General features: G+C 73.3%; 44 protein-coding genes and 1 tRNA gene. 19 read left to right on the forward strand and 26 right to left on the reverse strand.

The genetic code is table 11. The annotated features are described in order from the left end of the window. The first annotated feature begins 160 nt into the window (after window positions 1-160). Window positions 161-898, forward strand: coding sequence for a Tellurium resistance (locus ACFWVE_RS23270; RefSeq protein ID WP_384017088.1), 738 nt, complete (start codon window positions 161-163; stop codon window positions 896-898). Window positions 899-927: 29 nt separating this feature from the next. Here ACFWVE_RS23270 and ACFWVE_RS23275 read toward each other — a convergent pair whose 3' ends face one another. Next, a complete protein-coding gene (locus ACFWVE_RS23275) occupies window positions 928-1,833 on the reverse strand; it encodes a TerD family protein (RefSeq protein WP_384017091.1) in 906 nt (301 codons plus the stop codon). 205 nt (window positions 1,834-2,038) lie between these two features. Between ACFWVE_RS23275 and ACFWVE_RS23280 the strand changes: the two genes are divergently transcribed. From ACFWVE_RS23280 to ACFWVE_RS23290, 3 genes are read left to right on the forward strand one after another with little or no spacing between them, the layout of a single operon-like run. Further along, window positions 2,039-3,214, forward strand: a complete 1,176-nt coding sequence (locus ACFWVE_RS23280; protein ID WP_384017094.1) for an HpcH/HpaI aldolase/citrate lyase family protein — start codon at window positions 2,039-2,041, stop codon at window positions 3,212-3,214. A gap of 42 nt (window positions 3,215-3,256) precedes the next feature. Then, window positions 3,257-5,914: a phosphoribosyltransferase gene (locus tag ACFWVE_RS23285; RefSeq protein ID WP_384017097.1), complete on the forward strand. Its 2,658-nt coding sequence runs from the start codon at window positions 3,257-3,259 to the stop codon at window positions 5,912-5,914. Continuing rightward, a complete protein-coding gene (locus ACFWVE_RS23290) occupies window positions 5,914-6,726 on the forward strand; it encodes an HAD family hydrolase (RefSeq protein WP_384017100.1) in 813 nt (270 codons plus the stop codon). The genes ACFWVE_RS23285 and ACFWVE_RS23290 overlap by 1 nt, the downstream gene beginning before the upstream one ends. Window positions 6,727-6,802: 76 nt before the next feature. Here ACFWVE_RS23290 and ACFWVE_RS23295 read toward each other — a convergent pair whose 3' ends face one another. The 4 genes from ACFWVE_RS23295 to ACFWVE_RS23310 all read right to left on the reverse strand — a co-directional run bounded on the left by ACFWVE_RS23295 (window position 6,803) and on the right by ACFWVE_RS23310 (window position 10,349). Beyond that, window positions 6,803-7,594 (reverse strand): DedA family protein, encoded by a 792-nt coding sequence (locus tag ACFWVE_RS23295; protein ID WP_384017103.1) that lies wholly within the window; start codon window positions 7,592-7,594, stop codon window positions 6,803-6,805. A 112-nt stretch (window positions 7,595-7,706) separates the two neighbouring features. After that, window positions 7,707-7,928: a zinc ribbon domain-containing protein gene (locus ACFWVE_RS23300; protein ID WP_384017106.1), complete on the reverse strand. Its 222-nt coding sequence runs from the start codon at window positions 7,926-7,928 to the stop codon at window positions 7,707-7,709. 72 nt (window positions 7,929-8,000) lie between these two features. Continuing rightward, on the reverse strand, window positions 8,001-9,455 hold the full coding sequence (locus ACFWVE_RS23305; RefSeq protein ID WP_384017109.1) for a hypothetical protein: 1,455 nt from the start codon (window positions 9,453-9,455) through the stop codon (window positions 8,001-8,003). 75 nt (window positions 9,456-9,530) lie between these two features. Next, window positions 9,531-10,349, reverse strand: a complete 819-nt coding sequence (locus tag ACFWVE_RS23310; RefSeq protein WP_384017112.1) for a DUF4097 family beta strand repeat-containing protein — start codon at window positions 10,347-10,349, stop codon at window positions 9,531-9,533. Between the two features lie 262 nt (window positions 10,350-10,611). Between ACFWVE_RS23310 and ACFWVE_RS23315 the strand changes: the two genes are divergently transcribed. Then, window positions 10,612-10,683 (forward strand) — tRNA-Val (locus ACFWVE_RS23315). 63 nt (window positions 10,684-10,746) lie between these two features. Here the strand turns inward: ACFWVE_RS23315 and ACFWVE_RS23320 are convergent. Next, a complete protein-coding gene (locus tag ACFWVE_RS23320) occupies window positions 10,747-11,103 on the reverse strand; it encodes a hypothetical protein (protein WP_384017115.1) in 357 nt (118 codons plus the stop codon). 139 nt (window positions 11,104-11,242) lie between these two features. Between ACFWVE_RS23320 and ACFWVE_RS23325 the strand changes: the two genes are divergently transcribed. Next, window positions 11,243-11,482: a DUF2277 domain-containing protein gene (locus ACFWVE_RS23325; RefSeq protein WP_384017118.1), complete on the forward strand. Its 240-nt coding sequence runs from the start codon at window positions 11,243-11,245 to the stop codon at window positions 11,480-11,482. A gap of 16 nt (window positions 11,483-11,498) precedes the next feature. Here the strand turns inward: ACFWVE_RS23325 and ACFWVE_RS23330 are convergent, their stop codons facing one another. From ACFWVE_RS23330 to ACFWVE_RS23345, 4 genes are all read right to left on the reverse strand, one after another. Further along, the gene (locus ACFWVE_RS23330) at window positions 11,499-12,125 is read right to left on the reverse strand and encodes a DedA family protein (RefSeq protein ID WP_384017121.1); all 627 of its coding nucleotides are present in this window, start codon (window positions 12,123-12,125) and stop codon (window positions 11,499-11,501) included. Between the two features lie 265 nt (window positions 12,126-12,390). After that, window positions 12,391-12,849 carry a DoxX family protein gene (locus ACFWVE_RS23335; protein ID WP_384017124.1) on the reverse strand — a complete coding sequence of 153 codons (459 nt, stop codon included), beginning with the start codon at window positions 12,847-12,849 and terminating at the stop codon, window positions 12,391-12,393. Window positions 12,850-13,097: 248 nt separating this feature from the next. Continuing rightward, complete coding sequence (locus ACFWVE_RS23340) at window positions 13,098-14,792, reverse strand: alkaline phosphatase D family protein (RefSeq protein ID WP_384017127.1); 1,695 nt, start codon at window positions 14,790-14,792, stop codon at window positions 13,098-13,100. Between the two features lie 89 nt (window positions 14,793-14,881). Further along, on the reverse strand, window positions 14,882-15,526 hold the full coding sequence (locus ACFWVE_RS23345) for an HNH endonuclease family protein (RefSeq protein WP_384017130.1): 645 nt from the start codon (window positions 15,524-15,526) through the stop codon (window positions 14,882-14,884). 502 nt (window positions 15,527-16,028) lie between these two features. On the opposite strand from ACFWVE_RS23345, the gene ACFWVE_RS23350 reads away from it, so the two are divergent. Both ACFWVE_RS23350 and ACFWVE_RS23355 read left to right on the forward strand, forming a co-directional pair. Then, window positions 16,029-16,610: a TMEM165/GDT1 family protein gene (locus ACFWVE_RS23350; protein WP_384017133.1), complete on the forward strand. Its 582-nt coding sequence runs from the start codon at window positions 16,029-16,031 to the stop codon at window positions 16,608-16,610. 271 nt (window positions 16,611-16,881) lie between these two features. After that, window positions 16,882-17,565, forward strand: a complete 684-nt coding sequence (locus tag ACFWVE_RS23355; protein ID WP_384017136.1) for an HAD-IA family hydrolase — start codon at window positions 16,882-16,884, stop codon at window positions 17,563-17,565. Window positions 17,566-17,592: 27 nt separating this feature from the next. On the opposite strand, the gene ACFWVE_RS23360 is transcribed toward ACFWVE_RS23355, so the two are convergent. Then, window positions 17,593-18,987, reverse strand: coding sequence for a peptidoglycan-binding protein (locus ACFWVE_RS23360; protein ID WP_384017139.1), 1,395 nt, complete (start codon window positions 18,985-18,987; stop codon window positions 17,593-17,595). 160 nt (window positions 18,988-19,147) lie between these two features. Between ACFWVE_RS23360 and ACFWVE_RS23365 the strand changes: the two genes are divergently transcribed. Further along, the gene (locus ACFWVE_RS23365) at window positions 19,148-21,343 is read left to right on the forward strand and encodes a DHA2 family efflux MFS transporter permease subunit (protein ID WP_384017142.1); all 2,196 of its coding nucleotides are present in this window, start codon (window positions 19,148-19,150) and stop codon (window positions 21,341-21,343) included. A gap of 29 nt (window positions 21,344-21,372) precedes the next feature. On the opposite strand, the gene ACFWVE_RS23370 is transcribed toward ACFWVE_RS23365, so the two are convergent. Beyond that, on the reverse strand, window positions 21,373-21,864 hold the full coding sequence (locus ACFWVE_RS23370) for a GNAT family N-acetyltransferase (protein ID WP_384017145.1): 492 nt from the start codon (window positions 21,862-21,864) through the stop codon (window positions 21,373-21,375). A 125-nt stretch (window positions 21,865-21,989) separates the two neighbouring features. Between ACFWVE_RS23370 and ACFWVE_RS23375 the strand changes: the two genes are divergently transcribed. Together ACFWVE_RS23375 and ACFWVE_RS23380 are read left to right on the forward strand one after the other, a co-directional pair. Next, window positions 21,990-22,664 (forward strand): hypothetical protein, encoded by a 675-nt coding sequence (locus ACFWVE_RS23375; RefSeq protein ID WP_384017148.1) that lies wholly within the window; start codon window positions 21,990-21,992, stop codon window positions 22,662-22,664. Between the two features lie 5 nt (window positions 22,665-22,669). Further along, complete coding sequence (locus ACFWVE_RS23380) at window positions 22,670-23,290, forward strand: hypothetical protein (protein ID WP_384017151.1); 621 nt, start codon at window positions 22,670-22,672, stop codon at window positions 23,288-23,290. 141 nt (window positions 23,291-23,431) lie between these two features. Here the strand turns inward: ACFWVE_RS23380 and ACFWVE_RS23385 are convergent, their stop codons facing one another. After that, window positions 23,432-23,782: a DnaJ family domain-containing protein gene (locus tag ACFWVE_RS23385; protein WP_384017154.1), complete on the reverse strand. Its 351-nt coding sequence runs from the start codon at window positions 23,780-23,782 to the stop codon at window positions 23,432-23,434. A gap of 150 nt (window positions 23,783-23,932) precedes the next feature. On the opposite strand from ACFWVE_RS23385, the gene ACFWVE_RS23390 reads away from it, so the two are divergent. From ACFWVE_RS23390 to ACFWVE_RS23405, 4 genes are all read left to right on the forward strand, one after another. After that, window positions 23,933-24,325 carry a hypothetical protein gene (locus ACFWVE_RS23390; protein WP_384017157.1) on the forward strand — a complete coding sequence of 131 codons (393 nt, stop codon included), beginning with the start codon at window positions 23,933-23,935 and terminating at the stop codon, window positions 24,323-24,325. A gap of 316 nt (window positions 24,326-24,641) precedes the next feature. Beyond that, window positions 24,642-26,726, forward strand: coding sequence for a bifunctional glycosyltransferase 87/phosphatase PAP2 family protein (locus ACFWVE_RS23395; RefSeq protein WP_384017160.1), 2,085 nt, complete (start codon window positions 24,642-24,644; stop codon window positions 26,724-26,726). Window positions 26,727-26,733: 7 nt separating this feature from the next. Then, complete coding sequence (locus tag ACFWVE_RS23400) at window positions 26,734-26,859, forward strand: hypothetical protein (protein WP_384017163.1); 126 nt, start codon at window positions 26,734-26,736, stop codon at window positions 26,857-26,859. Between the two features lie 234 nt (window positions 26,860-27,093). Further along, the gene (locus ACFWVE_RS23405; RefSeq protein WP_384017166.1) at window positions 27,094-27,261 is read left to right on the forward strand and encodes a hypothetical protein; all 168 of its coding nucleotides are present in this window, start codon (window positions 27,094-27,096) and stop codon (window positions 27,259-27,261) included. A gap of 140 nt (window positions 27,262-27,401) precedes the next feature. Here ACFWVE_RS23405 and ACFWVE_RS23410 read toward each other — a convergent pair whose 3' ends face one another. From ACFWVE_RS23410 to ACFWVE_RS23445, 8 genes are all read right to left on the reverse strand, one after another. After that, complete coding sequence (locus tag ACFWVE_RS23410) at window positions 27,402-27,818, reverse strand: transglycosylase SLT domain-containing protein (RefSeq protein ID WP_384017169.1); 417 nt, start codon at window positions 27,816-27,818, stop codon at window positions 27,402-27,404. A 356-nt stretch (window positions 27,819-28,174) separates the two neighbouring features. Further along, on the reverse strand, window positions 28,175-29,032 hold the full coding sequence (locus tag ACFWVE_RS23415; protein WP_384017171.1) for an ECF transporter S component: 858 nt from the start codon (window positions 29,030-29,032) through the stop codon (window positions 28,175-28,177). Further along, window positions 29,029-30,762: an ABC transporter ATP-binding protein gene (locus tag ACFWVE_RS23420; RefSeq protein WP_384017174.1), complete on the reverse strand. Its 1,734-nt coding sequence runs from the start codon at window positions 30,760-30,762 to the stop codon at window positions 29,029-29,031. Before ACFWVE_RS23420 ends, ACFWVE_RS23415 begins: the two co-directional genes overlap by 4 nt. Beyond that, complete coding sequence (locus ACFWVE_RS23425; protein ID WP_384017213.1) at window positions 30,759-31,895, reverse strand: CbiQ family ECF transporter T component; 1,137 nt, start codon at window positions 31,893-31,895, stop codon at window positions 30,759-30,761. Before ACFWVE_RS23425 ends, ACFWVE_RS23420 begins: the two co-directional genes overlap by 4 nt. A gap of 61 nt (window positions 31,896-31,956) precedes the next feature. Continuing rightward, window positions 31,957-32,670, reverse strand: a complete 714-nt coding sequence (locus ACFWVE_RS23430; protein ID WP_384017177.1) for an SCO2322 family protein — start codon at window positions 32,668-32,670, stop codon at window positions 31,957-31,959. Then, the gene (locus ACFWVE_RS23435; protein ID WP_384017180.1) at window positions 32,667-33,938 is read right to left on the reverse strand and encodes a prenyltransferase/squalene oxidase repeat-containing protein; all 1,272 of its coding nucleotides are present in this window, start codon (window positions 33,936-33,938) and stop codon (window positions 32,667-32,669) included. Before ACFWVE_RS23435 ends, ACFWVE_RS23430 begins: the two co-directional genes overlap by 4 nt. Before the next feature lie 428 nt (window positions 33,939-34,366). Beyond that, window positions 34,367-35,743, reverse strand: a complete 1,377-nt coding sequence (locus ACFWVE_RS23440) for an endo-1,4-beta-xylanase (RefSeq protein ID WP_384017181.1) — start codon at window positions 35,741-35,743, stop codon at window positions 34,367-34,369. Window positions 35,744-36,024: 281 nt separating this feature from the next. Continuing rightward, entirely contained in the window at window positions 36,025-36,687 is a 663-nt protein-coding gene (locus ACFWVE_RS23445) for a TetR family transcriptional regulator (RefSeq protein ID WP_384017184.1), read from the reverse strand. A 207-nt stretch (window positions 36,688-36,894) separates the two neighbouring features. Here ACFWVE_RS23445 and ACFWVE_RS23450 point away from each other — a divergent pair, with 207 nt between their 5' ends. The 3 genes from ACFWVE_RS23450 to ACFWVE_RS23460 are packed head-to-tail and all read left to right on the forward strand — an operon-like array spanning window position 36,895 to window position 40,174. After that, window positions 36,895-38,316 carry a glycosyltransferase family 4 protein gene (locus ACFWVE_RS23450; protein WP_384017186.1) on the forward strand — a complete coding sequence of 474 codons (1,422 nt, stop codon included), beginning with the start codon at window positions 36,895-36,897 and terminating at the stop codon, window positions 38,314-38,316. Next, entirely contained in the window at window positions 38,310-39,101 is a 792-nt protein-coding gene (locus tag ACFWVE_RS23455) for a methyltransferase domain-containing protein (RefSeq protein WP_384017189.1), read from the forward strand. Before ACFWVE_RS23450 ends, ACFWVE_RS23455 begins: the two co-directional genes overlap by 7 nt. After that, a complete protein-coding gene (locus tag ACFWVE_RS23460) occupies window positions 39,098-40,174 on the forward strand; it encodes a prenyltransferase (RefSeq protein WP_384017192.1) in 1,077 nt (358 codons plus the stop codon). Before ACFWVE_RS23455 ends, ACFWVE_RS23460 begins: the two co-directional genes overlap by 4 nt. Window positions 40,175-40,420: 246 nt before the next feature. On the opposite strand, the gene ACFWVE_RS23465 is transcribed toward ACFWVE_RS23460, so the two are convergent. The 5 genes from ACFWVE_RS23465 to ACFWVE_RS23485 form a co-directional block, all read right to left on the reverse strand. Continuing rightward, entirely contained in the window at window positions 40,421-40,714 is a 294-nt protein-coding gene (locus ACFWVE_RS23465; RefSeq protein WP_384017195.1) for a hypothetical protein, read from the reverse strand. A gap of 133 nt (window positions 40,715-40,847) precedes the next feature. Then, entirely contained in the window at window positions 40,848-41,669 is an 822-nt protein-coding gene (locus tag ACFWVE_RS23470; RefSeq protein WP_384017198.1) for a DUF5336 domain-containing protein, read from the reverse strand. Window positions 41,670-41,826: 157 nt separating this feature from the next. After that, the gene (locus ACFWVE_RS23475) at window positions 41,827-42,837 is read right to left on the reverse strand and encodes an N-acetylmuramoyl-L-alanine amidase (protein ID WP_384017201.1); all 1,011 of its coding nucleotides are present in this window, start codon (window positions 42,835-42,837) and stop codon (window positions 41,827-41,829) included. 89 nt (window positions 42,838-42,926) lie between these two features. Further along, window positions 42,927-43,601 carry a class I SAM-dependent methyltransferase gene (locus tag ACFWVE_RS23480; RefSeq protein WP_384017204.1) on the reverse strand — a complete coding sequence of 225 codons (675 nt, stop codon included), beginning with the start codon at window positions 43,599-43,601 and terminating at the stop codon, window positions 42,927-42,929. Window positions 43,602-43,760: 159 nt separating this feature from the next. Next, the gene (locus ACFWVE_RS23485) at window positions 43,761-45,269 is read right to left on the reverse strand and encodes an MFS transporter (protein WP_384017207.1); all 1,509 of its coding nucleotides are present in this window, start codon (window positions 45,267-45,269) and stop codon (window positions 43,761-43,763) included. Between the two features lie 183 nt (window positions 45,270-45,452). On the opposite strand from ACFWVE_RS23485, the gene ACFWVE_RS23490 reads away from it, so the two are divergent. After that, complete coding sequence (locus tag ACFWVE_RS23490) at window positions 45,453-46,889, forward strand: MFS transporter (RefSeq protein ID WP_384017210.1); 1,437 nt, start codon at window positions 45,453-45,455, stop codon at window positions 46,887-46,889. The last annotated feature ends 84 nt before the right edge of the window (window positions 46,890-46,973 follow it).

Below are 46,973 nucleotides of genomic sequence, written 5' to 3' on the forward strand. Positions count from 1 at the left end.
CGGGGTGTGACAGCCCTCCGGGTGAGGAACGCTCTGTTCGGGGCGGCCGTACGGAGCCCGCACGGGCGCCGACGGCCGACGACGGCGTGCGGGCAGCGGGACGGCAGCACCGGCAGGATCAGCGGGGCAGTGGGGTTCGACGAGTGGACTTGGGGCGGGAATGGGCTTCCTGGACGGACTGTGGCGCGGAAACGACAGCGCCTTCGACTCGGGCAACGCGGCCACCAACGCCATCGAGCTGACAAAGCGGTATGCGCAGGTGTCCCTGACCAAACAGGGCGCGGCCACCGGCAATCTCCGGATCAACCTGAGCTGGCGGATGCGCACCTCCGACCTGGGCGGCTCCCGGCGGGAGAGCCTGCTGCGCCACCCCCTCAAGGCGCTCAAGCCCCCGGAGGTCATCGCCCACAGCCAGAGCATGGTCAACGTCGACCTCGACCTCGGCTGCCTGTACGAGCTCCAGGACGGCACCAAGGGCGTGGTCCAGCCGCTCGGCGGCCTCCTCGGCGACGTCAACGGACCGCCGTACGTCAAGCTCAGCGGCGACGACCGGTTCGGCTCGGGCTCCGGGGAGACGATCTACGTCAACCTGGACCACCGCGAGAACATCAAGCGCCTGCTGGTCTTCGTGTACATCTATGACCAGACGCCCGCCTTCGACCGGACCCAGGCCATGGTCACGCTCTACCCCAGCAACGGTCCGCGGATCGAGATAAGCCTGGACGAACGCCATCCGCAGGCCCGCTCCTGCGCGGTGGTGAGGATCGAGAACGTCAAGGACGAGCTCATCGTCCACCGCGAGGTGAAGTTCGTCTACGGCTTCCAGGGAGAACTGGACCGCCTCTACGGCTGGGGCCTGCAGTGGGGGCGCGGTTTCAAGTCGAAGACGGGCCGGTAGCCGGGTCGGCCACCGGGCCCGGGCAGGCCCTACCGTCCGATGAACTGCGGCCCCTGCGGGGGCAGGCGGAAGTCGGGGTCGGGGGTGTGGGCGGCCGGGGGCGGATAGCCGTAGCCGGACGGGGCCGCGGTGGCCGGCACGGGGGACGTCTGGGGGTAGCCGTAGGTGGGCCGGCCGGCCGGCTGCGGGTAGCCGTAGGCAGGCTGCGTGGCCGGCGGCCGCTGCGGCGGGTAGCCGTACGCGGGCTGCGCCGGAACGCCCGGCGGCTGCTCGGGCGGCAGCGGGACGGACGGATCGGCCGCGGCGGGGGCGTGCACCTGGGTCGGGGCCTCGGGGGGAACCGGGGGCGCGGACGTGGCGGGCCCGGCGGCCGGCGGCTCCTGCGCGGCCTCCGACTCGTCCACCGAGATCCCGAAGTCCGTCGCCAGGCCCTTCAGCCCGTTCGAATAGCCCTCGCCGAGCGCCCGGAACTTCCAGCCGTCCCCGCGCCGGTACAGCTCACCGCAGATCAGCGCGGTCTCCTGGCCCGTCTCCGGTGTGACGTCGAAGTACGCCAGCGCCTCCGCGTCCGGGTCCTGCGCGTCGTACAGCAGGATGCGCAGCGTGTCCACGGTGTCGAAGGTGACACCGTCCGCCGAGGCCACCAGCAGAATCCGCCCGACACCCTCCTCGACCCCGCCCAGATCCGCCTGGACCGTGTCGGTCAGGACCTCGGCGACGCGCTTCTTGCCGAGCCGCCACACCTTGCCGGACGGGTGCCGGGGCTGGTTGTAGAAAACGAAGTCCTCGTCCGACCGGACCCGGTCGTCGAGCCCGAGGAGCAGAGCGGACGCGTCCACGTCGGGAACACCCTGGCCGGGCGACCACCGCAGAACGGCGCGTACCGTGGTGACTCGGAGCGGGACGTTCGACCCCTTCAGCATGGCGTGCGTCATGCGGTCATCCTGCCCTCTCCGTCCTGATCACGACAATGCGGGGTACCCGACGCGCGCCGGCACCGTCCGGCGCCGACACGCCCGGGACACCTGAAGTTCACACCCGGCGGGAACCGCCGACATCGATACCTACGTACTATTACCGGCCACCTTCCGGCATTCCACGGCCATTTCACGCCACGCCCAACGATCACGGGGGAGTTCAATGCGTCACTTCGGACAGATCGCCCCTGCGGTGCGGAAACGTCTCTTCTACCGGGAACCGGGCCTGTTCACGGCCCGGTCCCCGGCCCGTCTGCTCTCCATGGCCCTCGGCGCCACGCTGTACAGCCCCGCGACCCGCCCCCGGCTCGCCGACGACATCGTCAAGCAGGGCGGGAACGGCGTGGTCTCGATGGTGCTGTGCCTCGAGGACTCCATCGGCGACGACGACGTGAGCGCCGGCGAGGCGAACCTCGTGGCCCAGTTCGCCGACCTGGCCGGCCGGACGGGGGCCGATCTGCCGCTGCTGTTCATCCGGGTCCGCACCCCCGAGCAGATACCCGACCTCGTCCGGCGCCTCGGCCCCGCCGCCCCCCTGCTGTCCGGGTTCGTCCTGCCGAAGTTCACCGAGGAACGCGGCATACCCTTCCTCGAGGCCCTCGCCGTCGCCGAGGCCGCCTACGGACACCGCCTCTTCGCGATGCCGGTGCTGGAGTCGCCCGAGCTGCTCTACCGCGAGACCCGGATGGAGACCCTCGAAGGCATCCTCCGCGCGGTCGACAAGTACCGCGACCGGGTCCTCGCGCTGCGCCTCGGCGTGACCGACTTCTGCTCCCCGTACGGGCTGCGCCGGGGCCCCGACATGACGGCCTACGACCTCCAGATCGTCGCCTCCGTGATCGCCGACGTGGTGAACATGCTGGCCCGCGTCGACGGCACCGGATTCACCGTGACCGGGCCGGTCTGGGAGTACTTCCGGGTCCAGGAGCGCATGTTCAAGCCACAACTGCGGCAGAGCCCGTTCCTCGAGGTGCAGGCCACGGCGCTGCGCCAGTCACTGATCGAGCACGCCATGGACGGCCTGCTGCGGGAGATCTCCCTGGACCGGGCCAACGGCCTGCAGGGAAAGACCTGCATCCACCCCTCGCACGTCCTGCCCGTGCACGCGCTGTCCGTCGTCAGTCACGAGGAGTACAGCGACGCCCAGGACATCCTGCGGCCGGAACGCGGCGGCGGTGGTGTCATGAGGTCGGCGTACACGAACAAAATGAACGAGGTGAAGCCGCACCGTGCGTGGGCCGAGCGGACCGTGCTGCGCGCCGAGGTGTTCGGCGTCGCGAACGAGGACATCGGCTTCGTGGAGCTGCTCGCGGCCGGCCTGGCCGAGCGACCGACCTGACCTGGACCGACCTGATGTGACCGGATCGACGGCAAGGGATTCATGGAGAAGGCAGTGAACGAGGGAGTGCGCCGCGCGGCACACGACGTGGTGCGCGACGGATCGCGGGCCGGCGGGGACGTACCAGGCGGGGACGTACCCGCCGGGGACGTCTGGTCCGGGAGCTGGGTCGCCGAGCGGCTGGGCGTCGAACTGGCCGGCGACGACCGGCTGACCGGACTGCTCGGGCTGGCGCTGCGCCGCAACCCCAAGCGGGCGCACCTGCTGGTGTCCAACGTCCTCGGCAAGCACGTGCCGCAGTCGCCCGCCGTCGTGTACGGCCACGGCGTCGCGCTCGGCCGCCGGGTCCGCGAACTGCTCGGTGACCAGGCGCACCGGGCGGTGGTCCTCGGGTACGCCGAGACCGCCACCGGCCTCGGCCACGCGGTCGCCGACGGCGTGGGCGTCGCCCCCTGTCTGCACTCCACCCGCCGTCCGGTCCCCGGGGTCGCCACGGCGGGCGGCTTCGAGGAGTCCCACTCCCACGCCACCTCGCACCTGCTGCTCCCCGAGGACCCCGGGCTGCTGGCCGGGGAGGGGCCGCTGGTCCTGGTCGACGACGAGTTCTCCACCGGCAACACGATCCTGAACACCATCCGCGACCTGCACGCACGCCACCCCCGGCGCCGGTACGTGGTGGTCGCCCTGGTCGACATGCGCTCGCCCGCCGACGCCGGCCGGCTGGACGACTTCGCCCGCGGGATCGGCGCCCGCGTCGACCTGGTGACGACCGTCTCGGGCACGGTACGGCTCCCGGAGGGCGTGCTGGAGAAGGGCAGGGAGCTCGTCGCCCGGCAGGAGGCACAGGCGGCCCCGCAGCCGGCGGCCGGGGCAGGGGCGCGGACGCGGACGCGGACCGGCCGGGTCGCGCGCATCGGGCTGGGCTGGCCGAAGGGGCTGCCCGACGGCGGACGGCACGGGTTCACGCCCGCGCACCGCGCCCGCCTGGACGACGCCCTGCCCGCCATGGCCGGCCGGATCGCCGACGCGCTGCCCGACGGCGCACGCCGCGTCCTCGTCCTCGGCTTCGAGGAGCTGATGTACGCCCCGCTCCGCCTCGCCCACGCGCTGGAACAGCGACTGGAGCAGGACCGGACACCGGAACGAGCACCCGAACAGGCACCGGCGGCCCGCGCGGGCGGCACCGAGGTCCGCTTCTCGACCACCACCCGCTCGCCCGTCCTCGCCGTGGACGACCCCGGCTACGCGATACGCACCCGGCTGGCCTTCCCCGCCCACGACGACCCCGCCGACGGCCCCGGCGAGCGCTACGCCTACAACGTCGCCGGCGCCGGCTTCGACGCCGTCGTCGCCGTCGTCGACTCGGCCGCCGACACCCCCGCGCTGCACGCGCCCGGCGGGCTGCTGGCCGAGCTCGCCGCGCACACCCCGCAGGTCCTCCTCGCGGTCGTACCGTCGTACGTACCCGTCGCCCCGGTCCGCCACCGTCCGGACGAACCGGACGCCCCGGATTCCCCGGCCGCCCCCGAAAGGCCCGCCTCCATGCTGCCCGAGCCCCTCCGCGGCCCCGCCTTCTCCTCGTACGCGCCCGAGGAGGTCGGCTGGCTGCTCCAGGACCTCTCCGACGTCACGCTGGAGGCGCCCACCGAGGAGCGCGAGGAGGCCATCCAGAGCGGCGGCGCGCACTACGCCGAGTCGCTGCCGGTCGAGTACCAGCCGAGCGAGCAGTACCAGGAGCTGTTCCGGGCGGCCCTCGAGACCTCGGCGGCCCGCCTCGCCCACGCGGTCGGCGTGGTCACCGAGACCGTCCTCGCCGAACGGTCACCGCGCCCGGTCCTGGTCTCCCTGGCCCGCGCCGGCACCCCCGTCGGCATCCTGATGCGCCGCTGGGCCCGGCACCGGCACCAGCTCGACCTCCCGCACTACGCCGTCTCCATCGTGCGCGGCCGGGGCATCGACGCCAACGCGCTGCGCTGGCTGGCGGAGCACCACGACCCCCGGGACGTCGTCTTCGTCGACGGCTGGACCGGCAAGGGCGCCATCACCCGCGAACTCGCCCAGGCCGTCCAGGAGTTCGAGAAGGCCCACGGGGTCACCGGCTTCGACCCGGAGATCGCGGTCCTGGCCGACCCCGGTTCCTGCGTGCGGACGTACGGCACCCGCGAGGACTACCTGATCCCGTCCGCCTGCCTCAACTCGACCGTCTCCGGCCTCATTTCACGCACCGTGCTGCGCGCCGACCTGGTCGGCCCGGACGACTTCCACGGCGCCAAGTTCTACCGCGAACTCGCCGGAGCGGACGCCTCGGTGGCCTTCCTGGACGCCGTCAGTGCCCGCTTCCCCGAGGCCACGGACGCCGCCTGCGCCCAGGCCAAGGAACTGCTCGCCGCCGACCGCACCCCCACCTGGGAGGGCTGGGCCGCGGTCGAACGCATCAGTGAGGAGTACGGCATCCACGACGTGAACCTCGTCAAGCCCGGCGTCGGCGAGACCACCCGCGTCCTGCTGCGCCGGGTGCCGTGGAAGATCCTCGCGCACGCCGGAGGGGGCCACGACCTCGACCACGTGCGGCTGCTGGCCGAGCAGCGGGGCGTCCCCGTCGAGGAGGTCGCCGACCTCCCGTACACCTGCGTCGGTCTGATCCACCCCCGGTACACGCGCGGCGCGACCGGTGCCGACGGCCACGCGGTGACGCCCTGATGACCGTTCTCGTCGCCAGCGACCTCGACCGCACCCTCATCTACTCCACCAACGCCCTCGCCCTGACCGGACCCGACGCCGAGGCCCCGCGCCTGCTGTGCGTGGAGGTCTACGAGAGCCGCCCGCTGTCCTACATGACGGAGACCGCGGCCCGGCTCCTGGCCGAACTCGGCGACGCCACCGTGTTCGTACCGACCACCACCCGCACCCGCGAGCAGTACCGGCGCATCAGCCTCCCCGGCCCCGCCCCGGCGTACGCGATCTGCGCCAATGGCGGCCACCTCCTGGTCGACGGCGGGACCGACCACGACTGGCACGCCCGGGTGACCGCCCGCCTCGCCGCCGAGTGCGCCCCGCTCGCCGAGGTGCGGGCCCACCTGGAGCGGACCGCCGACCCGGCCTGGACACGCAAGCACCGCGTCGCCGAGGACCTCTTCGCCTACCTCGTCGTCGAGCGCGAGCTGCTGCCCGAGCAGTGGGTGAAGGAACTCGCGGTGTGGGCCGGGAACCGCGGCTGGACGGTCTCCCTGCAGGGCCGCAAGATCTACGCCGTACCGGGGCCGCTCACCAAGAGCGCGGCCATGAGCGAGATCGCCCGCCGCACCGGCGCCGACCTCACCCTCGCCGCCGGCGACTCGCTCCTCGACGCCGACCTGCTGCTCGCCGCCGACCGGGGCTGGCGTCCCGGTCACGGCGAACTGGCCGACGCCGACTGGACGGCCCCCGGCATCACCGCGCTCCCCGAGCGCGGGGTCGCGGCCGGGGAGCGGATCCTGCGGGAGTTCCTGGGGGCTGCGCGGTCGGCCCGGTGAGGCGGATTCGGCGAGGCCGCCCCGGGCGGCCCGGGGCCGCCCGGGTCAGGCCGGAGTGTCCCCGGCCGGCCGGGTCCTACCGGTCGGCGGGCGCGTATCCGTGCTCGCCGGCCGGCCCGTGTCCGGCGGCGGGGTCGTACCGGCCGGCGGTGTCGCCCCCGCCGGGGGAGTCCGACGTCCGTATCTCTTCCGGGCCCGCCGACCGGTCGCGCCGCCTGCGGCCGGCACCGGGCCGCAGCATCCGCGTGACGAAGAACGCGAGCACCGCCAGCACGGCCAGGCCGAGCACCACCTTCGAGTAGCCCGACACGATGGTCGTGACCTGCTGCCAGTTCTCGCCCAGCGCGTAGCCCGCGAGGACGAAGACGGTGTTCCAGAGGGCACTGCCCAGCGCGGTCAGGCCGAGGAACACGGACAGCCGCATGCGCTCCACACCGGCCGGCACCGAGATCAGCGAGCGGAAGATCGGGATCATCCGGCCGAAGAACACCGCCTTGGTCCCGTGCCGCAGGAACCACGCCTCGGTCTTCTCGATGTCCGAGACCTTCACCAGCGGCAGCCGCCCCGCGATCGCCACCGTCCGCTCCCGGCCGAGCAGCGCACCCACGCCGTACAGCGCGAGCGCGCCGATCACCGAACCGGCCGTCGTCCACAGCAGCACCGCGAGCAGACTCATCCGGCCGCCGCTCGCGGCGAACCCTGCCATCGGCAGGATCACCTCGCTCGGCAGCGGCGGAAAGAGGTTCTCCAGCGCGATGGCGAGCCCCGCCCCCGGTGCGCCCATGGCGTCCATGAGGTCGTTGACCCACTGGGGTCCGGCTTCCGCGCCCGCCGCGACGGACACGCTGTGCGCTGCGATGGCTGTCATGCAGGCCACCGTACGAAGCCGTACCTGAAGAGAACCTGAGGAAGATCCCCGACAGCCCTCCGGTCACGGAGCGGCGCCCGGGGGCTGCCGGGGCCGGCCCGGCGCGGGGCCGTCAGCCGCAGCAGCCGCCACCGCAGCAGCCGCCGCCTCCGCCGCCCGCGCGGGGAGCGGAGGCGGGAGCGGAGGCGGCACCGCCCACGGCGACCGTGGACAGGAGTTTCACGGTGTCGTCGTGTCCGGCCGGGCAGTCGGCCGGGGCGGAGGACTCCGCCATGGGACGGCTCAGTTCGAAGGTGTCGCCGCAGGTCCGGCAGCGGTACTCGTAGCGAGGCATGCGCACAGGCTAACCGGCCGACGGCGGGTTGTGGCCTGTGGCGGGGAAGCGGGTCGGCCGGATGCGTCCCGCTCAGCCGGCGGAGCCGCCCCGGTCCTCGCGGATCAGGGCCACGACCTGCGCCACCGACCGGCGGACCGCTTCCGTCTCCGTCAGGAAGTGCCAGTAGTCGGGATGGCGTCCCTCCAGTTCGGCGGCGGCCCGTTCCAGCCGGGCCACGGCGCTGTCCAGCGGGTGGGCGTGGCGCGGGTCTGGGGTGTGGCGGCCGGCCATGGCCAGGCGCTGGGCGTCCCGGATGGCGAAGCGGGTGCGCTCGATCTCCTGCTCCGGGTCCTTCTGCACGGCGTTCAGCCGGCGCAGCCGGTCCCCGGCGGCGGACACGGCCTCGTCGGTCGTGTTCAGCAGCGCCCGTACGGTCGACAGCAGGGCGGTGGTGTCCGCCCAGCGCTGCTCGTCGCGTGCGGTGCTCGCCTCGGCGAGCCTGCCCTCGGCCTGCCGCACGTTCTCGGTGGCCATGTCGGGGACGCCCTGGAGGTCCTGCCAGCAGGCGGCGGTGAAGCGCCGGCGCAGCTCGCTGAGCACCGGTTCCACCTGCTCGCAGCGGGTGGTGAGAGCCTGGGCGCGGGTGCGCAGGGAGACCAGCCGGCGGGCGGTCTCGGCGGCCAGTTCCGGCAGCCGGTCGGCCTCCGCGCGGATGGTCTCGGCCTGGCGGATGACCCGTTCGGCCCGCTCCAGGGTCTGCGGCACGCCGTGCTGCCCGGCGCCCTGGTTCAGTTTGGTCAGCTCCGGGGAGAGCGCGGCGAGCCGGGCGGCGAGGTCGTCGGCCCGCAGCCCCGACGCGCGGGCGGCGTCCAGCGCGTTCGACGCGGCGAGCAGCGCCTGACGGGCCCGTTCGACGGCGGGGGCGAGCCGGGCCAGCTGGGTCTCGGCCTTGCCGAGGAGGGGGCCGAGCCCGTCGGTGAAGCGGTCCAGTTCCCGCTTGACCCGGTCCAGTTCGTCCTTGGCGGCGGTCAGTTCGGTGCGGGCCCGGGAGGCGGCGGAGGCCTCCAGGTCGTCGTGGTCGAGATCGTGGGCGTCGACGGCGGCGATGTACGTGTGGCTGGCCTCGTCGATCCGGCGGCCGAGCGCCTCGAAGTCGGCGACGGCGCGGCGGGCGGCGGGGGAGCTGTCGACGGCGGTGATCGTCTCTATGGAGATCCGCAGGTCCCGCTGGGCGGTGTCCAGCTCGTAGAACGCGGCCGCCGCCGCGTCCTTGGCGGCCTGTGCCTCGGCCCGCTGGTTCCCGGCCCGCCCGCCGAACCAGCGCCGGGTGCCGCCACCGGCGAACGCGGCGGGCAGGACCAGCGCCGCCACCAGAGGCAGGACCGTCAGCGCGAGCGTGTCACGGAGCGGACCGGCGACCGGGCCCCCCGATACCGGGCCCCGCGATATCGGGTCCCGGGGGACCCGGCTCTCGGGCAGAAGACCACGCGTGCGGCGCACGCGTGGTCCCGACGGCGAGTACGGCTGCTCTGGTGTCGCCGTCACATCCCTCTCCCGTACGGTCGTTCGCCCTGCCCGATGGCCATTGTCTCACCGGTGAAGGACGAACACACGGGTCGTTCAGTTCGCCGTACGGACCGTGATGCTCCCGTCGCCGGTGCGGACGTCGACCAGATGGGAGCTGGCGTCGTCGCGCGGCACCGACACCTTCTCGGCACCGTCACCGGTCCCGGTCGTCACCCGGTAGGTGGCCCGGGGCAGTTCGACGGTGGCGGAACCGTCGCCGCTGCGGGATTCCACCAGGTCGGGTACGGCGCTCAGCTCCAGGCGGATCGACCCGTCGCCGGTCCGGGCGCGTACCGTGCGGGACGCGACCTCGGCCCGCACCGACCCGTCGCCGGTCCGCACGTCCAGGGGGCCGGTGATGTCGGTGACGTGCACGGAGCCGTCCCCGGTACGGATGTCCAGCGCGTCACGGAAGCCCCGGGCGCGCACACTGCCGTCGCCCTCCTCGACCTTCACGGCGATCCCGCGGGGCACCTCGACACGGTGCTTGGCCGAGCAGTCGGCGACGACGCCGGAGCACTTGATCCGCAGCTTCAGCCGGTCGCCCTCCATCGACCAGGTGGCCTTCGGGTCCGTGCCCAGGGCGACGGTGCCCTGGAACCACCGGGTGACCTCGATCCTCCCCGACGGGGTGCGGTCGGCGGCGACGATCTCGAGCGCGGAGTCGTCGGAGTCGACGGTGAGGGTGCTGCCGGGCAGGTCGAAGGACCGGCGGTCGGGGTCGGTGTCGTCCGCGGCCGCCGCCCCGCAGGCCGTCAGCCCGCCGACGAGCACCACGGCGGCCCCGCCGAGGGCGACCGCGCGCAACCGCACGCCACGGGAGGAGCCGGTGGTGGTGCGCGACGTGCCGGTGGTGCTGGTCGTGCGGGTCATGACGGTCTCCCCCTGGGACGGACGATCGCGCTTTCCGGCGCTCTTCGACCGTACGGAAACGGGCTCCGCCGGGGGATCCGGGCCACTACCGGAATCGAGGTGGGGTTACCCCCCGCACGGACCTCGGAGGGAATCCGGGAAGAACCCGGAGGTGACCCGGAAGGAACCCCGTCCGGGCGGATCGCGGCCGGACCCGGGAGCCCGCACCGTTCGCCGGGCCATGTAGGCTGTCGACTCGGCCCGGGCGGTGTGCCCGGGGCCCGGGTGCGTAGCTCAGGGGTAGAGCGCCTGCCTTACAAGCAGGATGTCGGCGGTTCGAAACCGTCCGCGCCCACCGACGACAGGGCCTTTCGGAACTTCTCCGAAGGGCCCTGTGCCGTTCGTACCGGGGATTCCCCTACGGGGACGGCTCCCTCCCGCCCGGCGGCGGTGTCCCGTGCGCGTGCTTCAGCCGGGAGCGGGCCCGGACGCGGTCGACGCCGGCCAGGTCCGCCCAGTGCCGATGGGTGCTGACGAACACCACCAGCTCGTGCTCCCGGCGCCGGAGCTTCTCCACCTCGGCCTGCTCGTCGTCCGTCCAGCCGGGTGAGGCGGGGCGCTCCACCAGGCGCCAGCCGGTGTCGTCGCTGAACCCGTCGAGCGGTTCCACCGACCAGGGAAGCCGCTTCAACAGGGCCGACAGCTCGGTCTGGACCTGACGCAGCTCCTCCTGACCGGCGAGGAGGTCACTCGGAAAGTCATAGGTCGCAGCCACGCGCTAATGATACGCCTGTTCGATTTTGGGTGGCGAGCCAACTCGGGGGTCCTCTCACTCGGTTCACCCGATCGGGCAAGTCCCGGGACGCGGTCGTCCGGCATGGCTTTCCGGGGCCCCTCGGGGTGAGACTGGGGGCATGTGCCGGAGTATCAAGACCCTGCGTCCGCCCGCGTTGTCCGAGGAGGCCACCGAAGACGAGATCAGGGCCGCGGCCCTGCAGTACGTGAGGAAGGTGTCCGGCTTCCGGGCACCGGCCGCCCACAACCGTGAGGTCTTCGACCGGGCCGTGGACGCGGTCGCCGAGGCCACGGCCGACCTGCTGGACGGCCTGGAGGTACGCGGCACGAGCACGGGCGCGGCGCGACAGGCGGGGTAGGCGGGGCCGGCCCCCGTTACGACGCCTCCGCCGGCTGCGCGACGACGCCCGCGCCCGGTACCGGCCGCCTGCGCATCAGGTAGGCCGCCCCCGCGCCCGCCCCGAACAGCGCGGCGACCGACACCGCGGTGGCGAGCCAGGTCGCGCCCAGCCAGTGGGCACCGAAGTAGCCGAGGGCCACGCTGTAGGCGGCCCATGACAGGCCGGCCAGCGCCGACCAGGGCAGGAAGTCGCGGGCCCGGCGCCGGGCGGCTCCCGCGCCGAGCGAGACCAGCGAGCGGCCGGCCGGGGCGAAACGGGCGAGGACGACCAGGCCTCCGCCGCCCCGGGCCAGCGCGGCACCGAGACGTTCCTGTGCGCCGGTCAGCCGGCGGGACCGGGCGAGCGCCCGGTCCAGGCGGTCGCCGCCGCGCCAGGCGAGACGGTAGGCGACCAGGTCGCCCAGGACGGAGGCGGTGGCGGCGCACAGCGTCAGGACCAGGATGTCGGGCACGTCGGTCGCGGTGCCCGCGGCGGAGGCCGTGGCCGCGGCGATCACGAGGACCCCGCTCGGCAGCACCGGCAGGAACACGTCGAGCAGGACCGAGAGGGTCACCACCGCATAGACCCATGGGCTGCCGATCAGCGCCCCGAAACTCTCCACCCGAACTCCCCGTTGCTCCCCCGTCGGTCAGACCGTGCCGCGGTAGCGCGGGGGAGCGGCAGGAGAAAGACCGTTGACAGTCACTGAGAGTACGCCGGGCAGATGACGGAAAGGTCACGAAGGATTCGCGCGTGCGGCACCTGGAATTCGCGTTCCCTTGTGGCATCCGCTCGCGAACTCCCCCTCTCGCAAAGGGCGGTGTCCTCCCCGAGGCGTGAGAGCCGGGGGGAGGGCACCGCGGGGCGGGGTGGGGGCCTGCGGAGGATCAGGCCGTGACCGGGGCCCGTTCGGCCGCGTGCTGTTCCACGGTCCGTGTCCGGGCGCGGCGGGTGAACAGGCGGTCCAGGCCGAAGGCGCCGGAGCCGGTGAACACCAGCAGGAACATGGCCCAGCAGTACATGGCCGCTCCCTCGCCGTTGTTCTGGATCGGCCACAGGGCCTCCGGCTGGTGCACCTTGAAGTAGGCGTAGGCCATGGCGCCCGACGATATGAACGCGGCGGCGCGGGTGCCCAGTCCGAGCAGGACGAGGCTGCCGCCGACGAGCTCGATCACCGCCGCGTACCACTGGGGCCAGGCGCCGGTCTCGGCGGTGCCGCCGCCGCCGTCCGTGCCGCCGAGCACACCGAACAGGGCGACGGCACCGTGGCAGGCGAAGAGCAGGCCGACGACGATACGGAAGAGGCCGAGGGCGTACGGCTGGGCGCTGTTGAGGCGTCCGGACATGTGGGGGGTCTCCTTCGGTAGGCCGGTCCGGAACGGACCGGTCCGGGACGGGAACCGAGTCGGAACCCCACGTTAGGTGCCCCGAATTTATGCTTGCAAGTTCAACATTCGGCCACGGGGTGCCGTGGAAATGACGGGCCGACCGCCTGCCGCCGCACGTGAACGCGGTCCGCCTCCCGCCCCCGCACTCGGAGAGGTGACCGAATACACCCCCAACGTCACAGCGGGCTCACAGGTTTGATTCCGCGTCATGTGCTCAGTTCGGTCTCCGTCACCGTCACCAGCCGGACGGCCGGTCCCGCACCCGGCCGCACCACGTCCGTCCCCGGTGCCGGGTCCTGAGCCGCGCGCGCGTGCTCCAGCCGCAGTACCGCCGAACGCCCGCGCATCGTCAGCGTCATGAGCTGGTTGCCGAACCAGGGACCGCCCGTCTTGCGCCACCTGACCGGCGGCCGCTCCGAGCGCCCGTGCCGGGCGACGGCGCGGCCGATGCCGCGGGCGACGGCACTCCAGCCGAAGCGGAACCCGAGCCGGATCGACAGGGGGATGGAGTTGTGCACGGGGGAGCAGGTCAGCTGCACGACCCGGGCCTCCGGCCCGCCCGCTCCCCACCTCGGCTCCGCCACATACGCGTGATGGACGTCGCCGGAGAGCACGCACACCGTCGCCGGCGCCTCCGGCCCCGTGCCGGCCTCGGCGATCAGCTCCGCCAACTCCCCGAAGGACTCCGGGAACGCCGCCCAGTGCTCCAGATCCGCAGCGCGCCGCAGCCACTCCCCGAACCGTGCCCAGCGGGGTCCCTTGTCCCCCCGGGCCAGCACGGAACTCCACCCCTCGACGTCGTGCACCAGATGCGGCAGCAGCCAGGGCAGGGACGTACCGAGGAGGAGATGGTCGTACCCGCCGCGCTCGTCCAGCGCCTGTTCGCGCAGCCAGGCCGCCTCGGCCGGGTCGAGCATCGCACGCTCGCCCTCCGCCAGGACCCGGGCCGCCCGGGTGTCCACCATCAGCAGCCGCACCCGGCCGAAGTCGCGCCGGTAACTCCAGCGCACCGAGGCCGCGTCCGCCTCGGCCTTCGCGGCGAAGGCCCGCAACAGGTCGGTACCGTCGGGGCGTTCCCGCACGGACGCGTACAACGGGTCCGCAGCCAGTTCGCGCGGGGAGAGATTGCCGAGATGCTGGTACACCCAGTACGACATCAGGCCGCTGCGCACCCGCTCGCCCCACCACGACGTGGCCCGCATGTCGGCGACCCAGGAGGCGGAGGTGTTCCAGTCGTCGATCACGTCGTGGTCGTCGAAGACCATGCACGTGGGGACCGTCGACAGCAGCCAGCGCACCCGCGGGTCGAGCCAGGACTCGTAGTAGAGGCGGGTGTACTCCTCGTAGTCCGCCACCTGGTCGCCCGGTGCGTCGTCGAGGTCGCGGCGGGCGGCGAGATACGCGCGGGTGGCGTCGGAGGTCTCGTCGGCGTACACCTGGTCGCCCAGGAGGAGCAGCACGTCGGGCCGCTCGCCGCCCGGGTCGGCGGCGACGCGTGCGGCCAGGCCGTGCAGCGCGTCGGGGCCGACGGGATCGGACTCGCCGGCCGGCGGGGACGCCCAGCGGCAGGAGCCGAAGGCGACCCGCACGCCGTCACCGTCACCGGTGCCGGGGGTGGCGATGACGGAGGGCGGCAGCGACGCGAAGGCCTCGTCCCCGGCCGGCGGCCACACCCGGGTCCGGTCGAGGAACACCTCGTACGGCGTCGCCGTGCCCGGGGTCAGGCCGGTCACCTCGACGAGCGCGTAGTGGTGCCCTGCGATCCGGAAGGTGCGGGCCGTCCCGCCGGCCCCGTCCGCGCAGCGCACCTCGGCGGTGCCCGGCCGGCTCGTCTCGACCCAGACGGTCGCGGACGAGCCGTCGATGTACCTCAGCAGTGGTCCGAGGCGCAGTCCGGTCATGGTGGTGATCCCTTCCTCCGTCGTCCCGTACGGTACGGAACGACGGAGGAGTACGGGGGATCTTGCGCCCGTTGTGGCGAACTACGCGGTCAGCAGCTCGCCAGGTGGTTCTGCAGGGCGGACTTCTCGGCCGAGTCGACCGACAGGCCGTAGTAGTACTTCACCTGCACCCAGGCGCGGACGTAGGTGCAGCGGTAGGCCGTGCGGGACGGCATCCAGGTGGCGGGGTCCTGGTCGCCCTTGGACTGGTTGACGTTGTCGGTGACCGCGAGCAGCTGCGGGCGGGTCAGGTCGTTGGCGAAGGACTGGCGCCGCGACGTGGTCCAGGAGTCGGCGCCGGAGTCCCAGGCCTCGGCGAGCGGGACGAGGTGGTCGATGTCGACGTCGGAGGCGGCGGACCAGGTGGCGCCGTCGAAGGGGGAGTACCAACTGCCGCTGGTGGACGCGCAGGAGGAGTCGGTGACGACGTTCGTGCCGTCGCGCTTGAGGACCGTCTCGCGGGTGTTGCAGGCGCCGCTGATGGTGATCCAGTGGGGGAAGAGGTCCCGGTTGTAGCCGGTGCGGTCCTCGGTGGACACGGTGAGCGAGGCGAGGTAGGTACGGGCGGTGGAGGCGCTGACCGGGGTGGGGAGGGCGGCGGAGGCGCTCGGGCCGTTGAGCATTCCGGCGGAGGCGATGAGCCCGGTCAGCGCCGCGACTATGCCCAGACGTCGACGCGCGTAGAACTTCGGCATGCGAACTCCCTTGTGGGGTGGGGCCGTTGGAGTGCGAGCAAGGGGAATGCTCGCCTCGCGGCGTTACGGGGAGGGGTGTCTCCGGTGAGAAGTTAATGACGTGTGCATGGCATGTCTAGACGTGCCGCGGTGCCGATGTGATGCGGATGTCGTGCGGGCGTGACGTTTCCGCGGGAGCCCCGCACGTGCGGACGGATGTGCGGACGGGCGTGCGTGTGCGCGCGGAGGCATGCGTACGGGTGCTCGGGCCGGCCTCGCGTACGATGGACGGCGCAGAGGGGGAGTAGCCCTTCGCCGGACCGTCGACATACTGCTCAGCACGTCTGAGCCGGCGCCCGGAGGCAGGTCCCGCGAGGGGCAGGCCGGCGAGACCTTCGGCAAGCAGTGCACCGCCCGTACCCCTCGGTACGGGTGCCACGTGTGCTGCCGTGCCGAGGCGTCCCGTGGACACGCAGGACACGCACAGACTCTCGGCGGGGCAGCCCCGACCGATCGAGGAACCTTGATCAACCTGACCGTGACGGCCGTCGTGTTCGGCGTCGTCTTCCTCGCCGAACTGCCGGACAAGACCGCGCTCGCCGGCCTCGTCCTCGGCACCCGTTACCGGGCGTCCTACGTCTTCGCCGGTGTCGCCGCCGCCTTCGCCGTGCACGTCGCGCTCGCGGTGGCGGCGGGCAGCGTGCTCACCCTGCTGCCGCAGCAGCTCGTGCACGCGATCACCGGTGTGCTCTTCCTGGGTGGCGCGGCGATGCTGCTGTTCAAGAAGGACGAGGACGACGAGGAGATCCGCAAGCCGGAGAACCAGTCCTTCTGGAAGGTGTCCGGGGCGGGCTTCATGCTCATCCTGGTCGCCGAGTTCGGTGATCTCACCCAGATCATGACGGCCAACCTCGCCGCCCGTTACGACGACCCGCTCTCCGTCGGCCTGGGCGCGGTGCTGGCGCTGTGGACGGTGGCCGGGCTGGGCATCGTCGGCGGAAAGGCCCTGATGAAGCGGGTGCCGCTGAAGCTGATCACCCGGATCGCGGCGCTGCTGATGCTGGGGCTCGGAGTGTGGAGCCTGTGGGAGGCGGTGACCGGCTGAGCGGGGCGGGCGGCGGACCGGGCGGGACGAACGGCCGGGCGGCCGGCCGCCCGGCCGGTTCCGGCTGCGGCTGCGGGGGCAACGGCGTGGCCAACGATCCGTGAACGGTTGGCGGAGACGCTGGCGGGATGCCGGGTTTGTTTTGTATCGTGGATAAACAAAGTGGCTCCCGCCCGTTTTCCCTGACCGGCGGGCGGGGCCGCCTTGTCTCCCCTTCCCGGCCACCGCACCCCGGGCCCGCACCCGGGCCCCGCGCGCTTTGGAGCTGCCGATGACGGCCACCGCCGTACTCACCGCCCGCGCCCTCCTGCTGGACATGGACGGCACCCTCGTCAACTCGGACGCCTCGGTCGAGCGCGTCTGGCGGCGCTGGGCCGAGCGGAACGGGCTCGACGGGGACGAGGTCATGAAGGTCGTGCACGGGCGGCAGGGCTACGCCTCGATGGCGCTGCTGCTGCCGGACCGGCCCGTGGAGCAGAATTACGCCGACAACGCGCGCATGCTCGCCGAGGAGACCGCGGACACCGAGGGCGTCGTCGAGATACCGGGCGCCCGCGACTTCCTCGCCTCCCTCGACGGCGTGCCGCACGCCCTGGTGACCTCCGCCGACGTCGCCCTGTCCACGGCACGGATGGCCGCCGCCGGACTGGAGCAGCCCCAGGTGCGGGTGACCGCCGAGTCGGTGGGCGCGAGCAAGCCCGACCCCGAGGGCTTCCTCAAGGGCGCGGCGGAACTGGGCGTCGCCCCGGCCGACTGCGTGGTCTTCGAGGACTCCGGGGCGGGGATCGCCGCGGGGCGCGCGGCCGGCATGCGCGTCGTCGGCATCGGCCCGCGCGCCGGATTCCACGACCCGGACGTGGTCGTACGCGATCTGACCCGGGTACGGGTGGAGCGCGGCGCGGACGGGACGGTCCTGCTGCACATCACGGAAGCCGGACACGCGGCGGGCCGGTAAGGCCTGCCCAGGGCCGGCCCCGTCGCCTCAGAGGCCCTGGGTCTCGGACTCCAGCCGGCTGCGGGTCCCCGGTCCGTACACGCCCAGCTCGTCGTCGCGGATGCCCCGTGACCACTGGTAATTGCGGAGGGCGTCCTCCGTGCGACGGTCGAACCGGCCGTTGACCTCGTCGTTGTACAGGTACGCCCTGCTCAGGCGCTCCTGGAGCTCGGCGACCTCCGGCCCCCGGTCGCCGCGCCTCAGCGTGGGGCCGGTGACGTCGCCGCCCTCCAGCTCCTCCGCCTCCTCGGGGACGTCGGCGGGCGCGGTGGCCGTCGGGGTCGCGGACGGCTCCGGCGCATCCGACGGGCTCGCCGAAACGCTCGCCTCCTTCGACTCGGAGCCCGAGGGCGACGCCGACGGGCTCGCGCTCCCGGACGGCGGGGCCGAGGCCGACGCCGGGGCGGACGCCTCCGGCGAGCCGGAGGCGCTCGTGGCCGGTGCCGCCGAGGGCGCGTCGGACGGCGTGTCCGGCACGCTCGCCCGTACGTCGCCCGCCGCCGCGCCGTCCCGGGACGGTGTCTCGTAGGCGAACAGCCCGCTCGCCCACCCGGCGGCCCCGATCACCGCCACGACGGCCCCGGCGGCCACGAGCAGCGCGGTACGGCGACGGCGGACGCCCCCGGGGGGAGCGGGTTCACCGGCGGCCGGGGGTGTGGCCGGGCCCGCGGGTGAACCCGCGGCGGCGGACACCGCCCTGAGAGGGCGGGTGGAGTCGAACAGGTGCAGGTCGGTGGCGCTCGGCTCGGTCGTGGTCGGCGCGAGGGGCGCGGCGAGGGGCGTGGGCCGGGAGGCCGGGTCCGCCGGGGCCCCGGGGGCGGCGAGTGCGTCCGGGGGGACGGCGCGCAGCTGCATGGTGGCGTCCGCGGCCGGCCGCGGTGCGCCGGGTGCCGTCCGCTCGGCCCGCTCGGCCTGTTCCCCGTCTGCGGTCTGCTCGCTCCGCGCCGCCCGGCCGGAGTGAGCCGCGGGTGCGCCCTGCCGGCTCGGACCGGCCGGGGTGCGGGCCTCCTCGGCTCCCTGCCCGGCCTCCCGCTCCGGAGCGCGGCCGCTGTCCGGCGCGCCGCCGCCTGCCGGGGCGTCACCGTCCCTGGGCGTGCCGGGGGTCCCGTCGGCCGGTGCGGTGCCGGGCTCCGGTGCCGCGTTCGGCGTACGCGCGGCCCCTGCTCCTGTTTCCGCCTCCGCTCCTGCCGCCGTGGTGCCGTCGTCGAGTTCGACGTACGGGCGGATGCGGAGCGGAGTGAAGTCCTCGGCCTCCGCCGCCTGCGCCGTACGGGCGTCGCGGAGGGCGTCGGACGCGCGCAGAGTGCAGGCGCAGGAAGGGGTGTTGTCCCTGTTCCTGGGCGCACCGCACTCCGGGCACGGGGTGCCCGTCGAATCGTTCACGCGTAGTCCCTCCCCTCGCGATCTCCAGAGATTATGCAGACCTTCTCCACACTCCGACGCGCATGCCCCCGGAATGCGGTCTTCCGGAGGGGCTCAACAGGCCATAACCGGTCACACCGATCACGATGGACCGTGGAACCGAGAACCTGTGGAGGTGGTCATGTCCGGGGACGCGCACGGCGGGGCGGAGAAGGCGGGCAGCACGCGGCCCTCGCCCGGCGCCGGTTCCGGACCGCCGGCCTCCGGCACCGCTCCCGGCGGGCCGGGTGGCCCAAGCGGCCCGGGTGGTCCGGGTGGTCCGGGCGGCCCCGGCGGCAGCCGTGAGCAGGTGTCCCGCAGCGTCGTCGTCTCGATGGGCGCCCTGCTCCTGGGCCTGCTGCTCGCCGCCCTCGACCAGACCATCGTGGCCACCGCGCTGCCCACCATCGTCAGTGAACTGGGCGGCCTGGAGCATCTGTCCTGGGTGGTCACCGCGTATCTGCTGGCCTCCACCGCCGTGACCCCGCTGTGGGGCAAGCTCGGCGACCAGTACGGCCGCAAGCGGCTGTTCCAGATCGCCATCGTCATCTTCCTGGTGGGGTCCGCGCTGTGCGGCGCGGCGCAGGACATGGCCCAGCTGATCGGCTTCCGCGCGCTCCAGGGACTGGGCGGCGGCGGACTGATCGTGCTGTCCATGGCGATCGTCGGCGACCTCGTCCCGCCCCGTGAACGGGGCAGGTACCAGGGCATGTTCGGTGCCGTCTTCGGCACGACGAGCGTGCTCGGACCGCTGCTCGGCGGGCTGTTCACCGAGCACCTGAGCTGGCGCTGGGTGTTCTACATCAACCTGCCCCTCGGGATCCTCGCCCTCGCCGTCATCGCGACGGTGCTGCACATCCCGCGCAGGTCGACCCGGCACGTCATCGACTACCTCGGCACCTTCCTCATCGCCTCCGTCGCGACCTGCCTGGTCCTGGTCGCCTCCCTCGGCGGCACCACCTGGGCCTGGGGCTCGCCGCAGATCATCGGTCTCGCGGTGCTGGGCGCCGTCCTCGCCGTCGCGTTCGTGGCCGTGGAACGCCGGGCCGCCGAACCGGTGCTGCCGCTGGGGCTGTTCCGGATCCGCACGTTCGCGCTCTCCGCGGTGATCAGCTTCATCGTCGGCTTCGCCATGTTCGGCACGAGCGTCTATCTGCCGACGTTCCTCCAGGTGGTCCAAGGCGTCACCCCGACCATGTCCGGTGTGCACATGCTGCCGATGGTGGCCGGAACGCTGCTGGCCTCGACCGGCTCCGGACAGATCGTCAGCCGCACCGGCCGCTGGAAGGTGTTCCCGATCGCGGGCACCGGCATCATGACCGTCGGCCTGCTGCTGCTCCACCAGATCGACGAGAACAGCTCCACCGCCGTGATGAGCGCCTTCTTCTTCGTCTTCGGCCTGGGGCTCGGCCTGGTGATGCAGGTCCTGGTGCTGATCGTGCAGAACGCCGTCTCCTACCAGGACCTGGGCGTCGCCACCTCCGGCGCGACCTTCTTCCGCTCCATCGGCGCCTCGTTCGGCGTCGCCGTCTTCGGCATGATCTTCACCAACGGCCTCGACGACAAGCTCGCCGACGTCTTCCGCGGCGCCCAGCTCCCGCCCGGAGTCTCCGCCGACGCGCTGGAGGCCGACCCGCGCGGTATCGCGGACCTGCCGGCCGCCCTGCGCCCGGAGGCCGTCCACGCGTACGCCTCCGCCATCACCGACGTCTTCCTGTACGCCGTTCCCGTCGTCCTCGCCGGGTTCGTCCTGGCCTGGTTCCTCAAGGAGGACAAGCTGCGCGCCTCGGTCACCGCGCCCGACGGCACCGAGACACTGGCCAGCAACCCGGTGGAGCGGTCGTCGTACGACGAGGTGTGCCGCGCGCTGTCCCTGCTCGGCACCCGGGAGGGCCGGCGCGACGTCTACCGCAGGACCACCGCCCGCGCGGGCTACGACCTGCTGCCCGCCACGAGCTGGCTGCTCCTGCGGATCAGGAGGCACGGCACGGTGGAACCGGCGCTGCTCGCCGAGCGCAGCCCCGTCCCGCTCGGCGTCGTCCTGGAGGCCGCCCGCCAGGCCGAGGTACGGCACCTGGCCCGGCGCGAGGGCCTCGGCCTCGTCCTGACCGACGACGGCTTCGAGGCCGCCGAGAAGCTGGCGCGGGCCCGGGAGGAGTCCCTGGCCGAACTGCTCGGCGACTGGTGGGGGCCGGACCGGCCGACCGACCTGGTCCACCTGGTGCACGAGCTGTCGGGGGAACTGGGCGGATCGCGCGGGGAACGCCCGCACGGCGACGACGGGCGTCCGGGGAGTGCGCGCGGCGGACGCCCGGGCACGGGTACGCCGGTCGGCTGAGCCGACGCCCGTTCACCCGGGCCGCCCGTTCACCCGAGCTGCTTGGTGAACCAGTGCTCCGCGGTCGGTTCGCTGTTGTGCGGCCCCGTCCCGGTGAAGCCGAGCCGGGCGTACAGGGCGCGGGCCTCCACCAGGTCACCGCGCGTGTCCAGGATCAGCCGGGTGGCCCCCGACGCGCGGGCCGCGTCCTCGGCGGCCCGCACCAGGAACCCCGCACCGCCCCTGCCCCGCATCCCCCGGTACAGGAAGACCCGGGTGAGTTCGGCGGTCGCGGGCTCCAGCAGCCGCACCCCCGCGCTGCCCGCCACCTCGCCCGCGTACCGCGCGACCAGCAGATGCCCGCGGGGCGGCACGAGGTCGGCGCCCGACTCCGCGGCGATCTCGCGCTCCAGCTCCGCCGGGTCGGTCCGGCGTCCCTCGCGCAGCAGGTACCAGCGGTCGCTCACTTCCGTGTAGTACGCCCGCCAGAGCGCGGCGGCGACGGGGGAGCCGGAGGGCTCGGGGGCGACGGTCCAGACCATGACCGCATTCTCCGCTCCTCCGGCACCGCGCCCGCAACCCTTGTTTGCGGGCGGGTCTTCGGGCAACACGAACGGAGAACCGGCGTGCGAGAAGTGCCGGTTGGCCGACACACCGGAAGGCATCCATGTCCACTGGCCTGATCATTGCGTTGATCGTGATTGTGGCGGTCGTTGTCGTCGCGGCGGCCGTACTGACCCTGCGCGCCCGCGGCCCACGCCACGGCGCGAACCTGAAGCGGCGTTTCGGCCCCGAGTACGACCGGGCCGTCGCCCGGCACGACGGGGACACCGAGGCCGCCGAACGTGAACTGGCCCAGCGCGTACAGCTCCACGGCGACCTGCGGACACGACCGCTGGAACCCGCCGAACGGGAGAGGTACGAAGCGGGCTGGACGGCCGCGCAGGAGCGGTTCGTCGAATCGCCGCGGGACGCGGTCGCCGACGCGGACCGCCTGCTCGCCGACCTCGCCTCCGCCCGGGGCTTCCCCGACGGCGGACAGTACGAGGAGCAGCTCGCCGCGCTGTCCGTGCACCACGCCCACCACGTCGACGGCTACCGGCGCGTGCACCGGGTCGCGCAGGCCCGCGTGAACGGCGGGCACGAGGGCGGCGCGGGCACCGAGGAGATGCGCGAGGCCATGGTCGAGGCCCGCGCCCTCTTCGACGACCTGGTGCGGCCCTCCCGCCATGACGGCGGAGACCACCGCGGCGACCCGGACGGCCACCGCGCGAGGACGGCCGAACGCGGCCGCCCCCACACACCCTCATTGCTCCACAGGCGACAGGCGAAGGAGAGCTGAGCGAGATGACCGACACGACACGGCGCCCCGGCGGCGACCCGCTGACCGGGACGCCCCGCACCACCCCCACCTCGACGACCGCCCACGGGACCCGTGACGGCGTCCCCGGGGACCTTCCCCAGGACCTCCACGGCGACCCCCGCCGTGACGCCTACGAGAAGGGCGCCCGAACCGGCGCCCCGGGTCTCCACGAGGACCCCGGCACGGCGGAGCCCGCCCGCGAGGGCGCGGGCCCCTCGGCCGTCGACCGCTTGCGGACCGGCGGCACGCCGGACACGTACACGTCCCCGGACGACCGCCACGACGGTGACCGCACCCCCGACGCGGCGCACGGCCCCGGTCTGCTCCCGCTCGACGACCGCGACAAGCTCTCCGCGCAGTTGCAGCACGCCGTGGCCGGTTTCGTGGACGCCCCGAGGGACTCCGTCGCGGAGGCCGATCACCTGCTGGAGGAACTCGCCGCCCGCTTCACGGAGGCGGTGACCGAGCGGCGCCGCACCCTGCACCGGTCCTGGCAGACCGCGGACGTGGGCGAGGGCCCGAACGCCGCGGAGACCGGTACCGAACAACTGCGCCTGGCCCTGCGGGACTACCGCGAACTGACGGAACGGCTGCTGCGCGCCTGACCGGCTCCGCGCCCGGGGCCGCCGTCAGGCTTCCCCGGGCGCCGGCCCGTCCGCCCCCGCCCGGCGCCCCCGCCACCGCCGTACGACGTCCTCGACGTCGTACGGCTTCCTGCCCGGCGGGGGCCGGCGGCGGCTTGTGCATCATGGCGCGGATCCTGACGTCGACCTCCGTGAGGAATCTTCCGCGCGGATCCGTTCCGAGGGAGCCGCCAGGGCCGCCTCCAGGGCGTCCTCGGCCTCCTTGCGCAGGGCCGGCGCCGGCGGCAGCACCGAGTGGCCCTCGCGGGCCGGCTTCCGCCCGGCCCACCACATCTCGTCGTACGGGGTCTCCAGGTCGCGCGCGGGAGGGGCTTGCCCGCTCCCGGCAGCCGCGCGAAGGCCCCGAGCCTCGGCGTCACGGATCCGCCGGTCCGCCCTCCCCCGCTCCCCACTCCGTTCGAGCGGGGGGACCCCCACCTCGACATCGACGTCCGGCGGCTTTCGCTCGGTCATGAGGCCATTGGGCCCGCCAAACGGACGGACGGGAGGCAGTCGGGCGTTTTATCATGCGGCGACAGCGGGTCCAGACCGCCGCACCAGGCCGTTTCGGTCCCTGGCGGGCTGCTGCCGCCGGCCCGCCAGAACGTCTCAGGAGGAGCGCACGTGCTCGAACTCACCATGGCCACGGTGTCGTCGGCGGAATCGGGGGCCACGGCCGGCATGCTCATGGCCGAAGCGCCGACCGAGCCGGGCGCCGTGCTGCGGGTGGGCCGGGACAGGTCGGTGTGCCGTCTCTCCACGCCGGACGACTGGCTGTTCGTGTCCAGGGTCCACCTGGAGTTCCAGTGCGCCCAGGACGGCACCTGGTACCTGAGCTGGCTGCGCGGTTCGCTCCCCGAGCCGTCCTCCGAGGTCCGGCTGACCATCGGGGACCAGGCCCACCCGGTCGCCTACGGAGGCAGCGTCGCGCTGCCCCGGGGAGGCAACGGCGAGGTCGTCGTCCTGGACCGCGCGGCCCCGCGCAGCGTCAACGTGGGCTTCTACCACGAGGTGTGAGGCCGGCCGGCTCCGTAAGGGTGCGCAAGGGACCGCCTCGGGACGGCTCACTCCAGCACCCGCGCCGGCGTGAAGCCGTCGTACCGGTCATGGGGATGACGGTACGTTTTCGGCCTCCCTCGTGATCCGTCCCGCACCCCTGTGAACCACCCGACCCCCCTCCGTCTATCGTCATCCGGACCAAAGAGGGACGGACGTCAGGTGAATCGGGGGTTGCCTGCGTCTCTTCCGGGGGCGGTGCGAGCCTCATAGGGTTCGCAGAGGGATCCTCACGCGCGGGACGCGGGGGACCAATGGGGCGGGAGGCCGACGAGGCGTGGCAAACGCGGAACACAGGGGGCGACCGACGGAGGCTTTCACAGCCACGGCCGTCGGCGACACCGGAACACGCCTGCACACGGTGCGACTCGGGCTGTGGCTGCTCGCCGCCGTCCTCGCCGTACGCCAGGTCGCCGCCGTCCTGACCACCCCGCGCGGGGAGCGGCTCACGGACCTCGAGACCTGGTTCGGACACGACGGCGTGCTGCAGGTCAGCGGCTCGCTCTACGCATCGACCCGTTTCACCGGTACGCCGTTCGGCGGGCTCGTCCTCAAACCCCTCACCCGATCGGCCGAACAAGCGCTCGGCTGGGGCTGGACCTTCGGCACGCTGCTGCTGGTCGTCGCGCTGGGCCTGATCGCCGCCCGCGCCCTGCCCCAGCCGGTCGGCCGCCGCACCGCGCTGCTGGCCGCGCCGGTCGCGATCAGCCTGCTCATGCTGTCCCTGCCGGTGCGCAACACCCTGTGGCTCGGGCAGACCAGCATCATCCCGGTCCTCCTCGTCCTGCTGGGCTGCTTCGTCGCCCGCGGGCAGCGGGCCGGCGGCATCCTGATCGGTGTCGCCGCCGCCCTCCAGCCGACCCTGCTGCTCTTCGCCCCGCTGCTGTGGTTCACCGGCCGCCGCCGGGCCGCCGCCGCGTCCGGCATCACCTTCGCCACGGGCACCGCGCTCGCCTGGGCCGCGCTGCCCCGGGACTCGTACACCTACTGGGTGCACCACATGGCGGGCGCCGGACTCGGCGGCCGGGCCGACGACCTCGCCAACCAGTCCCTGCACGGCGCCCTGCTCCGCCTGGGCGCCGAGGGCCCCCTGGAGATCGGCCTCTTCCTGCTGCTCGGCGCGGCCGTCGCCACCCTCGGCCTGCGCCGCGCGGTGCGCTACGCCCGCGACGGCCAGCTGCTGCTCGCCGTCGCGATCACCGGCTGCACCGCCATCGCCGTCTCCCCGACCGCGTGGCAGCACCAGCTGCTGTGGGTGCTGCTCACCGTCGTCGGCACGGTCGGCAGACGTGCCTCCGACCGGCTGGTGTGGCCCGTCGCCGTCGTCCTGGTGATGACGCTGCCGGCCCCCATGATCCTGCCGAACATGGCGGCCCTCCACCCCGTCCGCGACAACATCGTCCTGCTCGCCGCGCTCGCCGCCGCCACGGCGATCCCGTTCCTGTCGCGGACCTCGCCGTACTTCCAGGCGCCCGTCCCGACCCGGTACGCCGACCCCGTCCCCACCCGCTTGCGGTACGTTCCGCTGCTGCCGTTCCTGCGCCGGGTGCTGACCCGCCCCAACCTCCTGCTGGAACTGCTGCTGATCCGGGTCACCTACGCCGCCTACTCCAAGGTGCGGCTCGCGGCGACCGGCGGCCGGGAGCGGGCGGAGGAGCACGCCCGGCAGATCCTCGACCTCGAGCGTCTGCTCCACCTGGACATCGAGCACGCGGTCAACCACGCCGTCGTGCAGATCGGCTGGCTGCGGAACTTCTTCGACTTCTACTACACGTCGTTCCACTTCTTCGTCCCGCTCACCGTCCTCGGCCTGCTGTACTGGCGGCGCCCCGTCGACTACCGCTGGGCGCGCGCGAGCCTGGGCTTCACCACGCTGCTGGCCCTGGTCGGCTTCTGGCTCTACCCGCTGGCCCCGCCGCGCCTGATGCCGAACCTCGGGATCATCGACACCGTGCACGGCGTGCAGGACTTCTCCAAGCCGGACTACGGCACCCTCACCGCCCTCACCAACCAGTACGCGGCGATGCCGTCCCTGCACTTCGGCTGGTCCCTGTGGTGCGGCCTGGTCATCGCGATCATCGCGCCCAGGATGTGGATGAAGGCGCTCGGCCTGCTCCACCCCCTGTTCACCGTCGCCGCGATCGTCGCCACCGGCAACCACTGGATCCTGGACGCGGTGGGCGGCGCCCTCGTCGTCGCGGCCGGCTTCGGCCTGACGTACCTCTTCCAGGGGCCGCGGGCACGGGTGGTGACGACCGCCGCCGCCGTCACCGATACCGAGCCGGCGCCGAAGTCCACGGACGGGAAGTTGCCGGGCCCCGCCCCTACGCCACCCGTGCGGGAGGACCCGGTCCGGAAGTAGCGACACGGTGCTGTATACGCGGGCGTATCCTGCCGAGCACTTCGGTGTCGAGGCGACGGACGACGAGAGCGCGGCGACGGGGCGCAGGCTCCGGGAGGCGTTCGCCCGCCGGCAGGGTGAGGCCTCCGGGTGATCCTGCACCGTCTTGTCCTCGGCACACCGACTCTCCTGGCGTTGTCGGGCAACCGGCAGGTGTCCGCGCTCGTCCACCGCGCTCACTTCGAGACCGGCACACGCCTGTGGGTGCCCGCGTTGTCGGTTCTGGAGGCCGGCCGCGAGTCCGGAGGCCGGCCGCGAGCGCCTGGGGACCGCCGAGCACGTGGGGCGGTTGGAGGTCGTCCATACGGTCGATCCGGACCGTCCGGCGGTGCCGACGGTCGGCCGGCTGGAGCGGGACGGAGTGCCGCCGGAAGGGGGAGCGGCGATCCACACGGCACGGCATCTGCCCGAGTGGGGGGCCGACGCGCTCACCGCCACCGTCGACGCGAAGGCGCACAAAGGGTGTGGGGTACCGGTGCCCGATCTCGAACGGTGAGGGCTCGGCGGCGAGGAATCGACGGTGAGCTCCGCCGTGAACGGCGAAAGCGGCGGCCCCGGGGATCTGGGGGCCGCCGCTTCCGGTCTGCGGGGTGCTGCTGGGTGACGCGGGTGGTACCGGGGTGGTGCCCGGGCCGGTCAGTACCAGTTGTTGGCCTGCCAGAAGTCCCAGGCGGCGCACGGGCTGCCGTAGCGCTCGTTCATGTAGCCGAGGCCCCACGAGATCTGGGTGGCGGGATTGGTCTTCCAGTCCGAGCCGGCCGACGCCATCTTCGAGGCGGGCAGGGCCTGGACCAGGCCGTAGGCGCCGCTGGAGGCGTTGGTGGCGGTCGGGTTCCAGCCGCTCTCGTGCTGGACGATGTTCGAGAAGCACTGGTACTGCGCGGAGTCGCCGATCATCGACTGTGCGGTCGCCTGGGCCGAGCCCGTGGCCGTGGTGGCTGCCTGCGCGGGGGCGGCGGCGATCAGCGTGCCGCAGGCGGCGGCGGCGAGGGCGGCACCGGCGACGGCCTTCTTCGGGGTGGCGACGGTGCGGAGGATGGAAGCGGCGGACACGTGGAGCCTTTCTTCGGGTACAGGGCGGTCGTCGTGGGCCCGGTGCCCGAACACCTGGGGTGCGTGGGGCGGGGCACACGGTGGCGCCGCGGCCCGTGGGGGCACGTCGGCGCCCGGCGACTGCTCCACAGAAACAGCTTCCGGCGTTTGTCCGCAAAGGTCCCTTTTACTAGCCCTGGTCGCATTCAGGGGAAATGCGGTTCTGGGGCGGCGGCCATCCGCGCAGGTCGGGGGCGACGGGCGAGGGGTGGGGGAGGACGTGAGGGCTACGACCCCGCTTCGTATGTGACCCGGGTCATGTGGGGTGCCTCACGACGGACCGTCAGCCGCGTCACTGTCGGCGCGCACGGGGCCACTCAGGGGTGGCCGGTGAACGTGACCGGCGTCTCGAAGGCCGCCCTGCGGGTGGCGCGGCGCAGGGCGCGGAGGACCGGGGCGCCCAGGGTCAGGGCCAGGACGACGGTGAGCAGGGCCCGGCCCAGGTCCCAGCCCAGCGACGTGGCCAGGCAGTACGTCAGGAAACGGGCCAGGTTGGCGGGGACCGACGCGTCCGGGTCGAAGGAGATGTTCGAGGCGAGGGCGGCCATGAAGGGCCAGCCCGCCATGTTCATCACCGTGCCGTAGGCGATGGCCGCCAGGAAGCCGTAGGCGGCGAGCACGCACAGCTCCGCCCGGCCCCGCAGCCGGTCCGGGCCCGGGAGCAGGCCCGCGCCCATCGTGAACCAGCCCATCGCCAGCATCTGGAACGGGAGCCACGGGCCCACCCCGCCCGTGAGCAGCGCGGACGCGAACATCGTCACCGAGCCGAGCACGAAGCCGAAACCCGGCCCGAGGACCCGGCCACTGAGGACCATCAGGAAGAACATGGGTTCCAGGCCCGCGGTCCCCGCGCCGATGGGGCGCAACGCCGCGCCCGTCGCCGCCAGGACGCCCAGCATCGCCACCGCCTTCGGGCCCAGGCCCGACTCCGAGATCGTCGCCGCCACCACCCCGACCAGCAGCACGAGCAGCCCCGCGAACAGCCACGGCGCGTCCTGCGCGTGGGCGTTGAGCGTGGAGGCGGGCGGGGCCAGGAAGGGCCAGCCGAACGCCGCCACGCCCACCGCGCTCACCAGGGCCAGCGCGATCAGCGAACGCGGGCCCAGGCGGACGGCCCGCGCCTGGCGCTGGGTACCGGTGGCCGTGCCCGTGGCCGGGGTGGGTGCGGGTGTCATGACAGGGCCTCCCGGACCCGGGAGACCGTGAGCCAGTGCTGCGGGGCCAGGATCTTCGCCACCTGCGGGGCGAAGGACGGTGACGCGAGGACCACCTCGGCCGCCGGGCCGTCGGCGATGACCTCGCCCTCGGCGAGGAGAACGACCCGGTGGGCGAGTTCCGCCGCCAGCTCCACGTCGTGCGTGGCCAGGACGATCGCGTGCCCCTCGGCGGCCAGCCCGCGCAGGACGGACACCAGACGGGCCTTCGCCGCGTAGTCCAGGCCGCGGGTCGGCTCGTCGAGGAGGAGCAGCGGCGGACGGGCGGCGAGGACGACCGCCAGGGCGAGGGTCAGGCGCTGGCCCTCGGACAGGTCGCGCGGGTGGCTGTCGTCCGCGATGCCGGGCAGCAGCTCCGACAGCAGGGCGCGGCAGGTGCCCGGCTCCGCCTCCGCGTCCCGGTCGGCGGCGGCACACTCCGCGGCGACCGTGTCCGCGTACAGCAGGTCCCGCGGCTCCTGCGGGACGAGCCCCACCCGGCGGACCAGGTCGCGGGGGCGGGTGCGGTGCGGCACGGCGTCACCGGTGCGGACCGCACCGGCGGACGGTTCCACGAGCCCGACCAGCGCGCCGAGCAGCGTGGACTTGCCGGCGCCGTTGCGGCCCATGAGCGCGATCGTCTCGCCGGGGGCGACCGTCAGATCGACGTGGCGCAGCGCCCGGACGCCGCCCCGGCGGACGGCCAGGGCGCGGACCTCGGCCACGTGGCCGGGGGTGGGGGCGGGCGTGGCTGCCGTACCCGACCGCTTGCGGGGGAACAGGGAGAAGGGGGTCCTGCGGGTGAGGGAGGGAGCGGTGGAGGCGGTGAGGGCTGCCGGGGGTTTCCGGGCGGGAGCCGGTGCCGTTGCCGTCACCGTCGCGGACATGGCCTCCGCTTCCGAGAGGCGCTCGCGCAGGGGGGCCGCGCGGCGGCGGGCGTCGCGTACGGTCAGCGGGAGCGGGGACCAGCCGGCGAGCCGGCCCAGGGCCACCACCGGCGGGAACACCGGCGACACCGCCATCACCTCCGCCGGGGTTCCGAGCAGCGGGGGTTCGCCCGGTCCCGGCAGCAGCACGACCCGGTCGGCGTACTGGACGACGCGTTCCAGGCGGTGCTCGGCCATGAGGACGGTGGTGCCGAGATCGTGGACCAGACGCTGGAGCACCGCGAGGACCTCCTCGGCCGCCGCCGGATCCAGCGCGGACGTCGGCTCGTCGAGGACCAGCACCCGGGGGTGCGGGGTGAGGACCGAGCCGATGGCGACGCGCTGCTGCTGGCCGCCGGAGAGCGTGGAGAGGGGGCGGTCGCGCAGGTCGGCCAGGCCCAGCAGGTCCAGCGTCTCCTCCACGCGACGGCGCATCACGTCCGCGGGCAGGCCCAACGACTCCATGCCGTAGGCGAGTTCGTCCTCGACGAGGTCCGTCACGAAGTGCGACAGCGGGTCCTGGCCCACCGTCCCCACCACGTCGGCGAGTTCGCGCGGCTTGTGGGTACGGGTGTCGCGGCCGGCCACCGTGACCCTGCCGCGCAGGGTGCCGCCCGTGAAGTGCGGGACGAGACCGCTGACCGCGCCCAGCACCGTGGACTTGCCGACCCCGGACGGCCCGGCGAGCAGGACGAGTTCGCCCTCCGGGACCTCGAAGTCGACGCCCCGTACGGAGGGTTCGGGGGAGCCGTCGTACGTCACGGAGACGTTCTCGAAGCGGATCACGACGGCTCCTTGCCGGTGGTGTCCCCGGGGGCGGGGGTGACGAGGGCGGGGAGCAGACCGATGAGCACGGCCGCCGCCGGCCACAGGGGCAGCGTGGGCGCGACCAGCGGCACCACGCCGGGGTGCAGGGCCGCCGGGTCGCGTGCGGCGGCGAGGGCCAGCAGTGCCGCGACCGCCGTGCCGCAGCCGGCGACCAGCCACGCGCGGGCGTCCCAGCGGTCCGGGCGGTACCGGGTGCGCACGGAACGCCGGCCGCCCAGCCACAGCCCCGCGAGCGCGGCGGCCAGACCGGCGAGCAGCACGGGGACGCCGTACGCGGCGCCTTCGGCGGTGAGCAGCCCGTACGTACCCGCGCAGACGCCGAGCAGCCCGCCGAGGGTGAGGGCGCCGGTCGTACGCCGGACCCCGGCCGGGACCTGTGCCGTACGACCGTAGCCGCGGGCGTCCATCGCGGCGGCGAGCGCGACCGAACGCTCCAACGCGCCCTCCAGCACCGGGAGTCCGACCTGGAGCAGGCCCCGGACCCCGCGGTCGGGGCGGCCCCGCAGCCGGCGGGCGGCACGCAGCCGCTGGACGTCCGTGATCAGACTCGGCGCGAAGGTCAGCGCCACGACCACGGCCACGCCCATCTCGTACAGCGCGCCGGGCAGGGACTTCAGCAGGCGGGACGGGTTCGCGAGGGCGTTCGCGGCGCCGACGCAGATGAGCAGCGTGGCCAGCTTCAGCCCGTCGTACAGGGCGAACGTGAGGGCCTCGGCCGTGACCCGGCCGCCCAGGCGGATGCCCTGCGCCCAGTCGGGGAGCGGGACTTCGGGCAGATCGAGGAGGACGTGCGTACCGGGAACGGGGGAGCCGAGGACGATCGCGAAGAGCAGCCGGATGACGATCACGGCCAGCGCCAGCTTGACGAACGCGCCGTACGAACGGGCCCAGGGGGCGTTCGGCCGGCGGACGGCCACGACGTACGCGGAGACCACGACCAGGAGGGCGAGCAGCAGCGGGTTGGTGGTGCGGGTCGCGGCGACACCGAGGGCCAGCGCCCACAGCCACCACGCGCCGGGGTGCAAAGGGGTGCCCTGCCGGCGGCGGGGGGCGGGGGCGGCGCGCTCCCGTGGCCGGCCGCCGCCGGGCAGGTCGGGCAGGCCGGGCAGGCCGGGCCGGGAGGTTCCGGCAGCCCCGGCGGTCCAGGAGGGTTCAGCCACGACGGCGTACCTGCCAGAAGGCCGCCGCCCCGAGCAGCGCCACCACGGCGATTCCGGCGACGAGGCCGAGGGACGGACCACCGCCCTCCTCGGACGCGGAGGAGTCCGGCGAGTCCGGGGAACCGGTCTCCCCGGACGCGCCCTCGGACCCGTCCCCGGTCTCCTTGCCGGGCGCCGACCCGTCCGTCCCCGACACCTGCTCCCCGCACCCGCGTTGCGGGTATCCGACGATGGCGCACAGCAGGGCGTTGGTGTCGTAGCGCAGGGGCTCGGCGACGGAGGCCAGGGCCTCGGCGGTACTGGCGTCGGGGGCGACGCGGGCGCAGGCGGTGCGGTTCGCGGGCGGGGTCTCGCCGGACGGGGCGTCGTCGGCCGTACCGAAGTCGATGACGAGGGCCACCCGCTTGCTGCCGTCCCGCGCCGGAGTCCGCGCGCAGATGTCGGCGAAGTCGGCGGCGCCCCGGGGCTGCGCCGAGTCGCCGGACTCCTCGCTGACGGCGAAGCGGAAGCCCTGGACGTCGCCGTCTGCGGGGCGGGCGACGGACGGGCCCTGGGTGGCGTACGTCCAGGTCTCGCCGTCGAGGTCCCAGAACGACCAGTACCGGTAGCCGGCGGCCTGCGCCTGGCCCACGCCCGCCGACAGGGGCAGGAGCGCGGTCAGGAACAGGACGGCGGCCCGGCCGGCCGCGCCGGACCGGCGGATCACGGCTGCTGCCTCTTCTTCCGGCCGTTCACCAGGAAGGCCACGACGGCACCGGCGACCAGGAGGGCCCCGAGGACCCACCAGATGCCGGACCCGGAGCCCGAGTCGTCCTTCTCCTGCTCGTCCTTCGCGTCCTTCTCGCCCTGTGCGCCGGAGGTACCGGCCGCCTGCGCGGCGGGCCCGGTGGCGGTCAGCTGCTTCACCAGGTCCGTGCCGCCGAAGGCGCGCGGGTCGGTGCCGGTCGCGTGGGCGGCGAAGATCAGCTGGGCGTAGGCGGCGGGGCCGCTCCCGGCGGCCCAGCCGGCGGCGTTCTTCTCCAGCCAGGCCGCGGACTTCGCGGCCGGCCCGGTGGCACCCTGCGCCGCGAGCGCGACCACCGCGTCGGCGGTGTTGCCGTAGTCGGGCTGGTCCTCGGCGCCGGGGAGCGCGGAGACGAGGTGACCGTCCGCGGCGAGCGCGTCCGTGAGGTAGGCGGCGCCGTTGGCGGCGGCCTGCCCGGGCGTCCCGGCCTTCTCGCACGCCGTGTCGTCCGCCTCGTCCGACGCCCCGCCCGCGTCGGGCTCGACCACGAGGCCCGCACCGAGGGAGCCGGCCACGCCCGCCGCGGTGGCGTCGGCGTTGGCGATCAGCTCGCCCTTCTTGTCCGGCTGGAAGGCGAAGGCACCCGCGCCGTCGCCCTTGTCCGCGCCCTTGGCGTCGCACGGTATCGCCAGCGTCAGCAGGGCGTCGTAGGGGGACTTGCCGCCCTTGACCACCTCGGCCGGCTTCTCGCCCGCGGCGGCGAACGCGCCGACGACGACGGACGTGGAGTTGGCGTCGCTGGCCCCGCCCGGCGTGTAGCCCCAGCCGCCGTCCTCGTTCTGCACGGACTTCAGCCAGTCGACGGCCTTGCCGGTGACGGCGTCGTGCCCCCCGAGCGCGGCGAGGGCCTGCACGGCGGCGGCGGTCTGGTTGGTGTCGACCATGGTCTTTGCGTCGCACGCCGTGCCGGGGTCGGCGCGGAACGGGGCGAAGGAGCCGTCGGCGCACTGCTGGCCGGTCAGCCAGTCGACGGCCGCCTTCGGCGGCTCGACACCCACCGTGTCCTGGGCGAGCAGGGCCAGCGACTGGCGCCACACGCCGTCGTACTGCGGGTCGCTCTCCCCGTACAGGGCGGAGGGCAGGGCCTGCTGGGACGGCGAGGGGGACGGGGACGAGTCGGCGGAGGCCGGTACGGCGGCGCCGATCACGGCGACGGCGGCCAGGGCCGCTGCGCTGCTGCGGACGTTCATGATCGGCGGGTGCCTCTCCCTGTGGGGAGCCGGGCGGCACGGGACACCCCGGCGGCTCGGCTCCGTATACCTCGACGGTGCCGCGCACCGGCGGACCGCCGGACGCGTGAGCCGGTCACGTTCCGTCCGGGGCGTTCCGGCTCGCCGCCTCGACGGACGGCTCACGGTAGGGGTCTCCCCGAATCGAGCGAAGTCGAGACTTGGGGAAGGGCCGGCGCCGGAATTGCGCCGGCTTCCCCCCGTACGGGTGTGATCACGACGTCGCCACTGTACCCGCCCGTAGGAAAGCGGTCAGGAGCGGCCCGAAGAGGGTGGCCGGGGTCACCGGCGGCGTACGTCACCGCTCGCACCGCCGTGTATGCCGCCGGCCCGCCCCGTGGGTTTCGGGGCGGGCCGGCGGGTCTGCCTGTGGTGCCGGAACGGGGCGGTCAGGACGCGGTGCAGGCGCCGACGCGCGGTGGTGTCGTGTTGCCGTTCGTCATGACGGTGAACCCGAAGCTGGTCGACGCGCCGGCCGCCAGTGAGCCGTTGCCGTTGGGCCGCATCGTCATCACGTTGCCGCTGCCGTCCCAGCTGGGTGAGCCGTTCCAGGTGGTCGTGACCTTCTGCGGGGACGTCACCGTGACGTTCACCGACCAGTTGCTGATCGCCGAACTGCCCGCGGTGATGGTCACCCTGCCGTTGAAGCGGTCGCCCCACACCTCCGCCCTGCTGTAGACGGCGGTGCAGCCCGCGCCCGGGTTGCCGGGGTCGCCGCCACCGCCGTCGGAGCCGCCGAGTGCGTTCAGCACCGCGTGGTAGGCGGGCTTCTTGTTGTAGTTGTCGTCGAACAGCAGGGGTGTTCCGCCCGACCGCCACGAGTACTTGTCCGGGATGCCCCACACCGTGATGCCGGTGCACCGCGACACCGCGAGGCAGGCCGTGACGACATTGCCGTAGTGGGTGGCCTGGGTCGTGCCCGAGCCCTCGATGTCCAGCTCGGTGATCTGCACGTCCACGCCCAGGTCGGCGAAGCGCTGGAGGTTGGCCCGGTAGTCGGAGGGGACCGGGGAGGCGCTGTTGAAGTGGGACTGGAAGCCCACGCAGTCGATGGGCACGCCACGGGACTTGAAGTCGCGGACCATGTTGTAGACCGCGTTGCTCTTCGCGTTGATGCTGTCGGTGTTGTAGTCGTTGTAGCAGAGCTTGGCGTTCGGGTCGGCCGCGCGGGCCGTGCGGAAGGCCTCCTCGATGAAGCCGTTGCCGAGCCGGTCCTGGAAGGGCGAGCTGCGCCGGGCGCCGCTGTTTCCGTCCTGGAACGCCTCGTTGACCACGTCCCAGGAGTGGATCTCGCCCCGGTAGTGCGCCATGACCTGGTTGATGTGGTTGTTCATCGCCGAGCGCAGGTCGGAGGTGCCGAGGCCGGAGACCCAGCCGGGCAGCTGGGAGTGCCACACCAGGGTGTGCCCGCGGACCGCCATGCCCCGGCTCTGGGCGTGGTTCACGATGCGGTCGGCGTTGCCGAAGCTGAACGAGCCGCGGTTGGGCTCGAGGGCGTCCCACTTCATCTCGTTCTCGGGCGTCACCGAGTTGAACTCGGTGTTGAGCGTGTTGACGTACTGCGCCTCGCCCAGGTGGTTCGCGGCGACCGCGGCACCGAAGTAGCGGCCCTTCTCGGCCGCCGCCGCGCCCAGGGTGTCGGCGGCGTGCGCGGTGCTCTGGGGGAGCGCCACGAGCGCGGTCACGGTGAGCAGCGCGGTCGCGGCGACGGTCAGGGGGCCCCTGGCCGCCCCGGCTCTCGTCTTTCGGACTCCAATTTTGATCATGCGCATGTCATCCCTTCCCCGGTGGGGGTGCCGTAAGTGGTGCGGATGTGCGGGTGTGCGGGGTTCGTCTGCTGCCGTGCTTGCCCTGCGTGCCCAGAGGTCCGAAGTCCGCATCGGACGTTCGAATGTTTCGGAATGAATTCCGAATGGCAGCGCAGACAATATGAACGAACGGAGGGGAGGTCAACCGTCCGTGCGCAACTGGAGTGCGTATGGCTGAAGGGTGACAGGTGTGGAGTGAGGAGTGGCGCGTCGATCCGGCGTCGAAAGTTTCGACGCTCTCAGTCGGAATCCTTCGCTGCCGTCAGGTCGATCAGGCGGCACACCGTCTCTATGTCGATCTTGACCTGGGCGATGGAGGCCCGCCCCGACAGCCAGGTGATGAGCGCCGAGTGCCAGGTGTGCTCGATGACGCGGACCGCCGAGAGCTGCTCCGGCGTGGGGTCCTCGAGGCCCATGGAGTCCAGGATGATCGCCGTCGTCTGGCGGGAGACCTGGTCGACCTCCGGGCTCACGCTGCGGTCCGCGAACGTCAGGGCGCGCACCATCGCGTCGGCCAGCTGCGGCTCGCGCTGGAGCGCGCGGAAGGCCCGCATCAGGGTCTCGGCCACCCGTTCGGCGGCCGTCTCGCCCGCCGGCGGCCTCTTCCGCAGGGTGCCGTGCATGTGCTCCAGCTGGTCCTGCATCGTGGCCACCAGCAGGTGGATCTTGGACGGGAAGTACCGGTACAGCGTGCCCAGTGCCACCTGCGAGGACTCCGCGACCTCGCGCATCTGCACCGCGTCGAAACCACCCCGGCCGGCCAGCTGGGCGCTCGCGCGCAGGATGCGGCGCCTGCGTGCCTCCTGCTGCTCGGTCAGGGGTGAGGCAGGGGAGGTTCGGGTGGTGCCGGCTTCCATCTTCGCCGCCTTGTTCGCCTTGTCCCTGAGGGCTTCCGCGGGCATGGGCCCCGTTCCGTGACCGTCGGTGAGGGTTGGTGATCGGACAGCATGGCACGCATCCCGCCGTGGCGTGAATCACCTGATCCACTGCTCGCCGCGTCCTTACCTGCCGGTAGATTCGAAGCCTTGGAACGATCAACTCTATAACTTGTTCTAGGTTAGCGTCCCGGCGTACAGTCGCGGGACCATGCAGGGAGAAGGGGGCCCAGAGTGACCGCTGAGGCCAGTCAGACCGGGCTCTCGCAGGGCTCGGCCTCCGACGGCTTGCGACCGCTCCGCATCGCGCTCCTCACCTACAAGGGGAACCCGTTCTGCGGCGGACAGGGCGTCTACGTCCGTCACCTCTCCCGTGAGCTCGCCCGCCTCGGACACCGGGTCGAGGTCATCGGCGCCCAGCCCTACCCCGTCCTCGACGAGGGCTATGACGGGCTGAGCCTGACCGAGCTGCCCAGCCTCGACCTCTACCGCCAGCCGGACCCCTTCCGCACCCCGGGCCGCGGCGAGTACCGCGACTGGATCGACGCGCTCGAGGTCTCCACGATGTGGACCGGCGGTTTCCCCGAACCGCTGACCTTCTCGCTGCGTGCCCGCCGCCACCTGCGGGCCCGGCGCGGCGACTTCGACGTCGTCCACGACAACCAGACGCTCGGCTACGGCCTGCTCGGCGACGTCGGCGCGCCCCTGGTGACCACGATCCACCACCCCATCACCGTCGACCGGCAGCTGGAACTGGACGCGGCGGGGAGCAGGCGCCGGCGTGCGTCGGTGCGCCGCTGGTACGCGTTCACCACGATGCAGAAGCGGGTCGCCCGCCGCCTGCCCTCCGTGCTCACCGTCTCCGGCACCTCCCGTGACGAGATCGTCGACCATCTGGGCGTACGGCAGGACCGCATCCACGTCGTCCACATCGGCGCCGACACCGACCTGTTCTCACCGGACGTGTCGGTGCCCGTCGTGCCGGGCCGGATCGTGACGACGTCCAGCGCGGACGTGCCGCTCAAGGGCCTGGTCTTCCTCGTCGAGGCGCTGGCGAAGGTCCGGGCCGAACAGCCCGGGGCGCACCTGGTCGTCGTCGGCAAGCGCCCCGCCAAGGGGCCCGTCGCGCAGGCCATGGAGCGGCACGGGCTCGGCGACGCCGTCGAGTTCGTCAAGGGCATCTCGGACGCGGAACTGGTCGACCTCGTGCGCTCCGCCCAGGTCGCCTGCGTACCGTCACTGTACGAGGGCTTCTCGCTGCCGGCCGCCGAGGCCATGGCCACCGGCACCCCGCTGCTCGCCACGACCGGCGGTGCGATCCCGGAGGTCGCCGGCCGCGACGGCGAGACCTGCCTGGCCGTCCCGCCCGGCGACGCACAGGCGCTGGCCGTCGGACTGAACCGGCTGCTCGGCGACCCGGAACTGCGCGCCCGCCTCGGCGCGGCCGGACGGGAACGGGTGCTGCGGCACTTCACCTGGGCCCGCGCGGCCGAAGGCACGGTGGCCCGCTACCGCGAGGCGATGGCCCGCGCCGGGACCGCAGGGGCCGGTCCTGTCGTCGCCGGTCCCGCCACCGGCCCGGCGCCCGGGGCCGCTCGGACGCCCGTCGCAGAAGAATCCGTCACCTCCGACCGTGAAAGCAGGGCCACGTGCTGACCGTCGACTTCTCCCGGTTCCCGCTCGCCCCGGGCGACCGTGTCCTGGACCTCGGATGCGGTGCCGGCCGGCACGCGTTCGAGTGCTACCGGCGCGGGGCGCAGGTCGTGGCGCTGGACCGGAACGGCGAGGAGATCCGCGAGGTCGCCACGTGGTTCGCCGCGATGAAGGAGGCCGGGGAGGCGCCCGCCGGGGCCACCGCCACGGCGATGCAGGGCGACGCCCTCGCCCTGCCCTTCCCCGACGAGTCCTTCGACGTCGTGATCATCTCCGAGGTCATGGAGCACATCCCCGACGACAAGGGCGTCCTCGCCGAGATGGTCCGCGTGCTCAGGCCCGGCGGCCGCATCGCGGTCACCGTGCCGCGCTACGGGCCCGAGAAGGTGTGCTGGACCCTGTCCGACGCCTACCACGAGGTCGAGGGCGGCCACATCCGCATCTACAAGGCCGACCAGCTGCTGGCCAGGATGCGCGAGGCCGGCCTGCGCCCCTACGGCACCCACCACGCGCACGCGCTGCACTCGCCGTACTGGTGGCTGAAGTGCGCCTTCGGCGTGGACAACGACAAGGCGCTGCCGGTGCGCGCGTACCACAAGCTGCTGGTCTGGGACATCATGAAGAAGCCGCTGGCGACCCGCCTCGCGGAGCGGACCCTGAACCCGTTGATGGGCAAGAGCTTCGTGGCGTACGCGACCAAGCCGCACCTGCCGCGCGCCGACGTCACGACGGCGGCCACCGCCGCCACCGCCACGACGGCCGCCGGCGCCGGGACGGCCACCCCGTGACGGCCTCCCGGACAGAACACCTCGTCCTGCCCGGGGTCCTCACCGCCGAGCAGGCCGTCGAGACCGTCGCCGGCATCCTCGCCGTGCAGCGTGAGGACGGGGCCATCCCGTGGTTCAGGGGTCACCACCTCGACCCGTGGGACCACGTCGAGGCCGCGATGGCCCTGGACGCGGCGGGCGCCCACGAGGCCGCCGAGCAGGCCTATCTGTGGCTGGCCAGGCACCAGTTGGCGGACGGATCCTGGTACGCGGCGTACGCCGACGGCGACCCGGACGACGTCACCGACCGGGGGCGCGAGACCAACTTCGTCGCCTACGTCGCCGTCGGAGTCTGGCACCACTACCTCTCCACCGGCGACGACACCTTCCTGGACCGCCTGTGGCCCACCGTGTACGCGGCCGTGGAGTGGGTGCTGCGGCTCCAGCGGCCCGGCGGACAGATCGGCTGGCGGCGCGACGACGACGGAACGCCCACCGCGGACGCGCTGCTGACCGGGTGCTCCTCCGTCCACCACGCGCTGCGCTGCGCGCTGGCCATCGCCGAGCAGCGGGAAGAACCGCAGCCGGACTGGGAGCTGGCGGCCGGCGCGCTCCGGCACGCGATCCGGCACCACCCGGAGCGGTTCCTCGACAAGGACCGCTACTCGATGGACTGGTACTACCCCGTGCTGGGCGGCGCCCTCACCGACGCCGAGGCCAAGGAGCGGATCGAGGAGGGCTGGGACCGTTTCGTCGTCCCCGGGCTCGGGGTGCGCTGCGTGGTTCCCAACCCGTGGGTGACCGGCGGTGAGTCGGCCGAACTGGCCCTGGCCCTCTGGGTGATGGGCGAGTCCGACCGCGCGCTGGAGGTGCTCCAGTCCATCCAGCACCTGCGCGATCCGGAGACCGGCCTGTACTGGACGGGGTACGTCTTCGACGACGAGGCGGTCTGGCCGGTCGAGCTGACCGCCTGGACGGCCGGCTCACTGCTGCTGGCCGTCGCCGCGCTCGGCGGCCACGAGGCCACCTGCGCGGTCTTCGGCGGCGACCGCCTCCCCCGAGGCCTCGTCCCCGACTGCTGCGCCCTGGACTGAGCGGTACGGCTGCCGGGGACGGGCCGGCCCGGTGCTGCGGATGGGGGAGGGAGAGCGGAGGCTCTCGCGGTCAGCGGCGGTGGAGGCGGTTGGCGATGGCGTGGCCGATGAAGGGGTGGGCCACGGCGGCCAGGCCGTGACCGGCGACGGCACGGGCCCACTCCTCGTCGAACGTGCTGTGTTCTCCGGGGGCACGCCCCCGGGCCCCCGGATCACGTGACCGTTGGACCCGGGAGGGGAGGCCGGTCAGCGGCGGTGGAGGCGGTTGGCGATGGCGTGGCCGATGAAGAGGTAGACCACGGCGGCCAGGCCGTAGCCGGCGACGACACGGGCCCACTCCTCGTCGAACGTGAACAGATCACGTGACCAGCCGGCCAGCCAGTTGGCCGCGTCATGGACGAACTGGACCAGATCGTTGGCCCGGTTGGCGTCCAACAGGTACATCAGAATCCAGAGTCCGAGAATCACGGCCATGATGTCCGCGATCACCGCGACGACCGTTCCGGCGGAGTTGGAGCCACTGCGATTTCGTGGGGACATGGTGTCCTTCTGGCCCCGAAACCGCGATTGAAACCCGCACAACCGTACGACCGCCCGGGCGCCGACCGCACGACGACGGCCCCCCGCCCGGAAGGGCGAGGGGCCGCGCGTGGGGCGGAGGCGGAGCGGCGGGTCAGCCGCGCTGGATGCCCGAGGTGTCCTGGAGGACACCGCGACGGCCGTCCTGCGTCTGGGCGACGAGGGCCGGGCCGCGCTGCTCGACGGCCAGGTACCAGGTACCGGGGGCCAGTTCGGCGATCGGCGTCGGCGAACCGTCCTCCGGGAACAGCGGCCGGGGCACCGGCACCGCGAACCAGAACGGCGAGAAGTCACCGGCGGGCGGCGCGGCCGGCTGACCGGGCTGCTGGCCGGCGAACGACTGACCGGGCTGGCCCGGCTGCGGCTGACCGCCGAAGCCGGCCTGCTGCGCACCCGGGTAGCCGTAACCGCCGGGCGGCTGGGCGCCGTAGGGCTGCGGGGCGGCGGGCCGGGCCGCCGGCACGAGCGCGCCCTTGAGGGCCGGAACCAGCGGGGTGGCCACCGCGGCGGCGGCCATGACCAGCGTCGCGACGAGGGCCAGGATGAGGCCGATACCGGAGTCGGGCCCGTCGGAGGACGAACCGCTGGTGACGTTGTTCGCGCCACCGGCCGGATCGAAGATGTTGCCGAGCGCGCTCCAGGCCGCGAAGACGGTGAACGCGACCCCGAACTGGCCGAGGTCCAGCCCCGCGACCTTCGGCGGCTGCGGCAGGGCACGGGACGCGACGACGAGCGCCGCGCCGATGATGCCCGCCAGTACGACACCGAGCACGACCGGGCCGCTTCCCCACAGGCTGGGGATGACGTCGTCGGGAGCACCGTCGATCGAGTAGAGGTCGAGGAACGACGCGATGAACAGCAATACCGCTGCTCCGATCACCACGCCGTCGCCTCGAGTGAGGGAGCGGATATTCACTTCAGGTCCTTCTCGGTCGTCTCGTCGTCGGCAGAGGCGTCGCTGTCACCACGTCGCCCTCGGGGCCCGGTGTGAAGCGCGGGGGTGACCCCTCATCGTGAGGACGACACTATCGTCCGCACGATCGGGCTGTCCGCCCGGATCAGGGCGTCGATCCCTACCCACGCAGGAAACTCACGATTCCCTCGGAGATTCCCTGCGCCGCTTTCTGCCGCCAGGCACCGCTGGTCAGAAGTGCCGCGTCCTTGCTATCGCGCATGTTGCCGCACTCGACGAACACCTTGGGAACTGTTGACAGATTGAGACCGCCCAGGTCCTTACGCGTGACGAGACCGGTACCGCCGCCCACGTAGTTGGACGGCCCGTTGCCGGTGACGCGTACGAAGTTGCCCGCGATGTGCTCGCCGAGGTCGCGGGACGGTCCGACGATGGCCCGGGTGTCGGCGGCGCCGGAGTTCACGGAGCCGGGCAGGATCACGTGGAAACCGCGGTTCCCGGCGCCCGAACCGTCCGCGTGGATCGACACGACGGCATCCGCCTGCGCCTCGTTGCCGATCCGTGCCCGCTCGTCGATGCACGGCCCGAACGGCCGGTCGTCGTCCTGCGTCAGCCTCACCGTGGCGCCCTGCTCCTCGAGGAGCGCGCGCATCCGGTGGGCGACGTCCAGGGTGAACTTCGCCTCGGTGAAACCGTCGTTGGTGGACGTACCGGTGGTGTCGCACTCCTTGGAGTGGGTCCCGATGTCCACCTGGCGGTTGATCTCGGCGGTGTGCTGGAAATTGCCCGGGTTGTGCCCGGGGTCGATGACCACGACCTTCCCCTTGAGCGCCCCGGTCCCGGCCGGCGCGGACGCGGACGGGGAGGAGGAGGTGGAGGGGGAACCGGAGTCGGGGGAGGCGCTCGGCCTCTTGCCGTCCGGGTCGCCGTTCCCGCCCGGCCCACCCGACGGCGAGGCGCCGGCGGAGGAGGGTGCGCCGGAGGACGCCGAGGCGGACGCCCCGGCCGACGTACTCGCCTCGCCCCCGTCGTCGCCCGACCCGCCCACGGTCGCGTAGACGGCCCAGCCGAGCAGCGCGCCCGGTACGAGCGCGGCGAGCGCCACGGTCAGCGGTCCACGCCGGAAGCGGCGGGACCGCGGCGGATCGAAGTCGGGCCCTGTGTACGACACGCAGCCACCCTAACGGCCACCCGTACCGCCCTCGTCCCGATCGGGCGGCGTTCACCGCCCGCGGTGTCGACGGCCGGGCGGCACCCGTCTCAGATCCCGTCTCCCGTGCGGCGCAGGACGCGCAGCGAGTCCGTCGCCGGGAGTTCCGTGAAGGCGCCGGAGGCCAGGGCGCGGAGGTAGACGCGGTACGGGGCCTGGCCGGTGAACTCGTCGGCCGGGTCGGGGAAGACGTCGTGGATGACGAGGAGACCGCCCTCGGCGACGTGCGGGGCCCAGCCCTCGTAGTCGGCCGCGGCGTGCTCGTCCGTGTGGCCGCCGTCGATGAAGACCAGGGCGAGGGGGGAGTTCCACAGGGCCGCGGCCTTGGGGGAGCGGCCGACCAGGGCGACCACGTGGTCCTCCAGGCCCGCCCGGTGGAGCGTGCGGCGGAAGGCGGGGAGGGTGTCCATCACGCCCAGCTCGGGGTCGACCGTCTCCGGGTCGTGGTACTCCCAGCCCGGCTGCTGCTCCTCGCTGCCCCGGTGGTGGTCCACCGTGAGCGCGGTGACCCCGGCCTGGCGGGCGGCACCGGCGAGCAGGACCGTGGAGCGGCCGCAGTAGGTGCCGACCTCCAACAGCGGAAGACCCAGCCGTCCCGCCTCGGCCGCCGCCGCGTACAGGGCCAGGCCCTCGCCGACGGGCATGAAGCCCTTCGCCGCCTCGAACGCGGCCAGGACCTCGGGCTCGGGTGCCGGGGAGTCCGGCGTCGGCGTCGGGGTCGGCATCGGTTCCGGCGTCCTCTCGGTCGTGTGTCCTGGATGCATGGCCCGGGGCGCATGTCCTGAGCGCATGCCCAGGGTGCCCATGCTGCCGTACCGCCTGCCGTGCGGTTCGGCAGGGGTACCGGCGAGGAGTGCCGGGGAGGAGCGGCACCGGCCCGGCGGTCAGGCCGAGACCGGTCCGCGCAGGGCCTGCCCCGCGCGCTCCAGGTGGGCGTCCTCCTCGCTGCTCGCGCGCAGCCGCAGGGTGTTCGACGGGCGCCGGCCGGGGATGAACAGGGCCAGCACCAGGCCCACGGTCACCGCCGCCGTCGCGATCAGGAAGGAGAGGCGGAAGCCGTGCATGCTCGGGACCTCCGTCCCGCCCACCGTGTTCGCCGTACTGGCCAGCACCATCCCGACGACCGCGCTCGACACCGACGTACCGATCGAGCGCATCAGGGTGTTGAGGCCGTTGGCCGCGCCCGTCTCCGAGGCCGGGACCGCGCCGACGATCAGCGCGGGCAGGGAGGAGTAGGCGAGCCCGATGCCCGCGCCGATGACGACGGAGATGACGACGGGCCCCCAGACCGCGTGCAGCAGGCCCAGGCCGCCGCCGTAACCGGCCCCGATGATCAGCAGGCCCAGGACGAGGGTGACCTTGGGCCCGTAGCGGGCGGACAGGCGGGCGTAGACGGGGGCCGTGAACATCATCGTCACACCCAGCGGCGCCACGCACAGACCCGCCACCACCATCGACTGGCCGAGGCCGTACCCGGTGGAGGAGGGGAGCTGGAGCAGCTGGGGCAGTACCAGGGAGATGACGAAGAAGGAGACGCCGATCATGATCGACGCGAGGTTGGTGAGGAGGACCTCGCGGCGGGCGCTGGTGCGCAGGTCCACCAGGGGTGCGGACACCCGCAGTTCCATCAGGCCCCAGAGCAGGAGCACCACGACCGCCGCCCCGAACAGGCCGAGCGTGGTCCCGGAGGTCCAGCCCCAGTCGCTGCCCTTGGTGAGGGGCAGGAGGAAGAGGACGAGACCGGCGGACAGGCCCAGCGCGCCCGGCAGGTCGAAGGTGCCGGGCGCGCGGGCCGGGGACTCCGGTACGAGGGTCAGGGTGAGCGCGATGGCGAGGACGCCGAGGGCGGCCGCGCCGAAGTAGAGGGCGTGCCAGTCGGAGTTCTGGGCCACCAGCGCGGCGGCGGGCAGCGCGAGACCGCCGCCGACGCCTATCGAGGAACTCATCAGCGCCATCGCGGAACCCAGCCGCTCCGGGGGCAGCATGTCGCGCATCAGCCCGATGCCGAGCGGGATCGCGCCCATCGCGACGCCCTGGAGCGTACGGCCCGCGATCATCAGCAGCAGGTCGCTGGTGAGCGCGCTGACGAGCGCGCCGGCCACCATGACCGAGAGGCTGACGACCAGCATGCGCCGCTTGCCGTAGAGGTCGCCCAGGCGGCCCATGATGGGGGTGGCGACGGCACCGGAGAGCAGCGTCGAGGTCAGGACCCACGTGGCGTCGCCGGGCGTGGTGTCCAGCAGGCGCGGCAGATCCTTGATCACCGGGACGAGCAGGGTCTGCATCACCGCGACGACGATGCCCGCGAAGGCGAGCACCGGGACCACGGCCCTCCCCGCCCCGCCCACCCCGCCCGCTCCGCCCGCGGGACGGCCGTTCGTCGACTGCGTCATGTAAAGGGGCCTCCAGGCCGGGAAGGTGAGGTCGGCACGGGACACGACGTGCCGGATACGTGGGTACGGAACCTGTGTGCCGGGGCAACTATTCCGATGCTTTGGCATACTAATGATTTCTTGACCAATCCTTGGGCTCGCCCGGCGAAATCCCGGTGCAAGGGGTGCCGGACGGTTGAGACCATGACACCCATGCTCAGAGTCCCGGACGCCGCCACCGCCCGCGCACCCCGCCGCCGTACGCCGCCCCCGTGGCTGGCGGTGGTGCTCGCGTGCGTCGGGCAGTTCCTCGTCGTGCTCGACATCTCCGTGGTCAATGTCGCGCTGCCGTCGATGCGGACCGGCCTCGGGCTCAGCGAGCAGGGACTGCAGTGGGTGGTGAACGCGTACTCGATCGCCTTCGCCGGGTTCATGCTGCTCGGCGGACGCGCCGGTGACCTCTACGGGCGCAAACGGATGTTCCTCGTCGGCCTCGGCCTGTTCACGCTGGCCAGCCTGGCGGGCGGGCTGGCCCAGGACGACTGGCAGCTGCTGCTGGCGCGGGCCGTGCAGGGGCTCGGGGCCGCGGTCCTGGCGCCGTCCACCCTCACCCTCGTCACCTCGGCGGTTCCGGAGGGCCCCGCGCGGGCCCGCGCCATCGCGACCTGGACCGCCGTCGGCGCGGGCGGCGGCGCGGCCGGCGGTTTCGTCGGCGGGCTCCTTGTGGAGACCCTGTCGTGGCGGTGGGTACTGCTGATCAACGTGCCGATCGGGGTGCTGGTGCTGGCCGGCGCCGCCTGGTGGCTGGCGGAGGGCCGGGCCGGCGACGGACGGCGGCTCGACCTGCCCGGCGCGCTGCTCGTGACGGCCGGCCTCGCCACCCTGGCCTTCGGCATCTCCCAGACCGAGGCCGAGGGATGGACGGCGCCGCCCACCCTGGTGCCGCTCGGCGCCGGACTCGCCCTCATCGCCCTGTTCCTCCTCGTCGAGGCACGGGCCAAGGCCCCGCTGATGCCGCTCGGACTGTTCCGGGTGCGGTCGGTGTCGTCGGCGAACGTGGCGATGTTCCTGAGCGGCGCCGCCATGTTCTGCATGTGGTTCTTCATGACCCTCTACGCCCAGAACGTCCTCGGCTACACCCCGCTCCAGGCCGGCTTCGCCCTGGTGCCCAGCTCGCTCGCCGTGGTCGTCGGTTCCAAGATCGCGCCGCGGCTGATGCGTGCCGCCGGGGCACGGACCGTGGCCGTGCTCGGCACGCTCGTCGCGCTGTCCGGCTTCGCCTGGCAGTCGACGATGACGGCCGACGGCGCGTATCCGACGGCGATCCTGTTCCCCGGCATCCTGATGATGCTGGGCGCGGGCCTCGCCGGGACCCCGCTCGCCGCGCTCGCGACCTCCGGCACCGCGCCGGAGGAGGCCGGCCTGGTCTCCGGCCTGATCAACACCTCGCGCACGATGGGCGGTTCGCTCGGCCTCGCCGTCCTCTCGACGATCGCGGCGGCCCGTACGGGAGGCAGCACCACCCCGGAGGCCCTGACCGAGGGCTACGCCCTCGCCTTCCGTACCGGAACGGTGATCCTGGCGGCCGGCCTGGTCCTGATGTGGCTGTGGCTGCCCCGGAAGGCCGCGGCGGCCCACTGAGTTCGCCGGCGGAGGTGCCGGGGCCCGGACGCGTGTGAGGCACGGACAGCTGAGCGGCCCCGCTCGTCGTGCGACGAGCGGGGC

This window comes from Streptomyces sp. NPDC058632 (assembly GCF_042717095.1).
Taxonomy (GTDB): Bacteria; Actinomycetota; Actinomycetes; order Streptomycetales; family Streptomycetaceae; genus Streptomyces.

Excerpts from the sequence above, each read along its gene's own strand:
- ACFWVE_RS23270 (WP_384017088.1), top strand. The coding sequence starts at position 161 with ATGGGCTTCCTGGACGGACTGTGGCGCGGAAACGACAGCGCCTTCGAC.
- ACFWVE_RS23275 (WP_384017091.1), bottom strand. The coding sequence starts at position 1,833 with ATGACGCACGCCATGCTGAAGGGGTCGAACGTCCCGCTCCGAGTCACC.
- ACFWVE_RS23280 (WP_384017094.1), top strand. The coding sequence starts at position 2,039 with ATGCGTCACTTCGGACAGATCGCCCCTGCGGTGCGGAAACGTCTCTTC.
- ACFWVE_RS23285 (WP_384017097.1), top strand. The coding sequence starts at position 3,257 with ATGGAGAAGGCAGTGAACGAGGGAGTGCGCCGCGCGGCACACGACGTG.
- ACFWVE_RS23290 (WP_384017100.1), top strand. The coding sequence starts at position 5,914 with ATGACCGTTCTCGTCGCCAGCGACCTCGACCGCACCCTCATCTACTCC.
- ACFWVE_RS23295 (WP_384017103.1), bottom strand. The coding sequence starts at position 7,594 with ATGACAGCCATCGCAGCGCACAGCGTGTCCGTCGCGGCGGGCGCGGAA.
- ACFWVE_RS23300 (WP_384017106.1), bottom strand. The coding sequence starts at position 7,928 with ATGCCTCGCTACGAGTACCGCTGCCGGACCTGCGGCGACACCTTCGAA.
- ACFWVE_RS23310 (WP_384017112.1), bottom strand. The coding sequence starts at position 10,349 with ATGACCCGCACGACCAGCACCACCGGCACGTCGCGCACCACCACCGGC.
- ACFWVE_RS23325 (WP_384017118.1), top strand. The coding sequence starts at position 11,243 with ATGTGCCGGAGTATCAAGACCCTGCGTCCGCCCGCGTTGTCCGAGGAG.
- ACFWVE_RS23335 (WP_384017124.1), bottom strand. The coding sequence starts at position 12,849 with ATGTCCGGACGCCTCAACAGCGCCCAGCCGTACGCCCTCGGCCTCTTC.
- ACFWVE_RS23340 (WP_384017127.1), bottom strand. The coding sequence starts at position 14,792 with ATGACCGGACTGCGCCTCGGACCACTGCTGAGGTACATCGACGGCTCG.
- ACFWVE_RS23345 (WP_384017130.1), bottom strand. The coding sequence starts at position 15,526 with ATGCCGAAGTTCTACGCGCGTCGACGTCTGGGCATAGTCGCGGCGCTG.
- ACFWVE_RS23355 (WP_384017136.1), top strand. The coding sequence starts at position 16,882 with ATGACGGCCACCGCCGTACTCACCGCCCGCGCCCTCCTGCTGGACATG.
- ACFWVE_RS23365 (WP_384017142.1), top strand. The coding sequence starts at position 19,148 with ATGTCCGGGGACGCGCACGGCGGGGCGGAGAAGGCGGGCAGCACGCGG.
- ACFWVE_RS23370 (WP_384017145.1), bottom strand. The coding sequence starts at position 21,864 with ATGGTCTGGACCGTCGCCCCCGAGCCCTCCGGCTCCCCCGTCGCCGCC.
- ACFWVE_RS23375 (WP_384017148.1), top strand. The coding sequence starts at position 21,990 with ATGTCCACTGGCCTGATCATTGCGTTGATCGTGATTGTGGCGGTCGTT.
- ACFWVE_RS23380 (WP_384017151.1), top strand. The coding sequence starts at position 22,670 with ATGACCGACACGACACGGCGCCCCGGCGGCGACCCGCTGACCGGGACG.
- ACFWVE_RS23385 (WP_384017154.1), bottom strand. The coding sequence starts at position 23,782 with ATGACCGAGCGAAAGCCGCCGGACGTCGATGTCGAGGTGGGGGTCCCC.
- ACFWVE_RS23415 (WP_384017171.1), bottom strand. The coding sequence starts at position 29,032 with ATGACACCCGCACCCACCCCGGCCACGGGCACGGCCACCGGTACCCAG.
- ACFWVE_RS23435 (WP_384017180.1), bottom strand. The coding sequence starts at position 33,938 with ATGAACGTCCGCAGCAGCGCAGCGGCCCTGGCCGCCGTCGCCGTGATC.
- ACFWVE_RS23440 (WP_384017181.1), bottom strand. The coding sequence starts at position 35,743 with ATGATCAAAATTGGAGTCCGAAAGACGAGAGCCGGGGCGGCCAGGGGC.
- ACFWVE_RS23445 (WP_384017184.1), bottom strand. The coding sequence starts at position 36,687 with ATGCCCGCGGAAGCCCTCAGGGACAAGGCGAACAAGGCGGCGAAGATG.
- ACFWVE_RS23465 (WP_384017195.1), bottom strand. The coding sequence starts at position 40,714 with ATGTCCCCACGAAATCGCAGTGGCTCCAACTCCGCCGGAACGGTCGTC.
- ACFWVE_RS23480 (WP_384017204.1), bottom strand. The coding sequence starts at position 43,601 with ATGCCGACCCCGACGCCGACGCCGGACTCCCCGGCACCCGAGCCCGAG.
- ACFWVE_RS23485 (WP_384017207.1), bottom strand. The coding sequence starts at position 45,269 with ATGACGCAGTCGACGAACGGCCGTCCCGCGGGCGGAGCGGGCGGGGTG.
- ACFWVE_RS23490 (WP_384017210.1), top strand. The coding sequence starts at position 45,453 with ATGACACCCATGCTCAGAGTCCCGGACGCCGCCACCGCCCGCGCACCC.